General features: G+C 40.3%; 60 protein-coding genes and 3 tRNA genes (1 of these 63 only partly in view). 30 read left to right on the plus strand and 33 right to left on the minus strand.

What is annotated here, in order from left to right; genetic code table 11:
• Positions 1 to 1,067 precede the first annotated feature (1,067 nt).
• Positions 1,068 to 1,502 (plus strand): type II secretion system protein, encoded by a 435-nt coding sequence (locus tag OFO10_RS02445; protein ID WP_270865957.1) that lies wholly within the window; start codon positions 1,068 to 1,070, stop codon positions 1,500 to 1,502.
• Positions 1,503 to 1,788: 286 nt separating this feature from the next.
• Here OFO10_RS02445 and OFO10_RS02450 read toward each other — a convergent pair.
• Together OFO10_RS02450 and OFO10_RS02455 are read right to left on the minus strand one after the other, a co-directional pair.
• Positions 1,789 to 1,863: transfer RNA gene (locus tag OFO10_RS02450), tRNA-Met, on the minus strand.
• Positions 1,864 to 1,887: 24 nt separating this feature from the next.
• Positions 1,888 to 1,962, minus strand: a tRNA-Gln gene (locus tag OFO10_RS02455).
• 162 nt (positions 1,963 to 2,124) lie between these two features.
• Between OFO10_RS02455 and OFO10_RS02460 the strand changes: the two genes are divergently transcribed.
• Positions 2,125 to 2,201, plus strand: a tRNA-Arg gene (locus OFO10_RS02460).
• A gap of 674 nt (positions 2,202 to 2,875) precedes the next feature.
• On the opposite strand, the gene OFO10_RS02465 is transcribed toward OFO10_RS02460, so the two are convergent.
• Positions 2,876 to 3,124, minus strand: a complete 249-nt coding sequence (locus tag OFO10_RS02465; RefSeq protein ID WP_270865958.1) for a hypothetical protein — start codon at positions 3,122 to 3,124, stop codon at positions 2,876 to 2,878.
• Positions 3,125 to 3,371: 247 nt separating this feature from the next.
• Between OFO10_RS02465 and OFO10_RS02470 the strand changes: the two genes are divergently transcribed.
• The 5 genes from OFO10_RS02470 (at position 3,372) to OFO10_RS02490 (ending at position 8,901) form a co-directional block, all read left to right on the plus strand.
• Complete coding sequence (locus tag OFO10_RS02470; RefSeq protein ID WP_270865959.1) at positions 3,372 to 4,133, plus strand: thiazole synthase; 762 nt, start codon at positions 3,372 to 3,374, stop codon at positions 4,131 to 4,133.
• Position 4,134: 1 nt separating this feature from the next.
• Positions 4,135 to 5,280 (plus strand): 2-iminoacetate synthase ThiH, encoded by a 1,146-nt coding sequence (gene thiH, locus OFO10_RS02475; RefSeq protein WP_270865960.1) that lies wholly within the window; start codon positions 4,135 to 4,137, stop codon positions 5,278 to 5,280.
• Positions 5,281 to 5,304: 24 nt separating this feature from the next.
• Positions 5,305 to 5,907: a thiamine phosphate synthase gene (locus OFO10_RS02480; protein ID WP_270865961.1), complete on the plus strand. Its 603-nt coding sequence runs from the start codon at positions 5,305 to 5,307 to the stop codon at positions 5,905 to 5,907.
• A gap of 297 nt (positions 5,908 to 6,204) precedes the next feature.
• Positions 6,205 to 6,966 carry a hypothetical protein gene (locus OFO10_RS02485; RefSeq protein WP_270865962.1) on the plus strand — a complete coding sequence of 254 codons (762 nt, stop codon included), beginning with the start codon at positions 6,205 to 6,207 and terminating at the stop codon, positions 6,964 to 6,966.
• A 480-nt stretch (positions 6,967 to 7,446) separates the two neighbouring features.
• Positions 7,447 to 8,901: a Mur ligase family protein gene (locus OFO10_RS02490; protein ID WP_270865963.1), complete on the plus strand. Its 1,455-nt coding sequence runs from the start codon at positions 7,447 to 7,449 to the stop codon at positions 8,899 to 8,901.
• Positions 8,902 to 8,964: 63 nt separating this feature from the next.
• Here OFO10_RS02490 and nusA read toward each other — a convergent pair whose 3' ends face one another.
• The gene (nusA, locus tag OFO10_RS02495) at positions 8,965 to 10,095 is read right to left on the minus strand and encodes a transcription termination factor NusA (protein WP_270862047.1); all 1,131 of its coding nucleotides are present in this window, start codon (positions 10,093 to 10,095) and stop codon (positions 8,965 to 8,967) included.
• A 156-nt stretch (positions 10,096 to 10,251) separates the two neighbouring features.
• Between nusA and OFO10_RS02500 the strand changes: the two genes are divergently transcribed.
• The 4 genes from OFO10_RS02500 to OFO10_RS02515 are packed head-to-tail and all read left to right on the plus strand — an operon-like array spanning position 10,252 to position 13,233.
• On the plus strand, positions 10,252 to 10,494 hold the full coding sequence (locus tag OFO10_RS02500; protein WP_270865964.1) for an HP0268 family nuclease: 243 nt from the start codon (positions 10,252 to 10,254) through the stop codon (positions 10,492 to 10,494).
• Complete coding sequence (gene miaB, locus OFO10_RS02505; protein ID WP_270865965.1) at positions 10,491 to 11,786, plus strand: tRNA (N6-isopentenyl adenosine(37)-C2)-methylthiotransferase MiaB; 1,296 nt, start codon at positions 10,491 to 10,493, stop codon at positions 11,784 to 11,786. Before OFO10_RS02500 ends, miaB begins: the two co-directional genes overlap by 4 nt.
• Complete coding sequence (locus tag OFO10_RS02510; protein WP_270865966.1) at positions 11,767 to 12,426, plus strand: lysophospholipid acyltransferase family protein; 660 nt, start codon at positions 11,767 to 11,769, stop codon at positions 12,424 to 12,426. Before miaB ends, OFO10_RS02510 begins: the two co-directional genes overlap by 20 nt.
• Before the next feature lie 48 nt (positions 12,427 to 12,474).
• Positions 12,475 to 13,233: a hypothetical protein gene (locus OFO10_RS02515; RefSeq protein WP_270865967.1), complete on the plus strand. Its 759-nt coding sequence runs from the start codon at positions 12,475 to 12,477 to the stop codon at positions 13,231 to 13,233.
• Here OFO10_RS02515 and tilS read toward each other — a convergent pair.
• From tilS to panC, 3 genes are read right to left on the minus strand one after another with little or no spacing between them, the layout of a single operon-like run.
• Positions 13,180 to 14,217, minus strand: a complete 1,038-nt coding sequence (gene tilS, locus OFO10_RS02520; RefSeq protein WP_270865968.1) for a tRNA lysidine(34) synthetase TilS — start codon at positions 14,215 to 14,217, stop codon at positions 13,180 to 13,182. The genes OFO10_RS02515 and tilS overlap by 54 nt on opposite strands.
• A 2-nt stretch (positions 14,218 to 14,219) precedes the next feature.
• Positions 14,220 to 15,530, minus strand: coding sequence for a 30S ribosomal protein S12 methylthiotransferase RimO (gene rimO / locus OFO10_RS02525; protein WP_270865969.1), 1,311 nt, complete (start codon positions 15,528 to 15,530; stop codon positions 14,220 to 14,222).
• A gap of 2 nt (positions 15,531 to 15,532) precedes the next feature.
• The gene (gene panC / locus OFO10_RS02530; RefSeq protein ID WP_270858263.1) at positions 15,533 to 16,354 is read right to left on the minus strand and encodes a pantoate--beta-alanine ligase; all 822 of its coding nucleotides are present in this window, start codon (positions 16,352 to 16,354) and stop codon (positions 15,533 to 15,535) included.
• Positions 16,355 to 16,479: 125 nt separating this feature from the next.
• Between panC and prfB the strand changes: the two genes are divergently transcribed.
• From prfB to OFO10_RS02550, 4 genes are all read left to right on the plus strand, one after another.
• On the plus strand, positions 16,480 to 17,580 hold the full coding sequence (gene prfB / locus OFO10_RS02535; protein ID WP_270858262.1) for a peptide chain release factor 2: 1,101 nt from the start codon (positions 16,480 to 16,482) through the stop codon (positions 17,578 to 17,580).
• 21 nt (positions 17,581 to 17,601) lie between these two features.
• Complete coding sequence (locus OFO10_RS02540; RefSeq protein WP_270858261.1) at positions 17,602 to 17,922, plus strand: type II secretion system protein; 321 nt, start codon at positions 17,602 to 17,604, stop codon at positions 17,920 to 17,922.
• Positions 17,923 to 17,931: 9 nt separating this feature from the next.
• On the plus strand, positions 17,932 to 18,369 hold the full coding sequence (locus tag OFO10_RS02545) for a hypothetical protein (RefSeq protein ID WP_270865970.1): 438 nt from the start codon (positions 17,932 to 17,934) through the stop codon (positions 18,367 to 18,369).
• A gap of 132 nt (positions 18,370 to 18,501) precedes the next feature.
• Positions 18,502 to 19,047, plus strand: a complete 546-nt coding sequence (locus OFO10_RS02550; RefSeq protein ID WP_270865971.1) for a hypothetical protein — start codon at positions 18,502 to 18,504, stop codon at positions 19,045 to 19,047.
• Positions 19,048 to 19,126: 79 nt separating this feature from the next.
• Here OFO10_RS02550 and OFO10_RS02555 read toward each other — a convergent pair whose 3' ends face one another.
• The 15 genes from OFO10_RS02555 to OFO10_RS02625 form a co-directional block, all read right to left on the minus strand.
• Positions 19,127 to 20,347: a 2-hydroxyacyl-CoA dehydratase gene (locus OFO10_RS02555; protein WP_270865972.1), complete on the minus strand. Its 1,221-nt coding sequence runs from the start codon at positions 20,345 to 20,347 to the stop codon at positions 19,127 to 19,129.
• 2 nt (positions 20,348 to 20,349) lie between these two features.
• Entirely contained in the window at positions 20,350 to 23,289 is a 2,940-nt protein-coding gene (locus OFO10_RS02560) for an acyl-CoA dehydratase activase (protein WP_270865973.1), read from the minus strand.
• 186 nt (positions 23,290 to 23,475) lie between these two features.
• The gene (rplS, locus tag OFO10_RS02565) at positions 23,476 to 23,832 is read right to left on the minus strand and encodes a 50S ribosomal protein L19 (RefSeq protein WP_270858256.1); all 357 of its coding nucleotides are present in this window, start codon (positions 23,830 to 23,832) and stop codon (positions 23,476 to 23,478) included.
• A gap of 10 nt (positions 23,833 to 23,842) precedes the next feature.
• On the minus strand, positions 23,843 to 24,532 hold the full coding sequence (gene trmD, locus OFO10_RS02570) for a tRNA (guanosine(37)-N1)-methyltransferase TrmD (RefSeq protein WP_270865974.1): 690 nt from the start codon (positions 24,530 to 24,532) through the stop codon (positions 23,843 to 23,845).
• On the minus strand, positions 24,529 to 25,059 hold the full coding sequence (rimM, locus tag OFO10_RS02575) for a ribosome maturation factor RimM (protein ID WP_270858254.1): 531 nt from the start codon (positions 25,057 to 25,059) through the stop codon (positions 24,529 to 24,531). Before rimM ends, trmD begins: the two co-directional genes overlap by 4 nt.
• A complete protein-coding gene (locus OFO10_RS02580) occupies positions 25,052 to 25,294 on the minus strand; it encodes a KH domain-containing protein (RefSeq protein WP_270858253.1) in 243 nt (80 codons plus the stop codon). The genes rimM and OFO10_RS02580 overlap by 8 nt, the downstream gene beginning before the upstream one ends.
• Before the next feature lie 2 nt (positions 25,295 to 25,296).
• Positions 25,297 to 25,527: a 30S ribosomal protein S16 gene (rpsP, locus tag OFO10_RS02585; RefSeq protein ID WP_270858252.1), complete on the minus strand. Its 231-nt coding sequence runs from the start codon at positions 25,525 to 25,527 to the stop codon at positions 25,297 to 25,299.
• Positions 25,528 to 25,607: 80 nt separating this feature from the next.
• Positions 25,608 to 26,939: a signal recognition particle protein gene (ffh, locus tag OFO10_RS02590; RefSeq protein WP_270865975.1), complete on the minus strand. Its 1,332-nt coding sequence runs from the start codon at positions 26,937 to 26,939 to the stop codon at positions 25,608 to 25,610.
• Between the two features lie 61 nt (positions 26,940 to 27,000).
• Positions 27,001 to 27,756, minus strand: coding sequence for an RluA family pseudouridine synthase (locus OFO10_RS02595; RefSeq protein WP_270865976.1), 756 nt, complete (start codon positions 27,754 to 27,756; stop codon positions 27,001 to 27,003).
• Positions 27,737 to 28,900, minus strand: coding sequence for a lipid IV(A) 3-deoxy-D-manno-octulosonic acid transferase (gene waaA, locus OFO10_RS02600; RefSeq protein ID WP_270865977.1), 1,164 nt, complete (start codon positions 28,898 to 28,900; stop codon positions 27,737 to 27,739). Before waaA ends, OFO10_RS02595 begins: the two co-directional genes overlap by 20 nt.
• On the minus strand, positions 28,897 to 29,604 hold the full coding sequence (locus OFO10_RS02605) for a zinc ribbon domain-containing protein (RefSeq protein WP_270865978.1): 708 nt from the start codon (positions 29,602 to 29,604) through the stop codon (positions 28,897 to 28,899). Before OFO10_RS02605 ends, waaA begins: the two co-directional genes overlap by 4 nt.
• A 10-nt stretch (positions 29,605 to 29,614) precedes the next feature.
• Positions 29,615 to 30,337, minus strand: a complete 723-nt coding sequence (locus OFO10_RS02610; protein ID WP_270866220.1) for a Nif3-like dinuclear metal center hexameric protein — start codon at positions 30,335 to 30,337, stop codon at positions 29,615 to 29,617.
• A 2-nt stretch (positions 30,338 to 30,339) separates the two neighbouring features.
• Complete coding sequence (gene glyQ / locus OFO10_RS02615; RefSeq protein WP_270865979.1) at positions 30,340 to 31,209, minus strand: glycine--tRNA ligase subunit alpha; 870 nt, start codon at positions 31,207 to 31,209, stop codon at positions 30,340 to 30,342.
• A gap of 9 nt (positions 31,210 to 31,218) precedes the next feature.
• A complete protein-coding gene (gene purE / locus OFO10_RS02620; RefSeq protein WP_270865980.1) occupies positions 31,219 to 31,713 on the minus strand; it encodes a 5-(carboxyamino)imidazole ribonucleotide mutase in 495 nt (164 codons plus the stop codon).
• On the minus strand, positions 31,710 to 32,972 hold the full coding sequence (locus OFO10_RS02625; protein WP_270865981.1) for a peptidase U32 family protein: 1,263 nt from the start codon (positions 32,970 to 32,972) through the stop codon (positions 31,710 to 31,712). Before OFO10_RS02625 ends, purE begins: the two co-directional genes overlap by 4 nt.
• Positions 32,973 to 33,044: 72 nt before the next feature.
• Here OFO10_RS02625 and OFO10_RS02630 point away from each other — a divergent pair, with 72 nt between their 5' ends.
• The gene (locus OFO10_RS02630) at positions 33,045 to 33,830 is read left to right on the plus strand and encodes a histidinol-phosphatase (protein ID WP_270865982.1); all 786 of its coding nucleotides are present in this window, start codon (positions 33,045 to 33,047) and stop codon (positions 33,828 to 33,830) included.
• 15 nt (positions 33,831 to 33,845) lie between these two features.
• Positions 33,846 to 34,901: a DUF3137 domain-containing protein gene (locus OFO10_RS02635; protein WP_270865983.1), complete on the plus strand. Its 1,056-nt coding sequence runs from the start codon at positions 33,846 to 33,848 to the stop codon at positions 34,899 to 34,901.
• 174 nt (positions 34,902 to 35,075) lie between these two features.
• Here the strand turns inward: OFO10_RS02635 and OFO10_RS02640 are convergent, their stop codons facing one another.
• The 10 genes from OFO10_RS02640 to rpoD all read right to left on the minus strand — a co-directional run bounded on the left by OFO10_RS02640 (position 35,076) and on the right by rpoD (position 45,634).
• Entirely contained in the window at positions 35,076 to 35,966 is an 891-nt protein-coding gene (locus tag OFO10_RS02640) for an NAD(P)H-dependent glycerol-3-phosphate dehydrogenase (protein ID WP_270865984.1), read from the minus strand.
• A gap of 43 nt (positions 35,967 to 36,009) precedes the next feature.
• Positions 36,010 to 37,137: a hypothetical protein gene (locus OFO10_RS02645; RefSeq protein WP_270865985.1), complete on the minus strand. Its 1,128-nt coding sequence runs from the start codon at positions 37,135 to 37,137 to the stop codon at positions 36,010 to 36,012.
• Positions 37,138 to 37,145: 8 nt separating this feature from the next.
• Entirely contained in the window at positions 37,146 to 38,579 is a 1,434-nt protein-coding gene (locus OFO10_RS02650; RefSeq protein WP_270865986.1) for an MBOAT family O-acyltransferase, read from the minus strand.
• Positions 38,580 to 38,765: 186 nt separating this feature from the next.
• Positions 38,766 to 40,184 (minus strand): Asp-tRNA(Asn)/Glu-tRNA(Gln) amidotransferase subunit GatB, encoded by a 1,419-nt coding sequence (gene gatB, locus OFO10_RS02655; protein ID WP_270865987.1) that lies wholly within the window; start codon positions 40,182 to 40,184, stop codon positions 38,766 to 38,768.
• Positions 40,185 to 40,292: 108 nt separating this feature from the next.
• Entirely contained in the window at positions 40,293 to 40,478 is a 186-nt protein-coding gene (locus tag OFO10_RS02660; RefSeq protein WP_270865988.1) for a hypothetical protein, read from the minus strand.
• A 25-nt stretch (positions 40,479 to 40,503) separates the two neighbouring features.
• The gene (locus OFO10_RS02665) at positions 40,504 to 41,187 is read right to left on the minus strand and encodes a F0F1 ATP synthase subunit A (RefSeq protein WP_270858236.1); all 684 of its coding nucleotides are present in this window, start codon (positions 41,185 to 41,187) and stop codon (positions 40,504 to 40,506) included.
• Positions 41,188 to 41,265: 78 nt separating this feature from the next.
• Complete coding sequence (locus OFO10_RS02670; RefSeq protein ID WP_270865989.1) at positions 41,266 to 42,600, minus strand: coproporphyrinogen III oxidase family protein; 1,335 nt, start codon at positions 42,598 to 42,600, stop codon at positions 41,266 to 41,268.
• 64 nt (positions 42,601 to 42,664) lie between these two features.
• The gene (locus OFO10_RS02675; RefSeq protein ID WP_270865110.1) at positions 42,665 to 43,003 is read right to left on the minus strand and encodes an AzlD domain-containing protein; all 339 of its coding nucleotides are present in this window, start codon (positions 43,001 to 43,003) and stop codon (positions 42,665 to 42,667) included.
• A 2-nt stretch (positions 43,004 to 43,005) separates the two neighbouring features.
• Complete coding sequence (locus OFO10_RS02680; RefSeq protein WP_270865990.1) at positions 43,006 to 43,713, minus strand: AzlC family ABC transporter permease; 708 nt, start codon at positions 43,711 to 43,713, stop codon at positions 43,006 to 43,008.
• Between the two features lie 43 nt (positions 43,714 to 43,756).
• Positions 43,757 to 45,634: an RNA polymerase sigma factor RpoD gene (rpoD, locus tag OFO10_RS02685; protein ID WP_270865991.1), complete on the minus strand. Its 1,878-nt coding sequence runs from the start codon at positions 45,632 to 45,634 to the stop codon at positions 43,757 to 43,759.
• Positions 45,635 to 45,865: 231 nt separating this feature from the next.
• On the opposite strand from rpoD, the gene OFO10_RS02690 reads away from it, so the two are divergent.
• From OFO10_RS02690 to OFO10_RS02750, 13 genes are all read left to right on the plus strand, one after another.
• Positions 45,866 to 46,345 (plus strand): 3-isopropylmalate dehydratase small subunit, encoded by a 480-nt coding sequence (locus OFO10_RS02690; RefSeq protein WP_270865992.1) that lies wholly within the window; start codon positions 45,866 to 45,868, stop codon positions 46,343 to 46,345.
• 12 nt (positions 46,346 to 46,357) lie between these two features.
• Positions 46,358 to 47,428, plus strand: coding sequence for a 3-isopropylmalate dehydrogenase (leuB, locus tag OFO10_RS02695; RefSeq protein ID WP_270862017.1), 1,071 nt, complete (start codon positions 46,358 to 46,360; stop codon positions 47,426 to 47,428).
• 12 nt (positions 47,429 to 47,440) lie between these two features.
• Positions 47,441 to 47,686 (plus strand): hypothetical protein, encoded by a 246-nt coding sequence (locus tag OFO10_RS02700; RefSeq protein ID WP_270865993.1) that lies wholly within the window; start codon positions 47,441 to 47,443, stop codon positions 47,684 to 47,686.
• Positions 47,676 to 48,095, plus strand: a complete 420-nt coding sequence (locus tag OFO10_RS02705; RefSeq protein ID WP_270865994.1) for a CiaD-like domain-containing protein — start codon at positions 47,676 to 47,678, stop codon at positions 48,093 to 48,095. The genes OFO10_RS02700 and OFO10_RS02705 overlap by 11 nt, the downstream gene beginning before the upstream one ends.
• Positions 48,076 to 49,179, plus strand: a complete 1,104-nt coding sequence (locus OFO10_RS02710; protein ID WP_270865995.1) for a CCA tRNA nucleotidyltransferase — start codon at positions 48,076 to 48,078, stop codon at positions 49,177 to 49,179. The genes OFO10_RS02705 and OFO10_RS02710 overlap by 20 nt, the downstream gene beginning before the upstream one ends.
• 101 nt (positions 49,180 to 49,280) lie before the next feature.
• Positions 49,281 to 50,276 carry a hypothetical protein gene (locus OFO10_RS02715; protein WP_270865996.1) on the plus strand — a complete coding sequence of 332 codons (996 nt, stop codon included), beginning with the start codon at positions 49,281 to 49,283 and terminating at the stop codon, positions 50,274 to 50,276.
• A gap of 278 nt (positions 50,277 to 50,554) precedes the next feature.
• Positions 50,555 to 51,043 carry a tRNA (cytidine(34)-2'-O)-methyltransferase gene (locus OFO10_RS02720; RefSeq protein WP_270865997.1) on the plus strand — a complete coding sequence of 163 codons (489 nt, stop codon included), beginning with the start codon at positions 50,555 to 50,557 and terminating at the stop codon, positions 51,041 to 51,043.
• Positions 51,031 to 52,377 (plus strand): endonuclease/exonuclease/phosphatase family protein, encoded by a 1,347-nt coding sequence (locus OFO10_RS02725; RefSeq protein ID WP_270865998.1) that lies wholly within the window; start codon positions 51,031 to 51,033, stop codon positions 52,375 to 52,377. The genes OFO10_RS02720 and OFO10_RS02725 overlap by 13 nt, the downstream gene beginning before the upstream one ends.
• Positions 52,374 to 52,508, plus strand: coding sequence for a hypothetical protein (locus tag OFO10_RS02730; RefSeq protein ID WP_270865999.1), 135 nt, complete (start codon positions 52,374 to 52,376; stop codon positions 52,506 to 52,508). Before OFO10_RS02725 ends, OFO10_RS02730 begins: the two co-directional genes overlap by 4 nt.
• Positions 52,492 to 54,513, plus strand: a complete 2,022-nt coding sequence (gene glyS / locus OFO10_RS02735) for a glycine--tRNA ligase subunit beta (RefSeq protein WP_270866000.1) — start codon at positions 52,492 to 52,494, stop codon at positions 54,511 to 54,513. The genes OFO10_RS02730 and glyS overlap by 17 nt, the downstream gene beginning before the upstream one ends.
• 9 nt (positions 54,514 to 54,522) lie before the next feature.
• Positions 54,523 to 54,915 (plus strand): DUF4878 domain-containing protein, encoded by a 393-nt coding sequence (locus OFO10_RS02740; RefSeq protein WP_270866001.1) that lies wholly within the window; start codon positions 54,523 to 54,525, stop codon positions 54,913 to 54,915.
• 16 nt (positions 54,916 to 54,931) lie between these two features.
• Positions 54,932 to 55,321, plus strand: a complete 390-nt coding sequence (locus tag OFO10_RS02745; RefSeq protein WP_270866002.1) for a DUF4878 domain-containing protein — start codon at positions 54,932 to 54,934, stop codon at positions 55,319 to 55,321.
• A 3-nt stretch (positions 55,322 to 55,324) separates the two neighbouring features.
• Positions 55,325 to 55,963 (plus strand): YiiX/YebB-like N1pC/P60 family cysteine hydrolase, encoded by a 639-nt coding sequence (locus OFO10_RS02750; RefSeq protein WP_270866003.1) that lies wholly within the window; start codon positions 55,325 to 55,327, stop codon positions 55,961 to 55,963.
• Between the two features lie 118 nt (positions 55,964 to 56,081).
• Here the strand turns inward: OFO10_RS02750 and OFO10_RS02755 are convergent, their stop codons facing one another.
• A protein-coding gene (locus OFO10_RS02755) for a cytochrome-c peroxidase (protein WP_270858218.1) crosses the window boundary here: on the minus strand, positions 56,082 to 56,883 show its 3' portion. 248 nt of this gene lie beyond the right edge of the window; only the last 802 of its 1,050 coding nucleotides appear in the window; the start codon falls outside the window, past its right edge; the stop codon is at positions 56,082 to 56,084.

Genomic DNA, 56,883 nt, shown 5'->3' on the forward strand with positions numbered 1-56,883 from the left:
GAAGTCAAAAAAATCAAAAAAGCTGTGAGTGAGTAAGAATTTAAAATTTATAAATTCTGCAAAATTCTCAAATTTCCAAATTTAGGCTATGGGTTAAATTTTAAATTTAGCCCATAGCTTGAAATTTTAAAATTCGCAAATTTTATCGCTTTTCAAATACTGTCTCGATACGCGAACCATTGTCATTGCGAGCGAGTGTAACGAGCGAAGCAATCCAGGGAAATTCATTGCACGCTTACCATTGTCATTGCGCTCCGCAACCTTAGAATACTGCATCTAATCTGTCATTGCGAGGCGACGCAGTCGCCGTGGCAATCCACGAGCCTAAACTACCAAGCGCTTTAATCCCTGTCATTGCGAGCGCAGCGAAGCAATCCAGAGAAATTCATTGCGCACTTACCATTGTCATTGCGCTTCGCAAGCCTTAAATACTGCGCCGATACGCTCGCCATTGTCATTGCGAGGCGACGCAGTCGCCGTGGCAATCCATGACTTTAAAATTCCTTGCGCCAAATTTGCTGTCATTGCGAGCGAGTGTAACGAGCGAAGCAATCCAGGGAAATTCAGATAAATTTTGCTAATTTTTAAATTCTCTCTAAATTTTACTGGATTGCTTCGTTACGCTCGCAATGACACGAAATTCAGATTTTGGTAATTGTCGCTCGTAGATTGCTTCGCTTTCTACGAAAGCTCGCAATGACGGATTATGCAAAATTTGTTCGCTTTGTCATTGCGAGCGAGTGTAACGAACGAAGCAATCCAGGGAATTTCCCTTGCCTTTAATTTGTCATTGCGAGAAGCGTTAGCGCCGAAGCAATCCACGAGCCTAAACTACCAAGCGCTCTAATCCCTATCGCCCCCGCGCGAGTGTCGCAAACAAACCAATCCGCGCCAAACCGCCAAATTCCACACCCGCAAACCACGCAAAAATGGGCTTTTTTTATAAAATTTTAAAATTTTTTCAAATTTTTTGCAAAACAATTGAATTTTTTAATTTTTTTTGCTATAATCCACGCAAGTTTTACATATATGTATGTAAAATGAAATCTATTTACAAGGAGGAAACCATGAGAAAAGGTTTCACTATGATCGAGTTGATCTTCGTTATCGTTATTCTAGGTATCTTAGCAGCTGTTGCTATCCCAAGACTTGCAGCTACGAGAGATGATGCTGAGATTAGTAAAGTAGTTACAAATGTCGCTACTGCTGTTAGCGATTTGACAGCTTATTATACAGGTCATAATGGCGGCTTTGCTAGCACTGTAGATAAAATGACAAATACAACTACTGGTGGTTATGTTCAAGCAAAAGGTCAAAACTGTGTTCAAATCACAACATCGCCTGATGGTAATGTTACTGTAAATCCTGCGTCTGGTTGTGGCAATCCCGCAAGCCCTGCTATCGTAAAAGGTGTAAATGATGCATTGGCAAAATCAGGTATGCTAAAAGCAGATAAAACTGCAAAAGTTCATCAAGCTGGTGGAACTGCGGTAGAGTGGTAGGATTATAATCCGATTGGATTATACTTTGATAACTTTGGCTCGGGGGCTTCGGCTTCCGAGCCTTTTTTATTTATATTTTCTTTACAATGTAAAAAGTATAAGCAAAATCACAACCATAAGACTAAAAAATACAATCGCTTCAAGTTTAAGAAAATAAATGAATAATCGCAAATAAAAATATCGCTAAATTTATCTAATCTATAAAAATGTCAAGTGTCTAGTTAAAATGCACCATTTGAAATTTATGCGATTTAAAAATCTCGTTTGCTTCGTATGAAAATAAGATTGGTTGCAGAGGAGGGATTTGAACCCCCGACCTTCGGGTTATGAGCCCGACGAGCTACCACTGCTCTACCCTGCGATACAAAAATGATTTAAAGAAGTGTGGATGGGGTAGGAGGATTCGAACCTCCGCATGATTGGACCAAAACCAATTGCCTTACCGCTTGGCGATACCCCAATGCAAAAGAACTTGTATTATACAGAAAAACAAAGGAAAAGTCAAGAAAAATCGCGAAATTTAGTGAAATTTGTAGTGGAATTTTAATTTGTGCGATAAATTTGGGCTGTTTTTGCTAAATTTAAGCTATAAAAATGTATAATCAAAGTTCTTTTTGATTGTGCGCTCGTAGCTCAGCTGGATAGAGCATTTGATTGCGGTTCAAAAGGTCAGGGATTCGAATTCCTTCGGGCGCACCACTTCTAACTCAGATTTTCATTGAATTTTTGATTTTTATTTATCATTGCGAAATACTGCGCCGATACGCTAGCTATCGTCATTGCGAGGAGCGAAGCGACGAAGCAATCTACGAATTTAAAATTTACAGACGCTGAATTTGCTGTCATTGCGAGCGAGTGTAACGAGCGAAGCAATCCAGGGAAATTCAGATAAATTTTGCTAATTTTTAAATTCTCTCTAAATTTTACTGGATTGCTTCGCTACGCTCGCAATGACATGAAATTCAGATTTTAGTAATTGTCGCTCGTAGATTGCTTCACTTTCTACGAAAGCTCGCAATGACAGGGTTTAGAGCGCAAGGTAGGTTAGGCTCGTGGATTGCCACGGCGACTGCGTCGCCTCGCAATGACAAATTAACGGCAAGGGGAAATCCCTGGATTGCTTCGTTGCTTCGCTCCTCGCAATGACAATGGTTAGCGTATCGGGGCAGTATTTGGAGCTTGCGGAGCGTAATGACAAATGAAAGGCAAGGGAATTTCTCTGGATTGCTTCGCTACGCTCGCAATGACAGCAAATTTGGCGCAAGGAATTTTAAAGTCGTAGATTGCTTCGTCGCTAACGCTCCTCGCAATGACAAATGAAAGGCAAAGGAACTTTGCTTTGCGCGAGAGACACGCTCGCAATGACACGAAATTCACATTTTGGTGATTGTTACTCGTAGATTGCTTCGCTTTCTGTGAAAGCTCGCAATGACAGGGTTTAGAGCGCAAGGTAGTTTAGGCTCGTGGATTGCCACGGCGACTGCGTCGCCTCGCAATGACAAATTAACGGCAAGGGGAAATCCCTGGATTGCTTCGTTGCTTCGCTCCTCGCAATGACAATGGAGAGCGTATCGAGGCAGTATTCCAAGGTTGCGAAGCGTAATGACAATGGTAGCGTGCAATGAATTTCCCTGGATTGCTTTGCTCGTTACACTTGCTTGCAATGACAGCAAATTCAGCGTCTGTAAATTTTAAAGTCGTAGATTGCTTCGCTCGCAACACTCGCTCGCAATGACAAATGAAAGGCAAAGGAATTTTGCTTTGCGCGAGAGACACACTCGCAATGACACAAATTTTGTCAAATATTACAATTAATTCAGATTTTCTTTGTATAATCTCATAAATCACAAAATCAAAAGGAAAATTCAAATGGATAAATTAGTTTTAGGTGGTAAGGAATTTTCATCTCGCTTCATAATGGGTTCTGGCAAATTCGACCATGAGATGATAGAAGCCTGTGTCCATAATGCAGGGTGTGAGATCGTAACACTCGCACTTCGTAGAGTAAGCGAGAGCAAAGACAGAAATATTTTAAATTTCATACCAAAAAGCGTTACGCTTTTGCCAAATACAAGTGGCGCCAGAAACGCAGGAGAAGCCGTGCGTATCGCAAAGCTCGCCCGTGAGCTAGGCTGTGGGGACTTCGTAAAAATCGAGATTATCACAGATAGCAAATTTTTATTCCCCGATAATTACGAAACCATTAAAGCGACCGAAATTCTAGCAAATGACGGATTTATCGTGCTTCCGTATATGCACGCTGATTTAAATGTGGCAAGAAGCCTTAAAAACGCAGGTGCAGCCGCTGTGATGCCGCTTGGTGCGCCCATTGGCTCAAATCGTGGGCTTATGATGAGAGATATGATTGAAATTTTAGTCGGCGAAGTGGATTTGCCGATTATCGTCGATGCGGGTATTGGTCGCCCAAGCCAAGCGTGCGAAGCCATGGAAATGGGGTGTGCTGCCGTCATGGTAAATACCGCAATCGCCACTTCTAGCGATTTAGTCCAAATGGCAAAAGCCTTTGCAAATGCGATAAATGCAGGGCGAGACGCTTATAATGCCAAATTTGGCGCCGTGCGAAATACTGCCGCGGCAAGTTCGCCACTAACCGGCTTTTTAAGGGACTAAAATGGAAAAAATCGACCACATGAAATACCTAGCACACATGCAAGAAATCGATGATGGCTTAATGCAAAAAGTGCTAAATTTAAGGCAAAATTACGACCCAAACGCTTATAATGAAGCCGATGTTTTAAGGGCGATAGAGAAAAAAAATAGAAATTTAGACGATTTTGGCGCACTTTTAAGCGTGGTCGGGGCTAAATTTTTAGAAGAGTTAGCAAGGGCGAGTATGAGCGAGACAAGGGCGAAATTTGGCAATAATATCTCGCTTTTTACGCCGATTTACATTTCAAATTATTGCGATAATAACTGCGTGTATTGCGGATTTAGCAAAAAAAATCAGATTAAAAGAGCCAAGCTTAGCGATGATGAGCTAATAGCCGAATACGAAGCGATAAAAAAGAGCGGACTTGAAGAGCTTTTGGTGCTAACAGGCGAGAGCAGGGTCGATAGCGATGTGAGCTATATCGCTCATGCGTGTGAAATCGCCAAAAAATATTTCAAGGTCGTAGGCGTGGAAATTTATCCACTGAATTCCGATGAATACGCTATCTTGCATAACTCAGGCGTGGATTTTGTAACCGTTTTCCAAGAGACATACAACACAGAAAAATACGCAAAGCTGCATTTAGAAGGCAATAAGCGAATTTTCCCGTATCGCTTCAATGCCCAAGAAAGGGCGATAATGGGCGGTATGCGTGGGGTCGGCTTTGCGGCGTTGCTTGGGCTTGATGATTTTCGTAAGGACGCCTTTGCTACGGGTGCGCACGCGTATTTGTTGCAACAAAAATACCCGCACGCCGAAATCGCCTTTTCAGTCCCAAGACTTCGCCCGATAATAAATAATAATAAAATCAATCCGCGAGATGTCCATGAAAAGGAGCTTTTGCAGGTGATTACGGCGTATCGCCTACTAATTCCTAGTGCGAATATCACGATTTCGACGCGCGAAAGGGCTGGTTTTAGAGATGAAGCGATTAAAATCGCCACAAATAAAATTTCAGCAGGAGTTAGTGTCGGTATCGGCGGACACAGCCAAAAAAAGGGCGACGAGCAGTTTGAGATAAATGACGCCAGAAGCGTGGCTGAGGTTTGTGCTGCGATTAGGGGTGCGGGACTAGCGCCACTGATGAGCGAGTATATTTATCTGTAAATTTGCGAAATTTGGGGCGAAAAAGTGAAAATCACGGCGATTTCGAATTTAGGGCTTTGTGGTAGCAAAGAGGCGTTGAAAGAGAAAATTTCACGCCTTTGCGAAGTCGGGATTAGCGAAATAATCTTGCGTGAGAAAAATTTGAGCGTGAGCGAATACTGCGCGCTTTTTTGCGAAGTTTTGCAAATTTGCAACCATTTTGGCGTTCGCCTTTTTTTGCATAATTTTTTGGATTTAGCCTTTGATTTGGAGCATAAATTTATCTGGCTTCCTTTGGGCGTGTTGCAAAATTTCAGGCAAAATTCCACGCGAAATTTAAGCGAATTTGAAAAAATCGTAATCTCAGCTCACAGCACAGACGAAGCCGGGCTTGCCCTAAATTTGGGCGCAAATGCACTTTGTTTAAGCCATATTTTTCCCACAGATTGCAAAGCAAATTTAGAGCCAAAGGGGCTAGATTTAATTCGCAATGTGCGTGAATTTTGGGACGGCGAAATTTACGCCCTTGGCGGGATAAATTCTAGTAATTTCCACTTTGCGATTGAAAGCGGAGCCGATAATATCGCCATAATGAGCTCTGCCATGACATGCGAAAACGAAAAAGAATTTTTAGAAAATTTTCTGTAACCTGCCGCTGTAAAGAAATGCGAAGCATTTCAGTAAAATTAAATTAGCTAAATTTAAAGCGAAGCTTTAAATTTAGCCACTTCTAAGGTTTTACAGGGGTGGGGGTTGGTAAGGGGGAGGGTAGCGTCTCCTAAAAAGCGCGCCCTCCCCCTTACAAAGAATTTCACGGCGCAGGTTAATTTCAAAAAATCGTTCAATGCTAAATTTAGGTTGAATTTTGAATTTAAAATTCTCTGGATTGCTTCGATTTACTTCGTAAATCTCGCAATGACGGAAATTTTATAAAAAGGATTAAATTTGGAAAATGAAAATTTTAAAAACGATATTTTTAATAAAAATAAGAATTTGAGGGATTATGACAAAGAACCGATAATACTTACAAATTATGATGAAGTTATCGCTACGACTATGTTTTTATTTTCTTTTATATTTGGTTTTATATTGTTTTTATTGTTTGCTAGATTTTTTGAAAATAGTTCTGGTGTTTATGATAGTGTAGGTTCGGAAATATTTTTTATAATTATTTTATTTTTATCAGTTGTATTAGCACATAGGCATTATAATGTTTCTAAAAAACGAGAAATTTACCTTACAAACGATTTTATATCTTTTTATGACGATGCTAAATTAAAACGAAAAATTTCTATCAACGAAATAGATAAATTTCTTTTTAAACCATTTTTTAGAAAAAAATCCAGTGGCAAATTTGATGTAGGGGATAAAATATTTTTTTGTGTAGTTTTAGCATGCGTAATATATGCTTATAAATTTTTATTTATATTTTTTATTTTTTGTATTTTTATTGGAAATATTATTTTTAAATTTACACTTTTGTTTATTATAAATGGCAATTTAAGGCATTTTAGAATTTTTCCTATTGTTATTATTGCAGAACCACAATATCCAAATCATTTTTTATATGCCGGAACATTGGTTGCTGGGTCATATTACTTTTTATACATTTACAATAATCAAATTTATTACGACATAAAAAACTGGTTTTTAACAAGAAAAAATATCAATATTGATAACATTAAAAAAGGCTATTTACCATTATAGTATCGTAGAGTAGATATTCTTGCTTATAAAAATAATGCAAATTTCTTTTTGTTATCCTGTTATGCTTATCGTTGCAAAAGGGCAAAGCCGTTATGGCGATCTACAAGCCAAAATTTACAAACAAATTCTAAAAATAGAATTTAATTAAATTTTGGAATTTGGCTAAATTTAAAATTGTTCAATGCTAAATTTAGGTTGAATTTTTCTTTAAATTTTACTGGATTGCTTCGATTTACTTCGTAAATCTCGCAATGACAGCAAATTTAGCGATAGGAATTTTTACTCATAGATTGCCACGCTGTGCAAAAAGCGTATTGACACTTTGCTTTTGCTCGCAATGACAGATTAGAGTAAATTTCGCATTGACGCAAATCAAGCTCTAAATAATAAAATTTATCGCAAAAATAAGCAACAATCAAGTTTTTTTAGAATAAAATTACAGGTTTTGTAATCTAAGTATAAATAAATTTGAGGGAAAAAATGTCGGCAGTTATTTCAAATTTTATTTTCACCCTTGCTTTGGGATTTTACGCGCTTACTTGTTTGCAGTGGTTTTCGTATCGCCCGGGGCGCGTAATGCACCATTTCACCAAGCCTATGTGGCATTTGTATTTTTTCATAATCCCAGTTTTGGCTCAAATCGCGGCCATGTTTTGCCCGTTTTATTACGCAGCCTTGGGCGTGGTAACGGCTAGTTATATTGCTATTTTGGCACTTTGGCACAGGGGGCTGGACAAAAAGCTAGTTTTTACTGATCGTATAAAAAGGGCGTTTGCATACATAGCCTCGTTTGCGGTGATTGTGGGGATTGCGGAAATTTTGATTGATATTAAATTTTCAACCGATATTAAAATTCCAGCCGTTATCGCGCTATTTGTGGGATTGTTTTTTCATTTTAGATACGAAAAAACGCTTTTTAACCGCTTCAAAGCTAGCGCGCTAGCCAAGCTAGGCACGATGAATAACCTAATCATCGTCCAAATCACGGCAAGTTACGGCAAGACGAGTATCAAAAACTTCCTTTATGATATCCTTAGTCCGCACTTCGTCTGCTATAAGACCCCGCGCTCGGTAAATACGCTAGCTGGGATTGTAAAGGACATAAACGATGATTTGCCAAAAAACACTCAGGTCTATATCGCAGAAGCTGGTGCCAGACTGCCTGGCGATATCGCCGAAATCACCGAGTTTTTGCGCCCGCAAATCGTAGTTGTAGGCGAGATTGGCGCGCAACATTTGGAGTATTTCAAAAGCGTAGAAAATATCCGCGCTACCAAGCTTGAAGCGCTAAATTCACCGCGTCTAAAACACGCATTTGTGCATTCTAGCACGCTTTGCCACAACAGCGCCACGATTAGCACCTATGATATCGGCACGAAGGTGATTAGCTCGACACTAAACGGGATTAAATTTAGCCTTAAAATCAATGACGAAAATTTCAGACTCTCTGCGCCAGTGCTGGGCGAGTTTAACGCGCAAAATCTCAGCGCGTGTGTCATGGTAGCGAGGTTTTTGGGCGTAAATGATGTCTATATCCACAACGCAGTCGAAAAGGTGCATAGCGTCGAACACCGCCTCCAAAAAATCGAAAATGGCGGTAAAATCATCATTGATGACGCATTTAACGGCAATCTAGCTGGTATGCTAGCTAGCTACGAACTATGCAAAACTTACAAAGGGAATAAAGTCATCGTAACGCCTGGAATCGTCGAATCGACCAAGGAAGATAATGAAGTGCTGGCAAAAAAAATCGATGAGGTTTTTGATCTCGTGATAATAACTGGCGAGTTAAATTTAAAAACACTCAAAGACAATATAAATCCCGGCAAGGTTTATGTGCTAAAAGATAAATCGAAAATGGTTGAAATTTTGGCTAAATATACCAAAGCAGGGGATTTGGTGCTGTTTTCTAACGACGCTCCGAATTTCATATAAATTTTAAATTTTGATTATTTTAAAATTTGCGAATTTTTAAAATTCGCAAATTTGAAAGAATTCTCACAGACCGCCAAAGAGCGCTTCGAGATTTTTTAATCCCTCTTCGTTTGATACTTTTTCGCTTGATGCGCCTGTTTCGATTAGCTCGATTTCGTAACCACTTAGCATTGAGGCTAGGCGGATATTTAGGCCGTTTTTGCCGATAGCTTTGGATTTTTGGTCAGGGTTGATATAGACGATTGCTTTGTTTTCATCTGTGATTTTGACCGAATTTACAATCGCAGGCGCCATTGCGCGCGAGATTAAAATTTCAGGCGAGGCAGAGTATTCAAACGCATCTATGCTCTCTCCGCCAGCTTTTTTGTCCTCTTCGCTTAAATTTTTGCTCAAAAACTTACTCACAGCGTCGATTCTAGTGCCACCTTTGCCCACGGTTGCGCCCACTGGATCGATATTTGGCGAAACTGAGCTAAGGGCTATTTTCGTGCGTTTGCCCGGAATCCTAGCGCATGCTTGGATTATGACGCTTCCGTCTTTGATTTCAGGCACTTCCGTGCGCAAAATCGCCTCCAAAAACTTCGGACTTGTGCGCGAAAGCTCTAATTTTATGCCTTGATTTTTGTCGATATAGGCGTTTTTGATGACGGCTTGGACGACATCGCCCACTTTGAAACTCTCGCCTTTAATGCGGTTTTTTTGTGGCATGTAGGCTTTGATATCGTCGATTTCGACAAATGTCGTTTCGCTAGCGTCGATTTTGGTGACGGTGCCGTGAGCTAGGGTGCCGATTTTGTTTTTATAGCTTTCGAAAATTTTCTCTTCGAGTAGGCGCTGGATATGGTAATTTAGCTCTTTTGCCAAAACCTGCGAAGCTGTGCGGCCGAGATTTTCGATATTTATATCATAGCTTAGCTCATCGCCAATCTCAGCGTCACCGTGCTTTTTGGCTTCGCTAATTGCGATGAAATTATCCTGTCCTGCACGCTCGTCATTATCAGCTACGACCTGGACTTTTTGGTAGAGTTTGACCTTTTTAGTGACGGGATCTACCTCGCTGTCGTAGATAAACTGCTCGCCAAATAGCCTTTTTGCGGTTTGGATAAAGGCTGTTTTGACCCGCGCGCCCACATCTGATGGATCAAGTCCTTTTTCATTTGCGATAGACTCGATTATGTCTGTGATTTTTTCCATAATTTTCCTTTTCTTACACTGCTAAATTTTGGGATTTTTAAAATTTTCGAGTTCTGTATTATATTAAATTTAGACTTTATTTTTATTTAAACGAATTATTATATTAATTTTGCTAAACTCATCAGTTTAAAATTTGAAATACGAAAGGATGAAGCAATGCAAGTAAAACTCGCTAGAACTAGCCTAGAAGCGAAGCCAAAGAGTGCAAAAGTCGAAGATTTGGAAGCTCAAATCGCGAAAAATGGTCAAAAAATTTTCTATTTAGATAGAGAAAATTCGCATAAAGATATCATCGCGCTGATAGAATTTTTCGAAAAAAAGGGATTTTCGGTCTATCAAAGAAGCGTGTATTATGGCCTAAATGAAAACGAATATATGTATGAGGTGCATATAGTTTGAAAAAATTTCTCTACATACAAACCCTCGGTTGTGCGATGAATGTGCGTGATAGCGAGCACATCATCGCCGAATTAAAAAACCAAAATTACGAACTCACAAACGATATTAACATTGCTGATTTAATCCTTATAAACACCTGCTCTGTGCGTGAAAAGCCCGTGCATAAGCTTTTTAGCGAGATTGGCGCATTTGACAAAGTCCGCAAGGCTGGCTCAAAAATCGGAGTTTGCGGCTGCACTGCTAGCCACTTGGGCGCTGAAATTTTCAGGCGCGCTCCGTTCGTGGATTTCGTGCTTGGAGCACGAAATGTATCGAAAATCTCACAAGCTGTGCAAACGCCAAAATTTATTAGCACCGATATAAACTACGATGAGAGCGAGTTTGCCTTTGGCGAATTTCGGGGCAGTCCTTACAAATCATACATAAATATTATGATTGGTTGCGACAAAAAATGCTCGTATTGTATCGTGCCACAAACCAGGGGCGACGAGCTCTCAATCCCAGCAAAAATCATACTTGATGAGGCGCGCAGAAGTGCTGCGCGCGGGGCAAAAGAGATATTTTTGCTCGGTCAAAATGTCAATAACTATGGCAAAAGATTTTCCAATGCGCACGAAAAAATCGATTTTAGCGACCTTTTAGTAAGGCTAAGCGAGATTGAGGGGATTGAGAGGATTCGCTTTACGAGCCCGCACCCGCTTCACATGGACGATAAATTTTTAGAAGTTTTTAGCTCAAATTCTAAAATTTGTAAATCCATGCACATGCCGCTACAAAGCGGTTCGACTAAGGTTTTGCGCGATATGAGGCGTGGATACACCAAGGAGTGGTTCCTTGATCGCGCGCTAAAACTGCGAGATTTATGCCCAGATGTGAGCATTAGCACCGATATCATCGTGGCTTATCCGACGGAGAGCGAGGCGGATTTCGCCGATACGATTGATGTGCTAAAACAGGTGAAATTCGAGCAGGTTTTTAGCTTTAAATTTAGCCCGCGTCCGCATACGCCGGCGCAGAATTTAGCGCTAATCGACGATAAAGTCGCAAGTGCGCGTCTTAGCTATTTACAGGGTCTGCATAATGAAATTTTAGATGAGATTATGAGCGCGCAGGTAGGTAGAGGGCACGAGGTGTATTTCGAGGAACTGCGCGAAAACAATCAAGTAGCTGGCAGAAGTTTTTCGAATTTTTTGGTTTGCGTAAATGGTAGCGAGGAACTGCTTGGGCGCACGCTAAATGTAAAAATCGAAAAAGCCGCTAGAATGGCACTTTATGGAAAAGTTACCCTTTAAAAAACGCATTATCTTTTTTTGTGTAGAATATATTGGGACTTTTTTGATACGCTTGATTTATCTTACTTGTAGGGTTAAATTTAGCGATACAAAATTATCAGATGAAACTTGCGTGGTGGTGTTTTGGCACGGCAGACTTGCAATGATGCCTTTTGCTTATCTTCGCTACTGGAAACGGTATTATGGCGAAAAAAGAAAGGTGAAGGTCATCATCTCGGACCACAAAGACGGCGAGATTATCACGAGAGTGATTTCGCATTTTGGTATCGGCGCGATTAGAGGGTCAAGCTCCAAAGGCGCAGTTAGGGCGCTGATGAACGCATTTAGCGAAATCAAAAACGGCGTAGATGTCATCATTACCCCAGATGGTCCCAGAGGCCCAAGACACAGCGTCGCAGACGGAGCTGTCACAATCGCGCAGAAAAAAAATCTCAAAATTTACGCGCTAAACTACGAAGCGAACCGTTTTTGGGAGTTTAGAAGCTGGGATAAAATGGTCTTGCCAAAGCCCTTTTCGCGCGTAAATTACAGCCTAAGCGAGCCACTAGATATCGCTGGACTGGGGTTGGAAGAGGCGAAAGAGAAAATAGCAAATTTGCTTTTTGCTCAGGCCGAAAAAGATAAAAATTTCGATTTTTAGTTTTGCATAAACGATTTTTGGTATAATTAGCATTTTTTAGGAGAAAAAATGGGACTTTTCAAGGCTAAATCTTTTCTAAGCGTGGCGCAAAATGATAGCGAGTGCGAATTTGTTTTTAGAAAACTCGGATTTAGTAAAAAAATCGTAGATGAAAAGACGCTCAAATTCAGCGTCGATAGTGCAACTGATTTTGCGGCGCAAATGGCGGAATTTAGGCAAAGCATTGCCAAGAGTTTGCACGCAAATATACTAATCGACGATCCAACTCAAAGGGTGATTTTTTCTAGCGAGCCTAAAAGGGCGGACGAGTGCTTTTATCAAAGCGTCGATAGCGATTTTACCGTGGAATTCCCGCGCAGTGCGACTACTAAAAGCGACGAGAAATTCGGCGCGAGCTTCAACTCTTATGAAAGCCTTTTTAAGGTGCTTTATTTTTTATACAAAAATCAGCATGAAATCGATAGTGTCGCGATGTTTGTGCTCAAATTTAACGACCGCGTGGCGTTTTTGGTGGCAAACAAAAAACGCGCTCTCTATGCCGATATGATTCTCATAGATGACGAAATGAAGGGCATGATGAGCGATAGCGATGAGTTGTTTTATGAGATTTTAAATTTCCAAATCGACAATTTTTACCAGTCAAAAAACAGCGAGTTTTTGACAAATGTTTTCATTTACTCAGACGGCACGCTCAGCAATGAGATCGGCTATGTGATTTTTACACGAATCCATATCAAAACAAATCTTATCAACCTAAATTTCGCCGATTTTATCAACAAAATCGCTATGGTCGAGGCCAGAAATTAGCCCTTCGCACTCTGCTAAAATTTCGCTTCTAGCGAAAATATAGGGGCGAATTAGTGGCGGAATTCGCAAAATTCGGCATTTTTCTTTGAATTTTTTATTCATTTTGGCTTTGTGAAATGGGGCAACGAAGTAGAATTTTTCGTTTTTGCAAACGCAAATTTTGCCCGAAAGGACGCAGTCTGTTTTTTGGATTTCTTTTCGTTGATTTTGGCTAAGAACTACGCCTAAAATTTTACACGCTTTATCGATTAAATTTAGGCTTTTTTGCGAATTTTCAAGCACAAAAAATTTATCTTTTTGATATACAAATTCGCCTAGCAAATTTGCTTTATCGAGCGATAAAAACTCAAAACTTTTTGCTAAATTTAAAGCGTATTTTTCTACGAATTTATCGCTAAATTCAGCCCTTACGGCGTTCCTTGCAAATTTGGTATTTTCGTTTGAAATGTCGTTAAAAAATTTGATTTTATTTTCGCTTAAAAACTCTAAAATTTGCGTTTTGCCGACATTATAAAATGGTCGCACGAGTGTGAAATTTGTGCGATTTTCGATTTTTTCAAAGCCTAGCAGATTTGCTAGACCCGCACCTCGTCCGAGTTGCATTAAAAACCACTCAAATTTATCGTTTAGTTGGTGTGCCGTGATGAGATTTTCATAGCCAAATTTAGCGCAAATTTCATCAAAAAAATCGTAGCGAATTTTGCGCGCAGTATTTTCGAAATCGCCTGAATTTTCTAAATTTAGCGGAGCAGTTTTGACAAACAAATTCACGCCAAATTTATCGCAAAGCTCTTTTGCCGAAATTTCTTCTAAATCGCTATTTTCGCGGGTTTTGTAATTCACAAAAGCACAATCAAATTTAACGCCCAAATTTAAAAGCGTGTAAAAAAGTGCCGTGCTATCGCTTCCATGCGAAAAAGCAAGTAAATTTTTCCTACTACGCAAAAAGTCCAAAATCTCATGGTTTATATTTAAAATTTGCATTTTTATTTGGCTTGTTTTGTAATTTTCCCTATAAGTTTCCCGCCTACAAATTCGCTAATCTCGCACTCGTAGAGCTGTCCGATTTGCAAATTTTCAATCTCGCTTTCGTTGATTAAAATCTCGCCGTCGATGTCTTTATCCCAAAGAGCTAGTTTTGCGCCATAAAAAAACTCGCCCTCTGAGCTAATGCCCGTGATTTCCACGATTTGCGTGGTGCCGACAAGCCCGGCAAAACTCTCGCAAATCGCTTTATCCACGATTTTTTCGATTTTATTTAGCCGTTTTGTGATAACGCGAGTTGGAATTTGCTCCATTTCGTAACTTGCTGTGTCTTCTTCTTTGGAGTAGGCAAAGGCTGAAATTCTATCAAATTTAAACTCACTTAAAAATTCGCAAAGCTCGTTAAATTCGCTCTCGCTTTCACCCGGGTGTCCGATTATCACGCCGGTTCGCAAAAACGAATTTGGCGCCAAACGCATTAAATTTAGCAAATTTAAAATTTCATTTTTCCCGTTTCCGCGCTTCATAATTTTTAGCATTTCGTCATTTATATGCTGGATTGGCATATCGAAATAATTCACAAAAACGCTCGAATTTATGATAGTTTTAATCAAATTTTCGCTCGTTGTAGTCGGATAAAGATAAAGAATTCGCGCAAATTTTACGCCCTCAATCTTTTCAATGCGATTTATAAGCACGATTAGCCCGTCTTTTTCGCCCCTATCTCGCCCATAGCTGCTCGTATCTTGCGCGATAAAGCTAAAATCATAAAATCCCTGCGCGACCAAATCCCTGACTTCGGCTTCGATATCGTCTAAACTGCGACTTTTCAAACGCCCTTTGAAGCTTGGAATCGCGCAAAAACTGCATTTTTGGTTGCACCCTTCGGCGATTTTAATGTAAGCGTGAAAATTTGAGCCAGTGATTACCCTTTTTTGCGTGGTTTGCAAGTAAGTATTGGGCGAAAACAGATTTTGTTTTTTAAGTATCATCTCATCTATTTTGTCGTAGTCGCCGACACCGCTGAAAATATCGACTTCGGGGAGCTCACGCATAAGCTCGTCTTTGTAACGCTCCATTAAGCAACCCGTTACCACCAAAACGCCGTTTTTTTTCTTAAATTCGGCGAGTTCTAGGATTGTGCGGATACTTTCTTGCTTCGCCGAAGCGATAAACCCGCAGGTATTTACTATCATAACATCGGCGTTTTCGGGCTCGGAGACGATTTCGTAGTTTTGCAACCTACCAAGCATAATCTCGCTATCGACGAGATTTTTATTGCACCCAAGTGAGACTAAATAAAGTTTTGGCATTTTTACAACCAAATATTATCGATTAGGCGTGTTTTGCCAACTTTGGCAGCGACAAGGATAATGGTGTTTTTAGGCTCTATTTGGTCTAAAATTTCAAAATTTCTATTTACAAACGCGATATAATCGACCTCTAATGGCTCTAAAATCGAAAGCATTTTATCCTTTAAAATGCTAGTGCTAATCTCGCCTTTGGCGATTAGATTGCTAGCGTTTAAGAGAGAGCGCGAAATTTTAAGCGCTAGCATTTTTTCCTCTTCGTCCAAATACGCATTGCGCGAGCTCAGAGCCAGCCCGTCGCTCTCTCTGACGATTTCGCACGGCACGATATTAATATCCATTAAAAAGCTTTTTACCATATTTTGCACGATAAAGAGCTGTTGGGCGTCCTTTTTGCCCATATAGACATTGTTTGGGCGAACGATATTGAAAAATTTATTCAGCACCATACACACGCCGTCGAAGTGCCCTGGGCGGGTTTTGCCCTCCAAAATTTCAGATGTCGGGCGCACCGCTATGATTGTTGGTTCATTATCTGTGTAAATTTCGCTAACTTCTGGGATAAACATAGCGTTGATATCTAAATTTTCGCAAATTTTAATATCTGCTTCTTCGTTTTTTGGATATTTTTCGTAATCCTCGCCCGGTAAAAACTGCGTAGGATTTACGAAGGTCGATACGATTACGATGTCGTTTTCGTTTCTGGCTTGTTTGATTAGGCTTATGTGTCCAGCGTGTAAAGCCCCCATTGTAGGGACAAATCCCACATTACCACAGGCATTGGCACGAAATGCTCGTAACTCTTCTACTGTTCTTATGATTTGCATATTTACTTCCAAATTTTGAAATTTAAAGGGCGATTATAACTCAAAAAAATTAAAATTTAACTCTGGGTTAAAAGGGTTAAAAGCTTTAAGCTGTTATAATCTCGCAAAAAATTTAAAGGCAAAACTTGGATAATTACGAATATAGCGAACTTTTGAAAAACCTTGACATAAAAATCAATAATATTAGCTCGATTATCAAACCAGATGAAATTAGCGCGCGCTTAGAGGAAATTTCAAAAATCGAAGCGGACGAGAAATTTTGGAGCGATGTGAAGCTAGCAACTCAAATCGGACGCGAAAAGACCAAAATCAGCTCGGTTTTGGCGAAATTTAAAAAGGCAAATTCTGCGCTTGATGATGCGCGTGAAATTTACGAATTAGCCCTTAGCGAAAATGATGATGATACGATAAACGACCTTTTCGAGGGCGCAAGCGAGCTGGAAGAGGAAATTTCAAATTTAGAGTTAGCGATGATGCTCGGTGGCGATGACGATGACAAAAACGCGATTATCACTATCCACCCAGGAGCTGGTGGGACAGAGAGTTGCGACTGGGCGGGCATGCTGTATCGTATGTATAGCAGGTTTTGCGAGAGAGAGGGCTTTAAGGTAGAGGTTTTGGACTTCCAAGAGGGCGATGAAGCGGGGATTAAAGATGTAAGCTTTATCGTGCGTGGCGAAAACGCCTATGGGTATTTAAAGGCCGAAAACGGAATCCACCGCCTAGTGCGAACCAGTCCATTTGATAGTGCAGGGCGTAGGCACACGAGCTTTTCAAGCGTCATGGTAAGCCCTGAGCTAAACGATGATATTGAGATAAATATCGAGGATAAGGATATTAAAATCGATGTTTTTCGCGCTAGTGGGGCAGGTGGGCAGCACATCAACAAAACAGAAAGTGCTGTTCGCATAACTCACTTAGCCACTGGGATTGTGGTGAATTGTCAAAACGATAGAAGCCAACACAAAAATAAAGAAACGGCAATGAAGGTGCTAAAATCGCGACTTTACGAGCTTGAACTTATGAAAAAAAGAGAAGCAAGTGATAGTATCGAAAAAAGCGATATTGGCTGGGGACATCAGATTCGCTCTTATGTGCTTTTCCCATATCAGCAGGTCAAGGATAACCGCTCAGGCGAGGCGTTTAGCCAGACTGATGCGATACTTGATGGCGATATAAAAAAGCTAATCGAGGGTGTTTTAATTTCGCAAGCAAACAAACAATAAATTTCATTAGAAAGGATTAATATGAGTGAAGAGGGAATTCTTCTAGCATTAGGTTATACTTCAAGCGAGGCGGTGATAGCGCAACTTCGCGGTATTTTGTCAAAATGTGATTTCACAGACACAGAGTTGGAGCACATCGTTACACTAAACGATAAGCTTAAAATTTATGATGCTTACATCGCTATGTCAAATACAAATCCGTATTTTAAAATCAAAAATGAGGCCGCTACAAAAGAGCGCAAAGAGGCTGTTGTAGATATGATCAAGGCTTGGTCGGATAAATTTAATATAGCCTTAGAAAAAGTGCCGAACAAAGACACTTACTATATCTTAGGCAGATAAGGATAGCTTATGAAAAATTTAATCGCTGTGATGATTGCAGGATTATTTTTAGCAGGTTGTGTCAGCAATGCACCAAAAAGCGCAGTAAGCGCGCCAAAGGCTGGAAAATACAGCTATAACGAGATCCAAGACGGAATCCGCCCAGCCAAAATCAAGGGCAATATCGTCCAAAGCGACGCTTGCAGAAGCGGAAATGGCGCTTTGTGTTTTAGTTTCGCTGAATCAATGTATGCCAAAGGCGATTTCGGCTCAGCTGCAAATGCCTATAATATGGCGTGCGTAGGCACTCAAAACTTCCCAGCTTGCATGAAATTAGCTGAGATGTTCGAGCGCGGACAAGGCGTGCAACAAAACACATTTAATGCAATCGATCTTTACCGCGTAACTTGCTACCACGGATACAAAAACGCTTGCGCAAATATGAGACGCTTGGGTTATAACGGCTAAATTTGGCCAAATTTGGGGCGAAATTTTAAAATTTATCAAATTTCGCCCTAGCTTTCAAATTTAAATTTCATAAACAAAAAATTTAATCACGCAAATGTAAAATTCGCTCCGATTTTATAAAGGAGATACAAAATGAAAATTTTAAAATTCGCAATTCTTGGCGCGGTTGTCGGTCTGTTTTTCACAGGCTGTGCGCATACGAGAGCCTCAGGTAGCGTGGTGTATGATAGCGGAAGTCCGTATTATAGAGGGTATTACGAGAGCGATTATTACTATGACAGAGGATATCGCCGTCGCCCTGTGATTTATGATAGACGCCCAGTTATCGTGGATAGGCGTCCTGTCGTGGTAGATAGACGCCCAGTCGTGGTTCGGGACAATCGCCACGGCCATATAAATACTCGCCCGCACACTCGCCCAGCCATCTCTTCGCGCCCACACAATCACCGCCCAAGCGATAAATCAATCCGCCACGAGCGCGAAATTCGCAAAATTCATGCTAACAACGGCGAACGCGAAATGACCTTGCGTCGGGCTAGAAGGGAAGCAGAAGTTATCAAAGCAAGCTCTCGTTACAAAGAAATCAAAAGGCGCGAACGCGAGGCTAGGAGCTTTGATAATGACAACGGCGAACGCCATAGAAGCGCACACAGAGATATAAAACGCAGAACAAGATAGATGAAATTTGGCTAAATTCATTGAAATTTAGCCAAATTTGGCTGTTAAATTTAGCCAAATTCTCACGAAATTTTAAATTTTAAAATTCCCTATTTGCATTTGAAAGCATTAATTTTATGCGGTTTTCCTGATTTACCGCACTTGCGCCCGGGTCGTAGTCGATCGCGGCGATGTTGGCGTCTGGGTAGTTTTGCTTGATTTTGCGTATCATACCGCGCGCGATGATGTGATTTGGCAGACAGCCAAATGGCTGGGCGCAGACGACATTTTGCACGCCTTGCTTCATAAACTCGACCATTTCGGCTGTGAGTAGCCACCCTTCGCCCATTTTCACGCCGTGGCTGATATATCCCTCGGCGGCTGCGCGCACCTCTTTAAATGGCGTTGGCGGACGAAATCCGTGTTTTTTCATAGCGCGAATTAATTTTTTTTGGCAAAATTCTAAAATTTTTGCAACCCCAAGGCTACCCCAATACGCTGCGCCACCCTTGCCATAGAGCTTTTTGTCATACACAGCATCATAAATGCAAGTCAGCACGAAATCCATTAGCCCGGTATTTACGGGTTCGGCGTTTTCTTTGATGAGGTAGGCGTTTAGGCCGTTGTTGCCGATAGGGGAGTATTTCAGATAGATTTCACCCACGATACCAACCCTGATTTTTGGCTCGCCAGAACGCTCTATTTTGGCGAAATTTTGCAAGATATGGCTAAAATTTTTATTTAGTTTGAAAAATGACTTTTGATTTGTCAAATTTGCGATAAATTCGACCATTTTTTCGTAAATTTCGTTCGTTTGATTGGGAATTTTTTCGTATGGTTTGCACTGATTGTATAAATTCATCATCAAATCGCCGTAAAAAATCGCCACAAACAGCTTGATTAGCGCCATTTTGCTCAGCGCAAATCCATTTTCATCTAGCGAGCCAAAATTTAGCGAGATCACCGGCACATAGCCAAAACCGCTCTCGTTTAGGGCTTTGCGAAGCAAATTTATATAGTTGCTCGCCCTGCACCCGCCACCTGTTTGGCTTATCAGAAGTGCGACCTTGTGCGTGTCAAATTCGCCACTTTTTAGCGCGTCGATAAACTGCCCGATTACGAGCAGGGCAGGGTAGCACATATCGTTATGGACATTTCGCAAGCCCTCCTCGACGATGTTTGCGCGGTTGTCCCGTAAAAGCACGCTTTTATACCCCTCATCAGCCAAAACGCTTTTCATAAAGCGAAAATGCGGATCGATCATCGTAGGGATTAAAATCGTGTGAGTGCTTTTCATATCTTTTGTAAATTTCGCAAACATCATTAGCCTTTTTGTATAAATTGAGCTTTTTCGCGCTCTAACATTGTCGCTTTTAGCGAGCGTAGGCGGATTTTAACAGCCCCTAGATTTGTAACTTCGTCGATTTTAAGCTGAGTGTAAATTTTGCCATTTGCGCGCAATAGATCGCGCACTTCATCGCCTGTAATCGCGTCTATCCCGCACCCAAAGCTTACGAGTTGCACGAGTTGCATTTTAGGATATTTGCAGATAAATCTAGCCGCGCTATACAGCCTGGCGTGGTATGTCCATTGATTTAGTGATTTGGTTTGAACCTGCATTAGTGGCAGGCTATCCTCGCTTAGCACGATAAATCCGAGAGAATTTAAGTAGCGATCAATCCCGTGATTTACGCTTTTGTCGATATGATAAGGTCTGCCAGCAAGCACGATTGCGCTCAAATTTTGCTCGCGGATTAAATTTAGCGTTTCTTCGCCTTTGATTAAAACCGTGTTTTTGTAGTTTTCTAGCTCTTTTTTGCCCTGAAATACGGCATTTTTGATGACATCAAGCTTAAATTTAAACCCTAAATTTGCTAGCTCTTTTCGCATAGTTTTGGCAAAAAATTCAGGCGAATTTAAATCTAGGTGCGGATACAAAAACGCCCGCTCGTCCAGCGCGCTGACATTTGCCTTGATTAGCTCTGGGTAGTATGCCACCACAGGGCAGTTGTAGCAGTTTTCGCTGATATTTTCGTCTAGGTTGTAGCTCATGCACGGATAAAATATAAAATCGACATTTTGCGCTAGCAAGTCGTAAATATGGCCATGCACGCTTTTGGCTGGGTAGCAGACTGTGTCGCTTGGTATGCTTTGGTTGGCTAAAAACAGCGTCTCTTTGCGCGGTTTGCGCGATAGTGCGACGCTCATGCCTAAATTTTCAAAAAACGCACTCCAAAACGGAATCATCTCATACATATTCAAAACAAGCGGAATTCCGACCTTTGGCGCGCCCTCTTTTGGGAGCTTTTTGTATTTTTTCAAAAGCTCGTTTTTAAACTCGAATAAATTCGTAATATCGTTTCTGATAGCCTTACCTGCGCCTCTTTCGCATTTATTTCCGGTGATAAATTTCGAATTTTCAAAATGCGTGATTGTAAGCGGGCATTTGTTTGTGCAAAGCTTGCAGGTATCAAATTCGCTTTTATGCGTGAAAAGTGCTAGTTTTTCGCTCGTGATTAAATTTGAGCTCTCTGGCGCATTATCGCGCGCAAAAAGCGCAGCCCCATACGCGCCCATAAGCTCGCTAATATCGAGCCTGATGACATTTTTGCCAAGCTCTTTTTCAAAGGCTCTTAGCACGGCATTGTTTAAAAATGTCCCGCCCTGAACCACGATATTTTGTCCCAAATCGTCAGAATTTCGCACACGAATTACCTTGTAAATCGCGTTTTTAATCACGCTAATTGCAAGTCCTGCGCTGATATCTTCCACACTCGCGCCGTCTTTTTGGGCCTGTTTGACAGAAGAGTTCATAAAGACCGTGCAACGGCTACCAAGCTTGGCTGGGTGCGAGGCGAAAAGCCCCATTTTGGCGAAATTTTTGATTTCATGACCTAGTGAATTCGAAAATGTTTGCAAAAATGACCCGCACCCTGAGCTGCACGCCTCATTTAGCACGATAGAATCGATATTGCCGTCTTTTATCGAAAAGCATTTGATATCTTGTCCGCCGATATCTATGATGAAATCGACCTTGGGGTTGAAGTGGCGCGCCGCGCTGTAATGCGCGATGGTCTCAACTATGCCGTAATCAAAGCCAAAAGCGGTTTTGATTAGCTCCTCGCCATATCCTGTAACGCCTGAGCTTTTGATTTTTATGCGAGAACCACAAAGGGCGTAAATTTCGGCTAGTTTTTCTTGCAAGATATTTATCGGATCGCCCTTGTTTGATGAGTAAAATTTGTATAAAAGCTCGTAATTTTCGCCGATTAAAACGACCTTAATCGTCGTGCTGCCGCAATCCACGCCCAAATACGCGCTCCCAGAGTATGAGGCGATGTCGGCTTTGGGGACGCTCGCTTTTTCGTGGCGAGCAATAAATTCGTCAAATTCGGCTTGTGAGCTAAACAGAGGCTCCTCTGATTCTAAAAGCTCTTTGTTTGGGCTTTTTTGCAAAAGTTCTATGATTTTGTCTAAATTTAGCGCAGTGCCTGTTTTTTTGGCATAAATTGCTGAACCATACGCCACGAAAAACGGCCCGATATCAGGAAAGGTGGCGTTTTCGTCGTTTAAATTTAGCGCCTCTTTGAAGCGTTTTTGCAAACCTTTTAAGAAAAATAGCGGTCCGCCTAGAAACAAAATATTGCCCTTAACCTCGCGCCCTTGGGCAAGTCCGGCGATTGTTTGCTCGACTACGGCTGCGTAAATGCTCGCACTTATGTCTTCTTTGCGCACGCCTTGATTTAAAAGAGGCTGAATATCGCTTTTGGCAAAAACCCCGCACCGAGAGGCGATAGGGTAAATTTTGCTCGCGTTAAAGCTTAATCTGTCTAGTTCTGCGATATCTAAATTTAGCAAATTTGTCATCTGATCGATAAATGCGCCAGTTCCGCCCGCGCACGAGCCGTTCATACGCTCCTCAACCCCGCCTGTGAGAAAGATAATTTTCGCGTCCTCGCCACCTAGTTCGATGACGATATCGGTTTTAGGAAACATCTGCCTAACTCCTAGCGAAGTGGCATAAACCTCTTGGACAAAGGGAATTTCGCAGTTTTTGGCGATACCCATACCGGCTGAACCTGCTATGGAAAGGCTGAAATTTTCGTTTGGATATTTTTTTTGGATTTCTAAAATTCGCTGTAAAACTAGCTCTTTTGGTTTGGCTAAATGTCTTTGGTAAGTTTTTTCTAAAATTTCATTATTTTCATTTAAAATTACTGTTTTTACGGTCGTGGAACCAACATCAATGCCTAGATATATCATAATTCATCACTCTTGAAAATTTTATTGAAATTTTACAAAATTTATTAAAAAAATAAGCTATGTAAAATTTAAATTTCGTGATTTTATACATTGTTTTTAAACGAAAATAAAATAATGATAGATTTTATCTCATTAGCGAGATAAAATCCTATTTTGCGCAAATTCGCGCTGAATTTTGGGCTAAAATTATTTTCTAAGTTCTTTAATTTTAGCAGCTTTGCCTTGTCTGTTGCGTAGATAAAATAGTTTTGATCTGCGGACACGACCACGGCGTAATACTTCGATATTTTCGATACTTTCGCTGTAAATTGGGAAAATTCTCTCTACGCCAACGCTGTTAGCACCGATTTTGCGAATGATAAATGTCTCGCTTACGCCTTCGCCGCGTCTAGCGATACATACGCCCTCGAAATTTTGAACACGGCTTTTGTCGCCTTCTTTGATTCTGATAGCGACTTTTAGTGTATCGCCAGCACGAAAATCAGGCACAACTTTGTTTGCAATTTGAGCATCTTCAAATGCTTGAATATACTTGTTTTTCATAAAATGTCCTTTATTTTTTGGCGATTTTTCGGTACATATCCACCCGAAAGTACCTAGTTTTCATTAGCGCCATTTGATTTTTTAAACTGTGCATTTTAGCGTGATTACCCTTTAAAAACTCTGAAATTATAGATAAATTTTTAAAAATATCAGGTTTTGTGAAAGAGGGCGCCTCTAAAAGCCCATCTTCGAAGCTCTCTTCATCAAGCGAGGCAGTATTTCCCAAAACACCGGCTAAATTTCGGCTTATAGCGTCGCTCATACACAGTGCGCCAAGCTCGCCACCAGTTAAGACAAAATCCCCTATACAAAAAACCTCGCTGACATACTCTTCGATTATGCGCTCGTCGATTCCTTCGTATCTGCCACAAATAAAGCAAATTTCACTCTGCCCAGCTAGGCGTTTCGCGTCGTTTTGGGTAAATTTTTTACCGACTGGGGTTAGGTAGATGATTTTTGCGTTTGGGGAAGTTTTTTTAAACTCATCAAGCGTCCTTGCTAGGGGTTCGGTGCCGATTAAAAGGCCTGCGCCTCCGCCTATCATATAATCATCGACCTTTTTGTATTTGTTGGTAGTAAATTCTCTGGGATTTAAAAAATTTAGCTCGATAATGCCCTTATCAACGGCTCGTTTTAAAATCGAGTCGCCAAAATATGGCTGGATTAAATTTGGAAAAAGGCTTACGAAGGTAAATTTCATGAATTTTCTAAAATCGCCTTAGCGTTTTTGGTTAAAATTTTGCGCTCATCAAGTGAAATTTGAACTACAAAATTATCTAGATATGGCACAAAAAATGTGCTAGCAAGCCCTAAATTTACAAGCTCACTCGCTGTTTTTACCTCGAAAAGATACGCGCTGCCACTCTCCATTATGTCGCTTACTTCGCCCAAAATTTCGCCATCTTCGCAAACGCTAAGCCCCAAAATATCAAAATAGAAAAATTCGCCTTTTTTTAGCGGGCAATTTTTTCTAGTGTTTTCGATAGTTTGATAAAGGGTTTTATTTACTAAATTTTGGGCTAGTTCAATGCTCTCAAAACCTACGAATTTCACAGTGGAATTTGATTGTAAAAATGCAGAAATTTCCAAAACGGTGCCATCTTGTAAATAAAATTTGGCACCTTTTTTAAATTGTTTTGGGAAATCGCTTTTATCGTGAAGTCGCAATGCGCCTTTTAGGCCGACTGTTTTGCCGAGCTTAGCGACTTCGAGCAGGTTTTCAGGCATCTTTGGCTTTAACCGTGATTTTGTAGTTACTCGGATCCTTGGCCTTATAGCCCATGATGACCGTTTTTATGGCGTTAATCATTTTGCCGTCTTTGCCGATAAGTTTGCCAGTATCGGCCTTATCAGCGTAGATGATAATCTCTGTGAAATTATCGCCAGATTTTAGCTCGGTAGAAATCGAGTCTGGGTGATCTACGATTAGCTTTGCGTATTCTTTTATAAAGTTTTCAACCATGATTATTTGCTTGTGATTTGAGCAACTCTATCGCTTAGTTTAGCGCCTACGCTTTTCCAGTAAGCTAGTCTTTCGCTATCTACTTTGACATTGTTTTCGTCTTTTAGAGGGTTATAATAACCGATAGTCTCGATAAAACCGCCGTCGCGTCTTTTTCTGCTATCTGTTACAACTATACGATAAAAAGGTTTTTTCTTTCTACCTAATCTTGTTAGTCTAACAACTGTTGCCATTTTTTCTCCTTGAAATTTTTAAAGTTTTAGAACTTGTAAATACCCAAAATTTGGGCATTGATAAGCTCTAAAACCGAGAATTATCTCGGTTTTTGCACAATCGAGGCTAGCCCTTGCATACCGCCTTTTGACGAGAATTTTTTAGCAAGTTTTGCCGCGTTTGTGAATTGTTTCAAAAATCTATTGACCTCGACTTGCGACAAACCTGCGCCTTGGGCAAGTCTGCGTTTGCGAGAGTTGTTCAATAAATCTGGATTTTCGCGCTCTTTTGGCGTCATAGAATCAATCATAGCTTTAATATGTCTAATCTCTTTTGAATTTTCCAAATCAATATCTTGGATTTTGTTTGCCATGCCAGAAAGTCCAGGAATCATGCCGATTAAATTTTTCATATTTCCTAGCTTTTTGACGCTTTCGAGCTGCGAAATAAAGTCGTTGAAATTAAATTCGCCTTTTTTGATTTTTTTGTTTAATTTTTTTGCCTCTTTTTCGTCGAAAACAGCCGCTGTTTTCTCGACCAATGTCGCTAAATCGCCCTCTCCCATGATACGGCTAGTGATACGATCTGGTATGAAACCCTCTAAATCAGCGACCTTTTCACCCGTTCCGATAAATCTAAGTGGAATTCCTAACTGATGTGCGATTCCAAGGGCGATTCCGCCTTTTGTATCGGCGTCAAATTTGCTCAAAATCACACCGCTGATTTCAAGCACTTCGTTAAATTTAGCCGCTGTTTTCACGCCGTCTTGACCGCTCATCGCGTCAGCGACATAGAAAATTTCATGCGGATTAATCTCTTTTTTGATATTTGAAATTTGCTCCATTAGCGCTTCGTCGATTGCGAGGCGTCCAGCAGTATCGACTAAAAGCACATCATATAATCCAGCTTTTGCTTTTACAAGGGCCTCTTTTGCGACTTTGATAGGGTTTGTTTCGTTATCTAGGGCAAAAAGATCTATCTCGTTTGCTTCGCAAAGTTGTTTTAGTTGCTCGACGGCTGCTAAGCGTTGCAAGTCGCAAGCTGCGATTAACACCTTCTTTTTTCTAAGTTTTAAGAAATTTGCGAGTTTTACAGTGGTGGTTGATTTACCGCTACCTTGCAAACCTGCCATAAGCACGATTGTAGGGTTCGTATCAGCAAAAACAAAGCCCTGATTGCTGCCTTTTGGCGCTGTTAAAATCATGGTTAGGTTGTTTTTGATTGAATCTAAAAATTGCTTTTGACCGATTCCGTTGATTTTGACATCGGCTTCTACTAATGCTATGAAATCTTTGGTTACTTTGTGATGAACATCTGCCTTCAAAAGTGCCTTTTTGAGGGTGTCAAGCGCGTTTTTGAGCGCTTTTTCATCATCGATTGTTTTTAGCTTATTAACCGCATTTTTAAATGATTCACTGATTATCTCAAACACTATCGTTCCCTTATAAAATTATTAAACCTACGATATTACCAAAATTTAACTTAAATAGCTGTTAATATTGCATATTTTTTGGTATATCAAAGCCAAATTCGTTAAATTCGCCTTTTAATGGAGCGATAAATTTAAGTCCTAAAATTTCGGTTTGGTATGAGTGCAAAAACATACGCTTTGATTTGCTTTTGGCGTATTTTTCATCGCCGATTATGCCGTGAGCGAGGCTGGCTAAATGCACCCTGATTTGGTGCGTTCGACCAGTTTCGATTGTGATTTTGACAAAGGATTTTTTACCGCTTACCATGAGCGGAAAAACATTTGTAATCGCCTCTTTGCCGTTTGGCGAAATTTTCGAAATCGCGCCGGATTTGCCCTTGATTGTGAGGATTGGGTCGGTGATTTTGATCTCTTCGCTGACTATGCCATTTACGAGGGCAAGATATGTTTTTTTTACGCGCATGGCTTTGAATTCGTTTATCGCTTTTTGGCGAAATTCCTCGTTTTTAGCCAGCATTATTACTCCGCTTGTCCCCTTATCAAGGCGATTTAAGAGAATTGCGTGATAAATTTTTTCTAAATTTTCGCACTCCAAAAACGCAGGTTTATCCACGGCGATGATGTTTTCGTCCTCGTAAATCAGCTTTGGTTTTTCCATTTTTGCGACGCTAAAAATGGTTTTTTCGCTCATCATTTCGCGCGCTACGCTAAGCTTTTTGCCGTGCGCGCTCACAAGCCCAGCATCTATTAGCGCCTTGGCTTCGTTGTTTGAAATTTTTTCTTGGATTGCTAGAAGTTTATAGGCTTTTTCTTGCATTGATTTCGTCCTTTATGATTTTTATAATGCGTTCTAAATCGCAAATTTGCAAAATTTCGCTCTTTTGGGGCGGGTTTTTTAGCGCGTCACCAAGCTCGCTAGCTTCGCAAATTTTGATATTTTTTACTAGATTATACAGCGCGTTTTGGTTGTGAAAATACCTGCCGCTGATGATTTTAGCGCCAAAGCTAGCAGGTTCGATTGGATTGTGTCCGCCGATATTTGGCACAAAACTGCCACCAAGGATTACAATATCGCTAATGGCGTAGAAATTTATCAGCTCGCCGATTGTATCAAGCAGTATAAAATCGCTTTTGAAATTTTTGTTTTCGCTAAATTTCTCAAAACTCAAATTTAGCTCATCTGCCCAAATTTTCGCGATTTTGGCGCAGTGCTCGAAACGGGCAGGGTGGCGTGGAGCAAGGATAAATTTGAAATTTTTGTTATTTTGCGCGAAATTTTTAAGTCCTGCTAAAATCAGCTCCTCTTCGCCCTCGTGCGTGCTAGCAATCGTGATAGTGGTGCAGTTTTGAAATTTTGGCAAATTTTTGCTTGGAGAGCTAGAATTTGCGCTTTTGATATTTCCAGCTACGATTATGTTTTTTGCGCCAAGCTCGCTAAGACGGGCCTTATCGCGCTCGCTTTGGGCTAAAACCAAATCAATATTTTCAAAAATTTTATTGTAGTAAAATTTAAATCGCAGATAGTTTTTGTAGCTTTTATCTGAAATTCTAGCGTTTAAAAGCACGATAAAAGAGCCGTTTTTTTTCGCGCTTCGCACTAAATTTAGCCACAACTCAGCCTCGAAAATCACGGTAACTTTGGCCTTTTCTAACCAAAATGGAAGCAGATTTTCAAATGGCAAAAAGCGCGAGTTTTGCGTGATTTGCTTCGCTGCTGCAAAGCCCGTGTCTGTGGTTGTGGTAAGGGCTAGGCTATCGAAATTTGAGATTAGGTTTTTAAGCGCATTTACCTCGCCAAGACTGCAAGCGTGAAAATGCACATCGCAGGGGTTGAATTTCGGATTTTTAAATAGCAAAAACCTAGCAGGAAGGCTTTTGCGATATTTTTTTTTGATGGCTAGCACCGCCAAAAACGGCAGTGCAAGTAGCCAGATAAGAAAAGAAAAAAGTGTATAAATCACTCTGCTTCTTTGTATAAAATTCTGCCACAATACGGGCAGGTTACGATATCATCGCTTTTGATAACTGCGCTATAAACTCTGTCGTTTAATCTCATGAAACAGCCATAGCAGGCTTGTTTGCGCACTGGAACGACAGCTGTGTTACTAGCCCATTTGCGGATTTTTTCGTAGAAGGATACGGTTTTTGGATCCATTGATTTGATTAGTTTTTCGCGAACTGAATAAATTTTTGATCTGCTCTCCTCGACCTCGCCCATTTGGGTGCTAACCTCTGCTTTGATCTCTTCAAGCTCGGTTTCAAATGCGCTTTTTTGCGCCTCTAAATCAGCGATTAGGGCTTTTTTGGTTTCGACATGTTTTTCTAATCTATCGATTTGCTCGTTTGCAGCACTTAACTGCTCTTTTGTGATATCGACCTCGACGCTAAGGGCTTTGATCTCTTTTTCTGTTTTTAGTGAGGCTGATTTTTTCGCGCTGCTTTTTGATTTAGCGTTTAGCTCTGCGATTTGAGCGTTTGTGAGTGAAATTTGCTCACTTAGCTCCTCGATTTCACCGTTTAGCACATCGATTTCGTTTTTGGCTTTGTCGATTTGATTAACTTTCGAATTTAGTCTTGCTTGGGCTGCTTCGATTTTTGGCTTGAAGCTGTCTAGTTCTTTGTCGTGTTCGCACAGCTCGACTAACTGAGTTAGATATTTGTTCATGATTTTCCTTTTAGTAATATTTAAATGGATTTTTTTGTTCGTTTATTATAACTTTTATTTTATCTTTTGGCAAGTGTGGAGCAAGGCAAGCCCCAAAGTAGCGCTCACTTTCAAAGTGATTGATATCTATCAAACAGACCTTGTTTTCTAAATTTTGTATCGCACTATGATATTTGATATCACCTGTGATGAAGCAATCCACGCCCAAATTTTCATTTAGCTCGCTTCCACTTCCTGTGCAAAGCGCGATTGTTTTGATATGCGCTTTGGCATTTACAGCCCTGATTATAGGCATGTTAAATTTGGCTTTTATGTCGCTTACAAGCTCGTAAAAGCTCATATCCACACGCATAAATTCCAAAAATTCTCTGCTTTCATAAATTTCATAGCCCAAAATTTCACGCGCGACATATTTATTTAGCAGATGTTTGTCGAAATTTGTGTGCATGGCAATGACGCTGATGTTTTTTTGGATTAGTTGATAAATCAAATTTGAGGGATAAATTAGCGGATTTAGCGATTTTAATCCCTTGAAAATCAGCGGGTGATGAACGATGAGAAGTGAGCCTGGCCAGGCTTTTTCCACTAATTCGCTTGTAACATCTAGGCTTAGATAAACTTCGCCTATCTCGCTTCCCATCTCGCCTAGTAAAATTCCGCTATTATCCCAACTCTCGGCGTCCTCAAAGGGTGCAATTTCGTTTAAAAGTGAATAAATTTCGCCCAGTTTCACTATCAATTTTCCTTAGCCAAATTTTGCAAGTATTTTTCTGGATCTGCGTAGCAAAGCGCGCAGTTTTTTGCCATATCACGGATTTTTAGGATATAGTCTTGTCTTTGGGTTACGCTGATTGCGCCTCTGGCATCAAGGACATTGAAGGTATGCGCTGCTAGCATGCAGTAATCATACGCTGGTAGAGCCAGTCCCTGCGCTAGGATAGATTTGCACTCGGCTGAGGCGTTTTCAAACTGCGCAAAAAGCCTATTTGCGTCTGCGACTTCGAAATTGTATTTAGAAAACTCAAATTCGCTTCTTTTATGCACATCGCCATAAGTTACATTTTCGTCCCATGCTATGTCATAGACATTGTCCTTGTTTTGTAGATACATGGCAAGTCTTTCGAGCCCATAAGTGATCTCGCCACTGATTAGCTCGCAAGGGATTCCGCCTACTTGTTGAAAATATGTGAATTGCGTAACTTCCATGCCATCTAGCCAAACCTCCCAGCCTAGCCCCCAAGCGCCAAGAGTTGGGCTCTCCCAGTTATCTTCGATGAAGCGAATATCGTGTTCTTTAAGATTTAGTCCCAAACGCTCCAAGCTTTTTAGATACAGCTCTTGGATATTATCTGGGCTTGGTTTTAAAATCACTTGAAACTGATAATATGCGCCAAGGCGGTTTGGGTTTTCGCCATAACGCCCGTCAGTTGGGCGACGGCTCGGTGCTACATAGGCTACATTCCACGGCTTATTTCCGATAGCGCGCAAAAATGTAGCTTGGTGGTATGTGCCAGCTCCACTTGGCATGTCATAAGGCTGGACAAGTAAGCAACCTTGCTCGTGCCAGTAGTTTTGAAGTGTTAAGATGATTTGTGAAAATGTCATAGCTTTCCTTTATAAAATTATTTCGATACTTTGTGAATCTTTTTGTAATGCTTCTGCTTGTTGCGCTCTGTTTGCAAGCAGTTTTGCGGCCAAGCTCTCATCGCTTAGGGCTAGGATTTGCACGGCTAAAAACGCTGCGTTTTTCGCCCCTGCCTTGCCGATAGCAAGGGTCGCCACAGGTATTCCACCCGGCATTTGCACTGTGGCATATAGCGCGTCCATGCCTCCTAGCGCGCTTCCACCAAGTGGTATTCCAAGCACAGGTTTGGTTGTGTTTGCTGCCACAGCTCCTGCTAAATGAGCTGCCATGCCAGCAGCGCAGATAAATACCTGCGTGCCCTTTTTCTCGGCGTTTGCGACATACTCGGCTGTGCGTTTTGGTGAGCGGTGAGCGGAGCTGATTATCATTTCATAAGCCACGCCAAATTCTTTTAGGATTTTCGCGCACTCATTTACGATTTCGTAATCGCTTTTCGAACCCATTATTATCGATACAAATTTCACTTTATTTCCTTTCTTAAAAAGCTAAATTCTGGCAAATTTGCAGGAAGTTTGATTTCGTTTAAATTCCCGCTGTGAATTTCGCTAAATTCTTTATTATTTCTGGCAATTAAACGGCTAAATTTGATAAATTTTTTGCCCCCATTTTCAAAAATTTCGCCAAATTCGTTTTGACAAGGCTTAATTTGCGCTCCGTGTGGCGCGAAAATTTCATAAATTTCGCCTAGCGCGATTTTATCTTTGACGCTGATAAACTCGCCGTCATTTGAAATAGCGCAGACTTGGTGCGTGCCTTCCTCGATACTTGTGTTTAAATTTTGCGTATCATCACGCTCATAAGGGCGTTTGATAAGGTATCCGTCGCTAAAACCGCGATTTTTCAGCGTCGCTAGCTCGCTTTCATAAATTTCAGGCTCAAATTTACCGCTAGCTGCGTCATCAATCGCGCGTCTGTAAGCGTTCGTGTCGCATGCGACATAATATTCGCTTTTGGTGCGACCCTCGATTTTGAAGCTATCAATCGCGCCTGTTTGGAGGATTTTTTCGGCGTGGCTAGCTAGTTTGAGATCTTTGGCGTTCATTATGTAAGTGCCCTCGTTTTCGCACTCTTGTAGGCGAAATAGGGCGTTATTATCGCTATTTTTGGCGTAAATTTCGTATTTGAAACGGCAATCGTTCGCGCAACTGCCTCTGTTGCTAAATCGCCCGCTTTGAACCGCGCTGATTAGGCAACGCCCGCTGTAAGCAAAGCACATCGAGCCATGCACGAAAATTTCGATTTCTAAATTTGGCAAATGTTCTTTGATTAGCACGGCGTCTTTTAGCGTCATTTCGCGCGCCGCTACTATGCGCGTAGCCCCTAGCTCGCTCCAAACCTGCGCGTCAAGCCAGTTTAGGACATTTGCTTGGGTCGAGATATGTAGCGGAATATCTGGGGCGAATTTTTTTGCCAAACGCGCTACGCCAAGGGTCGCGACCAAAATCCCATCTACGCGCAAATCTTGCAAGTATTCAAGGTGGCGCGAGAGAGTGTCGATTTGGACATTTGTGGGAAATCCATTTACCGTGGCGTAGATTTTTTTGCCCATTTTATGGGTAAAACAGACGCCCTCTTCAAAGCTAGTTTTATCAAATTCCTTTGCGCTTCTTTGGCGAAGCGAAAACGCCCCCGTGCTCGCATATACAGCGTCTGCGCCGTAGGATAGGGCGATTTTTAGTTTAGTTAAATTTCCTGCTGGACTTAGAAGTTCTGGTTTTTTCAAAAATAATCCTATAAAATTTTTTAAAGCGTGATTTTACTACAATTTAGCAAAAAAATATTTTAAGGAAGCAAAATGAAGGTCGATTTACACAACCACACAACCCTTTGCAACCACGCTAGCGGGAGCGTTTGCGAGTATGTGCAAAGAGCGTGCGAGCTGGGGTTTGATATCTATGGATTTGCTGATCATGCACCGATGAATTTCGATGAAAAGTATCGTATGGGCTTTTCGCAGATGAGCGAATACGAGCGCATGATAAATGAAGCAAGGTCGAAATTTGGGGATAAAATCGAAATTTTAACCGGTTATGAAGTGGATTTTATGCGAAATCGCGCGCTTATTGATGAGCGAGTTTTATCGCGCAGAAGCGATTACTTAATCGGTTCGGTGCATTTTTTGGATAATTGGGGCTTTGATAATGAGGAATTTATCGCGCAGTGGAGCGAGCGCGATATTGATGATATTTACGCTGAGTATTTCGCGCTGATTTGTGCGCTGTGTGATAGCGGCAAATTCGACATTTTGGGGCATTTTGATTTGATTAAAATTTTTAAATTTACCCCTAAAAAGGATATTAGGATACTAGCGCGCGAGGCTGTGAGGGCTGTGAAAAAAAGCGGTATCACGCTAGAATTAAACGCCGCTGGACTTCGCAAAATGGTAGGCGAAATTTACCCAAGCGACGCGCTTTTGGCTGAGTTTGCGAGCGCGGGCGTGGATATTAGCTTTGGGTGCGATGCGCACGCTGTGGCACAAGTGGGCTTTGGATACGATGAGCTGACGCGCAAGGCTAGGGCGTTTGGCTGGGATAGAGTGACCCTGTATCGCGGGAGAGATAAAGAGCTAGTGAAATTTTAAATTTAAGGCAAAAATTTGGATATTTACGAACTAGAAAATTTAAGAAAAAATACTTTAAAGGAAATTGATAATTTAAAGCCTTTTGTTATTTTGGGGACTTTTATAATCCCAAGTTTGGTTTTGATAATTTTTCATTATTCTGGTTATGATGTAAAAAGTGCAAGTATTCCCATTGCTTTTATTTTATGTTTGCCTATGATTTTTTATGTAGCAGATATTTTTGAGCTTGATAAAACGCCACAAATAAAATATATGTTGTTTGCCAGAATTACACCTATGATATTTTTTACAATAGCAACAAATTTGGCAGAAAAATATCCAAAATTTTTCTATATTGTAGTTATAATTTTTACTATTTTTTCGATGAATTTAACATATAAAATGTGTATGAAAAGTATAAAAAAATCAAAACAGAAAAAGTATCAAAAAGAATTTAAAATTCAATCTTTGAAGCCTTATTTGGCAGAGTTTGGTTATGATTATAATGAAAATGGTTTAATAGAAAATATGTATTTAAGACATAGTAAAATTTTTAGAGAAAGTGTTCATTATATAGAAAGTGGTAATGATAAAATTTCTGGAAAAGTCGATGGAATAAAATTTACTTTTGTAGATATAGCACTTGTTGATACTGTAAAAAAATATGATATTTACGGCGTATTTTTTCATGCTAGTTTTAACAAAAAGGCAAATTCAAATTTATTTGTAATTTCAAACGACGCTACAAATGACAACGCCAAACAATTTAAAAAAATCACAATGGATAATAGCGAATTTAACGCTAAATTTAGCGTTTATTCAAATGATTTGCAAAATGCAATGTATATTTTAAGTCCTGCGTTTATGAAGCGACTTTTGGATTTAAAAAGACGGCTAAATTTCCCAATCAGCGTTAGTTTTGCGGGAGATAAAATTTACATATTTTTAGATACTGGCAAGGATAATTTTGAACCTGACATCGATAAAAGCGTCTTGCACGCAAATCCAGCTTTTACCATAAAACGAGAACTTTCACACTTTTTATCTATCGTAAAAACTCTAAATTTAAATACAAGAATTTGGAAAGTGTGAATTTTGGCTAAATTTTGCGTGAAATTTCAGAGAATTTTGCCATTTTAGCGGTTGGTGTTTTGGGCTTTGTAGATTGCTTCGGCGTTACCGCGCCTCGCAATGACACTTAGAAGCGAAATTTCGGGCGCAGTATCCTAAAATTTGCGAAGCAGAATTTTAAATTTTCACTAAATTTTAGTGTTTTTTCAGCAAATCTTGCAGGCTCTCTTTGACATTTTTGCCATTTAAAATTTTATTCACTTCGCTCGAAATCGGCGTGTAAATCCCATGCTCTTTGGCGATTTTTTCGATTGCGCGCGCAGTATATACGCCCTCTGCGACCTCGCCAAGCTCGCTTAAAATTTGCTCCAAGCTTTTGTTTTTAGCTAGACCTAGCCCTACGCGGTAGTTGCGCGAAAGCTCGCTAGAAGCGGTCAAAAACAGATCGCCAACCCCGCTAAGACCCAAAAATGTGTCGTCCTGCGCGCCAAAAAACTTGCCAAATCGTGCGATTTCGACGATTCCACGCGCGATGAGGCTGGCTCTGGCGTTGTTGCCTAGCCCCAATCCGTCGCAAATCCCGCTGGCTATGGCGATGACATTTTTATACGCGCCACAGATTTCTGCGCCGATGACATCGGTGCTGGCGTAGGTTTTCATGTATGGCGGGAAAAGCTCTGCGATCGCTTCGGCGAGGGCGAGGGTTGTCGAGCTTACCACGAGGGCACAAGGTAGTTTGCGCGTAACTTCGCTCGCAAATGAGGGGCCTGAGAGGTAGGCGAGGTTTTGCGCACTCGTGTGGCGCTCGAAAATCTCGTTTAAAAACCTGCCACTGCTGGCCTCGATGCCCTTTGAGGCGACTAGGATTTTTTGGTTTTTGTTTGTGAAATTATGGGCTAAAAACTCCGCTGTATGCTGTGCGGCGATGACAAATACTAGCATTTCGCAATCCAAGGCTTCTTCGATACTGACGAAATTTGGCAAATTTCGCGGTGTGCGCGAGGTGATGACGCACTCGTTTTTTTCGCTTAGCGCGCCACAAAGCGCACTTCCCCATTTACCTGCACCGATGATTGCTATTTTCATTTTGCCTCTTTTTTGAAAAATTTAGCTAGGATTTTAGCAAAATTTATTTTATTTTTTCATAATACGGCATAAGGTCGAATTCGCGGGATTTTTGCTCGAATTTTGCGTAATACTCATCGAAATTTTGTGGCGTCAAAAGTCCAGTGCCATCGCGTAAATATTCAAGCATTAAAGAGTTAAATTTATGCGAATAGTGCGTTAAATCTTTGTAGTTTGCAATATTATCAGGGTAGTCGGTATCACCCCAAGCGTAAATTTTTAGATTTTTGTGCGTCTTGCTTTGTTCAACCAAATAACGCAAAACTTCTTTTGTAACCAAAAAATCTCGCTTTTTAGTATGAAATTCTATGGCATTATGTATGCGAGAATACGGTGGCAAGACGAGATAAAACTCAGTTTGTGGGTTTTGCGAAACAAATTTTAAAATATATTCATCGACATAATTTTTGGATTTCAAAATTTGCTCATCTAAATTTTCTAGGCTTTGAATTTCGCCGTTTTTTATTTTTTGAACATTGTTTTTGATAATATCAAAAGCTTGCCGAATTTGACTGTTATTTTTATTTTTTATCCAATTTTCAAAACCACCGAAACGAGAATATTGGTCTTCTATTTCAAACCAAGCATTTGGTCTGTCTAAATTCACATTTTCGCATTTTATAAACCTTTCTAGTGTTTTTGTTAGCATATATTTATCAAAATAAACCTTATAGTCATTAAATTTCTTATTATCATATAAAAAATCGAATTTATGAGGAGGATATGTAATGTTTCCTTTATTTTGATTTAAAAAATGCCAAGTATCTAATGAAAATATAATTTTTTTAATATTTTTGTTTTTTATATTTAAAATATAGTTTAAAATCAATTCTCTTTCAAAATAATCACTTCCGTCGATTGATAAATTTATAAATTTTTCGCCTAAAATTTGAGATGCTTCCTTTGCAGAAGTGTTATCTAGCATGGAACTTCCTAAAATTATGCTATCAAAATCGTAATTATTTATAAGCGTATAATTTCCAAGTCTTAAATTTGTCTCTATACTGTTTTTGCAAATGATTGGCTTATGAAAAATTCGCAAAGGATCTGAAATAAAAATTATAGTCACAAGCACAGCAAAAAGTAGTCCAAAAAAACCAAAAAAAACAAAAATTAATTTTTTACTTTTCAAAATTTATCCTAAAAATTAAAATAAATAAATTCACTATATTTACCCATTAACATAAAATATGTGCTAATAAAAAATAAAAATGAAAAATATAGTGCGTAATATAAGTTATTTTTATTTTGTGCAAAAACTAGTGAATTTTTAAATACTAAAATCAAAACAAATGTCAAAATATTATAAAATAGCATAGTTTTTGTATGAGTATATGTTTCGTTTATAAAAATTTGTATTATTGAAAAATCCACTCCATTTAATCCGACCATTCCTTTTAGCACTTTTAGGGCATCTTCAAATGAATTTGCTCTAAAAAATACCCAAGCGAAATTTACAAAATTAAATGTGATTATCCAAGCTAAAATTTTTGGTAGTTTGATTTTTGTAAGCGACCAAAGGCGGTGGATTACCAGTGCTATGCCGTGCAAAAAGCCCCAAAATACAAATGTCCAACCAGCCCCGTGCCAAATTCCGCCTATTAAAAAAGTAGCTAGTAAATTTAAACAAGTTTGATAAAGCCCACCTCTATTTCCACCAAGCGGAATATAGATATAATCACGCAAAAACCTACCAAGCGTGATATGCCACCTTCGCCAAAAGTCCTGTATGTCGGTAGCTTTATAAGGCGAGTTGAAATTTATAGGAAGTCGTATGTTAAATAAAAGAGCAGCACCTATCGCCATATCGCAGTATCCGCTAAAATCAAAATATAGCTGAAAAGTATAAGATAACGAAGTCTGCCACGCCGTGATAAACTCTAAAACTTCCATTTTATCAAAGCCCTGTGTGGCATAAACGGCGAAAGTATCGGCGATGACGACCTTTTTAAAAAGCCCCATTGAAAAGATAAAAAGCCCTAGCAAAATATTGTTGTAGTTTTTGACTTTATTGCGAATTTTGGCAAACTGCGGCATCATTTCCTTATGATGGACAATCGGACCTGCTATGAGTTGCGGGAAAAACGAGACAAAAAGAGCATAAGATAAAAAATCATACTCTTTCGTTTCGCCTTTGTAGCTATCGACTAGGTAGGCGATTTGTTGAAATGTAAAAAACGAAATCGCTAACGGCAAAGTAAGTTTTAAAAACTCAAATTCGGTGCCAAAGATAAAATTTGTATTTAATATGAAAAAATCTGCGTATTTAAAATAGCCCAAAAGTGCAACATTTCCACAAATTCCAATGATAAGAAGTGTTTTTGGTGAGATTTGCTTTTTTAAATTTGCGTTGCCGAAATTCTTTGATAAATACGAACCAATCGTGAAATTAAAAACCATAGAAACTAAAATGAGTGGCAAATACGCAGGGTTCCACCAGCCGTAAAAAAATAGACTAGCCACAACCAAAAATGCTTTTGCCGCTTCGCTTAATCTTTTGTGATTAAGCCAAAAATATACAAAAAATGTTATCGGCAAAAATGCAAAGATAAAAACCGGGCTGTTAAAGAGCAAATTTGTTCCTTTTTTAAATTTATAAATTTTAACTATATTACGCCTGATAATTTATTTGTAAATATTCAAGACAGAGTTGGCGTAGTAAGGCACAAATTTAGATAATTTCAAGAGAAGTTACCTGGGTTGGTAATGAGCGTAAAAATTATCTAAATTTGTGCCTTAATCCGTCCGATATGGGGGATTTTAGAGTTTCGCCTTCAAAAGCTCATTTACTTTTGCTGGATTAAACGCTCCCTTGCCTTCCTTCATAACCTGCCCTACAAAAAAGCCAAATAGCTTATCTTTTCCACTTTTATACTCAGCGACTTTGTCCGCGTTTGCGTTTAAAACTGCGTCTATTATAGCGATTATCGCGCCGTCATCGCTAACTTGTTTTAAGCCAAGTTTTTCGATAACACTATCGACGCTTTCATCATTTTCCATTAAGAAATCCAGCACATCTTTTGCCGCTTTTTGGCTGATTGTGCCGTCTTCAATGCGGGTTAAAAGCTCGTTCATTTTCGCGCTATCAACTGGGCTATTTTCGATAGTTACGCCGTTTTTAAGGCGGCCGTTTAGTTCGACATTTAGCCATGTTACGCATAGTTTTGGCTCGCGCCCTGCGTTAATCAAATCCTCGAAATACTTCGCATTTTCATAGGTTGAGATGATGACTTCCGCGTCCTTTGGTTTGATACCAAGCTTTTCGACATAGCGAACTTTTTTCTCATCGGGCAGTTCAGGGATATTTTGCCCATCTTTCATCATCTCATCATCGACTATCACAGTTAGCAAATCAGGATCAGGGAAATAGCGATATTCTGCGCTATCTTCTTTACTTCTCATTGATTTGGTTACAAATTTATTCGTATCAAAAAGTCTAGTTTCTTGATAAACTAGCTCGTCGTATTTGCCATCTTCCCAAGCTGAAATTTGGCGCTGGACTTCATATTCTATGGCTTTTTGGATAAATTTAAATGAATTTAAATTTTTGATTTCAACGCGAGTGTAGAGCTTGTCATCGCCCTTTGGACGAATGCTGACATTTACATCGCAGCGGAAAGAGCCCTCTTGCATATTTGCGTCGCTGATATTTAAAAAGCGCAAAATCGAGTGCAGTTTTTTCAGGTAAGCCACAGCCTCATCGCTACTTCGCATATCTGGCTCGCTTACGATTTCAAGTAGCGGTGTGCCTGTGCGGTTTAGATCGACTAGGCTTCTGCCGTTTTCGTGGCTGTTTTTACCCGCGTCCTCTTCTAGGTGCGCTCGCGTGATACCTATGCGCTTTTCCGTTCCGTCTATATTGATAAAAAGCTCGCCGTTTTCGACGATAGGGATTGTAAATTGTGAAATTTGATACGCTTTTGGCAAATCAGGGTAGAAATAGTTTTTTCTATCGAAAATCGACTTGCGATTTATGGTCGCATTGACCGCGGTGCCAAAGCTTATGGCTTTGATAACAGCTGCTTTATTTAGCACAGGAAGTGCGCCCGGCAAGGCTAGGCAAGTAGGGCAAACATGGGTGTTTGCCTTATCTCCGAAGCTAGTGGCGCATGAGCAAAAAATCTTGGTTTTTGTATTTAATTGACAATGAACTTCAAGTCCGATTATGGTTTCAAACATAAATTTTACCTTTAAAACAAAATTCTGTGATTTTACTACTAATTAAATTTGAAATCGGTTAAATTTTGAAATTTCAGCCCAAAATTTGGCAAAATTTGAGGCTAAATTTTACTTTTTGTTTTTTAATTGCTCTTTTAGATCGAGCAAATCGACTAAAAGGCAGGTGATGATGACACACACGACCCCAGGAGCTGTGCAGATTAGCAGAAATTTAAGACCCAAAAAATAAAATGCAGGATATGAAAAAAAGATAAACGCACCGACGAAAATCAGTCCGAACGATGCGCCTACCAAAAAGTATAAGAGATTTCGTTTAAGATTAATGCTCATCAACTACTACGGCACCAGCTAGATAAACATAGCTAAGAACCATAAAAATGAAAGTTTGCAAAATCGCCATAAAGGTTAGTAGCGCATAAGGCACCATAGGCACGAGCGCAGGGAATAGCGTAAGCATAACCAAAAGGAACATATCATCGCCCTTGATATTTCCAAAAAGACGGAAAGACAGCGACACAACGCGCGCGAAGTGTGAGATAAGCTCGACGATAAACATAAATGGCGCAAGAGCCTTTACTGGACCCATGAAGTGTTTGAAATATCCCACGACGCCGTGCTCTCTAATACCCTCGAAATGGTAGTAAAACCAGACGCAAAGTGTCAAAGAAAGCGTCAAATTTAGGCTAGAAGTAGGGGATTCAAAACCAGGAATTAGACCGATAATATTGCTTAAAAATACAACCAAACCAAGAGTTGCTACAAGTGGGAGATATTTTTTGGCTCTTTCTTCGCTACCCATTGTATCCTTGCCGATAGATAAAACACCGCCGACATAAGCCTCAGCGATATTTTGCATACCGTGTGGGACGAGTTGAAGTGAGCGAGTAGAAAAAATCGCAATAGCTATAATGATAGCAACTACTAAAAAGAAATAAAATAGATAAATAAAAGTGTGGTCGTAAGTAAATAAACTACCAGCGAACAAGAATATGTCTTTTAACATAAATTACCTTTTGGGATTAAAATTTTGCGCACATTTTACCTTTTTAATCGTTAAATTTGGTTTAAAATTTGAGCGAATTTAAGCAATTTGTTGCGCATTTTGCACTTCTTCTTCCATAATCGCAATATGCTTTGCGCGCTTGATTTTAGCGTCATCTTTGAAGGTCGCTCTGACCTTATCCATGCCAGTGTAAAACTCCTTCATCAAAATCACGCAAAGATATTTTCCAAACTGCGTCGTAATGATTTTGCCGCCTTCCACGCTGATTGCATTTGAAAGCCTAAGTAGCGAGATTTCGCGCCCTAGCTCTTTGCGTAAATTTATGCCGTTTGCGCTCTGGAATTTTGCCATGTCAATCTCGCCGTTAAAAAGCTCGGTCAAAAATATATATTTTGCCCTCTCGCTATCGCTAAAATCGCATGTGGCAATCACTGTGCTTTTGCCCTCTTTGATACGAGCTGAATAATCGCTTAGGTTGAAAGCGTTTATCAAAAGTCTGCCGTCCAAAAAGCTAAACGCACCGCTTCCAATGCCCAAATATTCGTGGTTTGCGCCCACATACTCATCGGCGATATTTGAGCTTTCTCGCGCAAACGCCCATGAGTTATTTTTGTGCCACGAGCTAAATTCATCGCAGATTATTTTGTAAAATTCCTCTTCGTTATCCACGCTACTTATGCCTAAATTTCGCGCGATTTGATCGCGCATCAGAGGCGATTTCATCAGCGGATACATGGTGATTTGCTCTGGATTTACGGATTTTGCCATAGCAATGTCGCGGAGTAAATTCTCTTTTGTTTGAAATGGGAAATTAAAAATCAAATCAAGGCTTAAAATCGGCAACACCCCAACCGCCTTGCTTAGTTTTTCGCGCAAAACCTCGCCACTGCCGAATTTCTCATATCTCGCAGCCTTGCGTAAAATTTCATCATCGAAGCTTTGCACGCCCACGCTTAATCTGTCTATTAGCCCACGAAACCTTGCTAGCGAGGCAGGGTCGATGTGGTTAGGGTCGCTTTCGCATGAAATTTCCTCGATATTAAAAAGCGATTTTGCAAGCTCCAATGTGCGCAAAAGCTCGTCTTCGTCGATTAAGGTTGTGCCGCCTCCGACATAGAGTGTTTTGAAATCATATCCTGCCTCTTTCGTGCGACGCATTTCTGTTCTAAGTGCGCTAAAATAGGCTTTGCAGGCGTCTTTGTCATAGGCGTATTTGTGAAAAGAGCAATATGGGCAAAATGTGTGGCAAAACGGCACATGCATGTAGAGCATGTAGTTTTTCGCTGGATCTGGGATTTTTTCTATATTTTGGTCAGAAATATCGATTCTAAGGGAATTATAAAGTGAATTTTGCATTGTTTTACTAGCATATTTTTTGGCAAAATTTTGGATAAAATTTGTGATTATTTGCATAAAGCTTAAACCTTCTTTAAAATAAAAAATTAACTTTTAAATTTAGCGAAATTTATCTTAAAATTCATATAAATCGCAGAAAAATCGTGTATAAAAGCGTCGGAACTGCGATTGTAATCAGCGAATTTCTAAATTTAGCGTGCGCCAAAAACGAGAGCGCCAGACAAAACACTAGCCCGCAAATAGTGGCGAAAAATGTGGTATTTTCGCCATTTTCGCTAAATTTTGGAATCATAGTTTTTAGCGCATAAATCATAAGCACTATCATAATCACAAGCCCAGAGTTTTTTTGCAGATACACGAGCGTGGGGTTTTTGCTCTTTTTTTTAAAGAGCCAAAACGGCAAAAATCTAGTTAGCACGGTAGCTATGCTAGCCATTGCGATATATGCGAAAATCTCCATTTCTAGCCTCGCTCAAAAAATTTGCGAAATGCTAAAAGCGCAAAAATCGCGCAAAGCAAAGTGCCAAAAAGATAGTATTTCACAGGGAATACAAACAGCCCCGCAAACGCACAAATAAGGCTAAAAATCAAAATTTTATGCTGTGGGTTTGATTTAAACATTTCATAACTTAGCATCGCAAAAAGTGCCACAAGGCTAAATTCAACCCCGCTAAAATCGACATTTAAACTAGCTCCAAGGATCGATCCAATCGCCACACCACTAATCCAATACGAGTGGTTAAAAACAGCCGTGAGATTATAAATCAGCCCCAGCTCGCGCGCTCTTTGCTCGCTAATGCCATTTTTGCGCTCATCATCGCTTAAAAAAACGCGAGTTTTAAGCAGGGCAAATGTTTCATCAGTAAGCGCATAAATGGGATAAATTTTGCGTGGGATTGCGCGCAGTTCGTCGATGAGCGACATTGTGTAGAAAAAATGGCGAAAATTTAGCAAAAACGAGATGATAAAGGTATCTATCAGCGAGGCGCCAGTTACGATAAACGCCACCAGCACGAACTCCACGCTCCCTGCATAGACTAGCAGGCTAGTTATCATCATCACCCAAAACTCCAATCCCTGCGAAATGCCGTAAATTCCAAATGCGATTCCAAGCGGAATATAGCCTAACATAACCGGTATTGTGGATTTGAAAATTTCGAATTTGCTCATAAAACGGAGTAAAATTTCGCCCAAAATGGGCGAAATTTAAATTTTAAGATTCAATGTAGGTTTTGAGTTTGCGACCGATTTTTGGGTGTTTTAGCTTTTTGATCGCAGAACTTTCGATTTGGCGCACGCGCTCTCTGGTGATATTTAGCTCTTTGCCGATTTCCTCTAAGGTGCGGTCGCTCTCATCGTCTAATAACCCAAATCTCATGCGAATCACCGTGCGCTCGCGATCGTTTAACTGCTCTAAAATATCGTCGATTTGCTCTTTTAAATCTGATTTTAGGATTTGCTCGATTGGCGAGATTGAGTTTTTATCCTCGACAAAATCGCCGAATTTGCCGTCGTCTTCGTTGCCGATTGGCGCTTCTAGGCTGATTGGCTCTTTTGTGATTTTGATGACTTGCTTGACCTTATCCACGCTAAGTCCCACTTCCTCGGCGATGACATTGATATCTGGTTCTTTGCCGCCTTCTTGGATATATTTGCGTGTGATTTTGTTTATGCGATTGATCGTTTCAATCATGTGGATTGGAATACGGATTGTGCGGGCTTGATCGGCGATTGCGCGCGATATGGCTTGGCGTATCCACCATGTGGCGTATGTAGAAAATTTGTATCCTCTGCGATACTCGAATTTATCCACAGCCTTCATAAGTCCGATATTTCCCTCTTGGATTAGATCCAAAAACGGCAAACCGCGGTTTGTGTAGCGTTTGGCGATACTCACAACTAGGCGCAAATTTGACTTTGCCATGCGCGCTTTTGCGTTGTCGCTTATGCGTTTGCCACGCTTGATTTGCTCTAAAATTTCTTTTAATCTCTCAGGCTCTAAGTTAAAGCTTTTTTTGCTCGCCTCTTTTGTCAAAAATAGCTTTTTGATATCCACATAAGTCGATACCATGGTCGCTTCTGGCACACGGGCGATGATATCTTCTTTGCTTAGTTTTGTTATGTCTTTTAGGATTTTTTCGTGGTTTTCACGAAGTTCTTGGCTAAACATTGGAAGCTTGTATTCTAGGCGTTTTAGCTCTTTGTCAAACCCTGCGTCGCTTTTAAGAGCTGTTTCCATTGATTTTACGATTTCGGTAATTAGCTTGCTAGTTGGACCCAAATCCATAAGCTTTTCTTTTAAAATTTTCTTTTTAAATGCCAAATTTAGCTTAGATAGTGTGTCGTTGCTATCTTTGATTTGTTCGGCGTTTTTTTCGGCAAATCTCATCCACTCTCTTTTGGCTTTGTCTAGGGCTTTGAAGCTTTCGATGACTTTTAGAGTGCGTTTGTCGTTTTTCTTAGGGGCTTTTTTGACCTCTTTTTCCTCATCTTCGCCCTCGCTCTCATCATCGCTAAAATCATCGTCGATGTCCTCGTCCTCAGCTCCCTCTTCGTCGCTATCATCAAAGCTTTTAAAAAGCTCTTTTACGCGGCGTTCGCGGTTGATTAAAGGCTCTTTATAATCCAAAATAAAGTCGATTAGGTATGGCACAGAGCAAAACGCATCGATGATGATATCCTCGCCAAGCTCGATTTTTTTGCTGATTTCTATTTCGCCGTCTTTGGTCAGAAGCGGGATTTGTCCCATTTCGCGCAGATACATACGCACTGGGCTATCAGAGCGCGACCACTCCAAAAGCTCGACATCATTTGAGATATCAAAATCATCGTCCCAGCCCTCGTCAAGTAGCCTTTTTTGGGTAGCTTCTTTTAATTTTGCGTCCTCGATATTTCGGATTTTTGAAATTTCAGCAGCCGAAATAAGCTCCACATCGTATTTTTTGATAAGAGTTTCGATTTTTTTTACGACAGCTGTCTTTGGAGCTGTATCGAAAAATTTAATCAATCTTTCAAAGGTTATGTAGCTTTTTTGGTTTTCTTCGAAAAATTGTTCAAGCGTAGAGTTAAGTTCTTTTGCTGATACTGCCATCAAATCTCCTTGTCTGCAAAAATAACCTTTAATTATACCCAAATTTTATAAAGTAAAACTTAAATTTATAAAAAATTCCCAAATTTAGGGCAAAATTTCAAAATTTAAAATTTGGCTGAATTTTTAAAATTTTGCAAAATTCATACGCTGTTTTTTGGCTAAATTGATTTAAATTTAATCTAGGTTTTGCTAAAATCAAAAGTTTATTTTAAAACTGAAAAGGTGAAAATTATGGCAAAAGTATGGAAGTTTGCAGACAATATCGACACGGACATCATCATCGCGGCTAGATATTTGAATACATCTGATGCAGATGTGCTTGCAAAGCACATTATGGAGGACGCTGACAAGGATTTTTATAACAAAATTTCGCAAGGCGACATCATCGTAGCTGGTAAAAATTTTGGTTGCGGCAGCAGTAGAGAGCACGCTCCAATGGCACTAAAAGCGGCAGGTATTTCGTGCGTAATCGCGAAAAATTTCGCTAGGATTTTTTATCGCAACAGCTTCAATATGGGGCTTTTGATTTTAGAGTGCGACCAAACTGATGAAATTGACGAAGGCGATGAGCTAAAAATCGATTTGGATAAGGGAATAATCCAAAATTTGACCCAAAATACGCAGTATAAATTCGACGCAATTCCACCATTTATGCAAAAATTGCTAAATGCAGGTGGCGCGATAAATTATGCGAAATCTCAAATGAAATAATTAAGGAAATTTATGAAAACTTATAATGTTTGCGTCATAAAAGGCGATGGAATCGGCCCTGAAATCGTGGAAGAAGCGGTTAAGGTTTTAGATAGCGTGAGCCATAAATTTGGCTTTGAGTTAAATTTCGACTACCATTTAATGGGCGGTTGCGCTGTCGATATTTTCGGCGTTCCGCTCCCTGATGAGACACTAAATGCCGCCAAAGCAAGCGACGCTGTGCTTTTTGGAGCGATTGGCGGGGCTAAATGGGACAATTTAGCGCGACATTTGCGCCCTGAAAGCGGACTTTTAAAACTTAGAAAAGAGCTTGGTGCGTTTGCAAACCTGCGCCCGGCAATCATTTTTGATGAATTAATCAACGCTTCCACTCTCAAACCAGAAACCGTCAAAGGCGTTGATATCTTGGTCGTGCGCGAGCTAACGGGTGGAATTTACTTCGGACAACCACGCGAAAAACACGAAAAAAGCGCATTTAACACTATGGTTTATAGCTACGAAGAGATCGAGCGAGTATCAAAAATCGCCTTTGAAGCGGCGATGAAACGGGGTAAAAAAATCACCCTAGTCGATAAGGCAAATGTGCTAGAAACAAGCCAGCTTTGGCGCGAAGTAGTCGCGGAGGTGGCAAAATCATACCCAGAAGTTTCGGTTGAGCAAATGTATGTCGATAACGCTGCAATGCAACTCGTGCGCGATCCTAAGCAGTTCGATGTGCTACTAACCGAGAATTTATTCGGCGATATTTTAAGCGATGAGGCGAGTATGATTTGTGGTTCGATTGGACTTTTGCCAAGTGCAAGTATCGGTGGCAAGGTAGGAATCTACGAGCCGATTCACGGCTCTGCACCCGATATCGCAGGTCAAGGAATCGCAAATCCGATCGCAACCATAATGAGTGCTGCGATGATGCTACGATACGCATTTAATGAGGTCGAAGCGGCGCAGTGTATCGAAAACGCTGTGAAATCGGTCTTGCGCGACGGATACCGCACCAAAGATATAGCGAAATTTGACGCCAAAGAGATCTGCTCTACTAGCGAAATTGGCTCTATTATCAGCGATTATACGCATAAATTTTAATCTGGGCGCAAAATGGGCGAAGCGATAGAAGAAATCCTAAAAATGGAGTGCGAGGGCGATTTTTACGGCGCTTTGGCGCTTGCGCGCACGCTCTTGCGCGTAGATCCAAACGATAGCGACGCTAGGGTGGCATTTGCCAGAGTGAGATTAAATCACAGGATAAAAAGCGGTGTAAATATGCAAATGAGCGAGATTTTCCTAAGTCCTGGTGGGCATAAAAATCGTGAGCTTAAAAGGTGGCTAATAAATGGATTATGAGAACGAATTTAACGATATCATTAACGCTGTAAAAAGCGAAATTAAGGCGCAAAAACAGGTGCAAAATTCGCAAAATTCTACCAGCGCGGTGAGTTTTGCTGAGTTTATCGAGCACTCAAACGATGAATTGAGTGCTGATTTAGACAGCGACGAGATTGCGCAAAATTTAGGCGATGATGATAGCTTGAATTTTAGCGAGATGAATTTTAATGCTCCTAAAAGCAAGGCTAGCGCAAACAGCGATGAGGTGGCGTTTTTAAGCGCGGTTAGGGAGCGGATATTGGTGCTTTTTGAGGGGCTAAATTCCTTCGATAGCGCAGATATCGAGGCTAGGGTCGAGCTGAATTTGAAATTTATGGAATTTTTACTTGCGAGTATCGAAAACAGACTTGAAAATCTATCAAAATAGCGATTTTATCGCTATTTTCGACCTTCTTAAAAAATATACAAAAAGAGCGTATTTCGTCGGCGGTTTCGTGCGCGATTTTTTCTTGGGGCGCGAAAGCGGCGACATCGACATCGAAGTTTATGATATAAATCCGCAAAAATTTAGCGAAATTATGGGCGAGCTTGGCGCACTTGGGACTGGAAAGCAGTTTTTCGTCTATAAATTTCACAATTTCGACATTGCTCTGCCTCGCACCGAAAACAAGGTCGGAGTGGGGCACAAAGCCTTTGAAGTCGCCCTTGCAAATGACGAAAAAATCGGTGCTAGGCGCAGGGATTTTACGATAAATTCGATGATGATAAATATTTTTAGTGGCGAGGTGCTGGATTTTTACGGCGGGTTAAATGATTTAAGGGCCCGAATTTTGCGCGTTGTCGATGAAAAAAGCTTCGTCGAAGATAGCCTGAGAGTGTATCGTGGGGTGCAGTTTGCGGCGCGGTTTGGCTTCGATATCGAGCCAAAAAGTTTGGAATTAATGCGCCAAATCGATACTTCTGATTTGAGTGTGGAGCGGATTTGCGCTGAGCTAATCAAGCTTTTTAGGGCTAAATTTCAGGGTTTGGGGCTAAAAATTTTACACGATTTGGGGCTGTTTGAAAAAAATTTTGGCGTTCAAATTTCGCGGGAGCGGTGCGCAAAAATCGCAAATTTTATTGACAATGGGCGAAAATTTGTAAGCGACGAGGCGTTTTTTTTATACGCTGTTTTAAATTTGCTAAACTTAGACAAAAAGCAAATTTTAGAAAATTTAAAGCTAAATTCACATTTTAAGCGCATTATAAACGAGCCGTTTTATAAAAAAATAAATGATGAAAAACTAATGCAAATTTCACTGCAAATGCCGATAAATTCGTGGCTGGGTGCGTATAACCAAAGCCGTATAAATAGTGCTAAAAAACTTGGAATTTATGAGAAAAAATTTATTTCAAAAGTAGGAAGCGAAGCCGTTATAAATGACGGATTTAAAGGCAAAGAAATCGCAGTTGAAATCAAACGCCGTCAAAAAGACGAAATCAAAAAATATTTGGCAAATTTGAATTTGTAAATTTTATAAATTTAGGTTAAGTAAGGTATAGAAAATGATAAATTTGATAAAACAAAAATATGTGCAATTACTCACTATATATTAGTTTGGAAAGGTTTTAAATGAAAACAAAATATTTATTAAGCGTAGTTTTATGCTTATCTACCCCTATATTGGCAATGGCAGAAAATGCTTCTACAAATAACCCATTAGAAGCCAAAGTAGTAAGTTATAAGCATGAAAAAGACTATGATGTCGAATTTGTGCAAACCAATCTACCCGCATTAAATAAAGAGTTAGAAAATTTATTTTGTGATTACGCTTTTGGCAACGAAAGCGATATGGAAGACTGTCAGAAGCAAGATATTCGTCAGTCGATTGCATACGATTACAAATATAAAGATAACTATCGCTATTATTTCAGTCAAAATTACAAATATTTTAGTAAAAACAACAAACAATATTTCCAAATTTGCGTTATGGAAGATGGAAATATGGTTGATTATTGCAAAATTTATGATATTACCAATCCAAAAAAAGCGGTTTTATTAGACCGAGAAAATATACCAATTATTGAAGGTATGGGAATTGATTCAAGATATTTTAATCACGGTGATGACAAATACTTTTTATCTTGTCTTAAAGGTTACGGAATTAATGATTGCGCTTTATATGATGTTAAAAATTCACAAAAACCTATTTTGCTAGGAAGCAATTTAACCGCTTATTTTTTAAATGAAGAACAAATCAATAAAATTGTAAGCTATTATTTGGCTTATGGCAATTATTTTAATTATGAACCGCCATTATCATGCAAAGAAGCGATTGCAAAATACGGCATTAGAGTAAATACAGGCAAAGACCGCTTTCCGGAAGAGGTTAAAAAACAATGCTCACCAGAAATAATTAAAGAGATAGATGAAATAGATAGACATACCCCTATATATGCAATAACTCTTTCCAAAAATGTCAAAACAGCCAAATTTCCTTATACGATCAATATTCTAACTTGGGAAACATGGCGTGGGCGTTGGGGACATGTTGATGTGCCGGATGAAAAAACGCTAGGAGAACTTATTCCGCAAGATTTGTGGGAAATATTTATGATGGAAAGATAAAAAAGTATTGTAGAGTGATATCCTTGCTGCCATAATGATTAATTATATGAGCGCAAATTCGCTTCAAAAGTAGGAAGCGAAGCCGTTATAAATGACGGATTTAAGGGCAAAGAAATCGCAAATGAAATCTGGCGCTGTCAAAGAGATGAGATAAGAGAATTTTTAAAGGCAAAATTTGATTAAATTTCGCGCTAAATTCAAAGAAAATTCCCGCAAAAAAGCGTAAATTTAGAGAGTTTTTAGTAAAATCATCGGTTTGAATTAATAAGGAAGGCTTGATGTTTAATATCGTTTTAGTAAATCCCGAAATCCACACAAACACAGGCTCGATTGGGCGCATGTGCGTGAATTGTGGGTGTCGCTTGCACCTAATCAAACCGCTTGGTTTTGTCATTGATGATAAGCATTTGCGTAGAGCCGGCCTTGATTACTGGGCGAATTTGGATTTGAGAATTTGGGAGAGCTGGGACGAATTTTACGCGGCAAACGAGGCGCACAAAGAGCGATTTTTCTTCGCTACGACCAAAACAAACAAGCTCTATTACGAGGCAAAATTTCAAAAAAATGATTTTATATTTTTTGGCGCAGAAGGTCATGGTTTGCCACTTGATATAATGAGAATAAATCGTGAAAATTGTATAACAATTCCCATGACTGCGCTTGGTCGAAGTCTAAATTTGGCCACGAGCGTGGGCATTATCACATACGAGGCGATTCGCCAAAATTTGAGCGAATTTGATTTTAGGAGCGAGATTTGCGAATTTTAGCCCTTCTTTTCGTCGCACTCGCACTCTTTGGCGCAGAGCTGAAAATCGCCACTTACAATGTCGAAAACCTCTTTGACGGCGAAAACAACGGCAACGAATACGAGGATTTCCGCCTAGAATCTGGCAAATGGAACAAGACAAAATATAAAGAAAAATTAAATAAAATTGCGGGCGAAATTTTAGAGATAAACGCCGATATAATCGCACTTCAAGAGATTGAAAACGAAGGTGTCTTAAAAGCTTTGGCAAACAAAACGCAGTATAAATTTTATAAATTTTCAAACCCCAAATCAGCCCCAGCTGGCGTGGCGGTGCTATCAAAAATCCCGATAATTTCGAGCGAGTATTACCGTATGAGTAGTGTCAAAACTCGTGATATTTTAAGAGCGGATTTCGAGTTTGAGGGGGCGAGATTTAGCGTCTATGCCCTGCACATGCTCTCAGCGCGCAATCCTATCGGGGATAGAAAAAAGAGTTTTGATTTTTTAGCAAAAATCATAAAAAACAAAAAAAACAGCGTGATTTTAGGCGATTTCAACACCGGCATCGGCAAAAATTCGCTTTTAAACGAAATTTTGGGCGAGGGCAAATTTGTCGATTTGTGGAGCGATAATGTCTGCTTCGCAAATAAATTAATTGCGTGCAAATCCCACGATAGCGGGGCTTTGCTAGATCATATTTTGCTTAGCGATGATTTTTTTGGCAAGGCAAAATTTGGCTATAAAAAAGGCTCGTTTAAGGCCGAAAGCGTGGCACAAAGCTCCGATCATATCGCGCTTAGCTTTGTTTTAAGCAGTGAAAAAATTTCGCCAAACAAACCTAAAAGTTTAGCCGTGCAAAATCCAAATTTAGAGTTAAAAGAGGCGCAAATTTCTGAAATTTACGGCGATGTAAATTCTGCCCCATTTATCCTAAAAAACGCAGTCGTAACCTACACCAACAAGCACGGAAGCGCGATTTCGCAAGGGGGCAAGGGCGTGTTTGTGTATGGGCTAAGTGGCGTTAGCGTGGGCGATAAGCTAGATCTTGCCGTGCAAAAAGCCAAAATTTATAGGAAAAAATTCGAGCTTAGCGAGGCAAAAATCCTCAAAAACCACGGAAATATCGGCAGTATCGAAAAATACACGCTAAAAGAGATTAACTATCACACCATTTCTCCGGGCGATGTCGTAGCGCAAATCCGGGGCGATGTGACGGACGGGCAAATCGTGGTAAATGGGCGAAAATATAAAATTTATTCCAAAAAAGGCAAAATCAAAAATCAAAAAAATGCAAAATTTAATAACGCGTATTTTACGATTTATGATGAGCAAAAGGAGTTTATAGTTCAATGATACATCTGCTTATGATGACCGCATTTGTGCTGTTTATGGCGTTTTTGGTCATCGGGTTTAACAAACAAATGATAGAAAAAAATAATAAACGAAATCAAGAAAAGGAAGAGAAACATGAAATTACTTATTGAAATTGGAGTCGAAGAACTCCCAGCAATCCCGTTTTTGAAGGAATACAAAAACATTGCGCCAAAATGGAGTGCGGTTTTGGAAAAATACCGCCTGCAAAGCGAATTTAGCTTCGAATTTACCCCTCGCAGATTTGTCATCTGCCACGAAAATTTCGCCAGCACACAAAGCGACAGCCTCATCGTCCAAACTGGCGCGCCAAAATCAGTTGCCCTAAAAGACGGCGCATGGAGCAAGGCCGCGCTAAGCTTTGCTAGCAAATGTGGAATTAGCGAGAGTGAATTGAAATTCAAAGAAATAGATGGCAAAGAGGTGCTGTATTTCGAGAGCGTGCAAAAAGGCGAGCCTAGCAAAAGCGTGCTAGGTGCGATGATTGAGGAGTTTTTGGGTAGTTTAAATTTCGGTAGAGCTATGCGCTGGGGCGAGGGCAAATTCGAGTTTATCCGCCCACTTCGAAGTGTGGCTTGCTTGCTAGGAAATGATAGCGTGGAGTTTGAAATTTACGGCGTAAAAAGCGAGCTAGCGTTTTTCCCACACAGAAGCTTTGGGTATGAAAAGGTCAAATTTACTAGCGCAGAGGAATACTTTGCGCTTTTGGAAAAACACGGCGTGATTTTAAGCGCACAAAAACGCAAAGAAAAAATCCTAGCCGAATTTAAAGAAATCGAGAGCGCAAATGGCGTTACAATCGAAATCGACGAGGATTTGCTAAGCGAGGTTGTCGCCATTACCGAGCACCCAACCGCGCTACTTGGCAGTTTCGAGGCTGAGTTTTTGGCAGTGCCAAAAGAGGTAATCATCACTTCGATGAAGGAAAATCAACGCTATTTCCCAGTTTTCAAAAATGGCAAGCTAAGTAATCATTTCGTCGTCGCAAGCAACGCAATCACCGATGATAACAGCCTAATCGTGCGTGGAAACGAGAAAGTTTTGCGAGCAAGATTAAGCGATGCGATGTTTTTTTGGCAAAGCGATCTAAAATCGGGGCTAAATCCAGAAAAACTAAAAAGCGTTTCGTATCTAAGCGGGCTTGGCTCGATTTATGATAAGCAAGTCCGCGAAATCTCTGTCGCAAAAGAGATTGCTAAATTTTGGGATAAAGAGTTAAAAGCCGAGTTTGGTGGGGATTATACTAGCGCGCTAGAAGAGGCGATAATGCTTAGCAAGGCGGATTTACTTAGCACTATGGTGGGCGAATTCAGCGAGCTTCAAGGCATTATGGGAAGCTACTACGCTGCGCATGCGGGCAAAGACAAGCTAATCTCGCGCGCGATTTATGAGCAATACCTGCCAAATTCCGAGGACAGTGAGCTTCCTGCTGGCGTGTTTTCGTCGCTCGTGGCGGTTGCTACGAAATTTGAAAGCCTAGCAGGTCTATTTAGCATAAATAAAATTCCAAGCGGAAACAAAGACCCTTACGCACTGCGTCGCGCGGCCGCTGGAATTATCAAAATCGTGCAAAATTTGGGGCTAAATTTGGATTTGGGGGCGCTAGTTAAAAATGTAGCGGTGCAATATTCTGGGCTTGATAGCGATAAATTGTTGGATTTTATCAAAGATAGACTTTATGCTATTTACGATGTCAATCCATCTATTATAAAAGCGTGCCTAAACAGCGGCGAAGATGATATAAAGGCTCTTGGTAGCGCGATTATGGCGCTGGATAAAATTTCAAAAGATGATAAATTTAAGGATAATTTCGACACCTTCAAACGCCTATCAAATATCATAAAAGATGAAAAAATCGGTGCTGTCGATGAAGCGCTTTTCCAAAATGAAGCTGAGAGCGAGCTAAATTCGGCGTTTAAGGCGATTAGCGTGAGCCAAAACGAGCCTGAGAGCTACCTAAATGCGCTTTTTGGCTTGAAAGATAAAATCGATATGTTTTTTGAAAAAGTAATGATAAATGTAGATGACAAGGCTATCAGGGCAAACCGCATTGCAAATGTAGGTCAAATCTACAATGCGTTCAAAAAAATCGCCGATATTAAAGAAATCAGTTTTTAAGGAGAGAGTATGAAAAGGTTAATTTTAGCGTTTTTTGCTATGTTTTTTCTAATCGGTTGTGGTGGCGGTAGTGTCGATGATACGGTAAAGGGCTTTTTGGAAGCAGGGTATGCTGGCGATACAAAAACAGCCGCAAGCCTTATTTATCTTAGCAAAGAAGATATGCAAGATGAAAGTGTCAAGCCTGCATTAGAGGGCAAAGTGGGTATGTTGGTAGGCGAGGCTATGCAAGTAGCCAAAAAACATAACGGTCTAAAATCGATTGAAATCGTAGATAAAAATCTCGGCGAGGATGTCGGCACGGTGAAAGTGCGGATAGTTTTTAAAGATGGCAAAACGATAGATGATATGATGAAAGTGCGCAAAAATCACAAAGGCGAGTGGAAGGTGAATATTTTCTAAATTTTAAGGAGTAGCGATGAAAAGGTTATTTTCAGCGATTATAATGTTAGTTTTTGTGGGTTGTGGCGAAGGTCCTGAGGAAGTGGTGAAAAGCTATGTCGATTCGGTAGGGTGCAAAGGAGACATCGAAAAAGGCGCGAGCCTAGTGTATCTAAGCGAAAGCCAAATGAAAGATGAAGCCACAAAGCGCAAGGTAGAGAGCAAGCTAGACTCGATGTCAGGCACCACCACAAGAGACGCTATGAGGCGCGGAGGATGCAAAACAATCGAAATCACCGATAAAAATATCGGCAAAGACGCTGGCAGAATGAAGGTCAAAATCACCTTTGGCGACGGCACTACCGAAGAACTTGACGCCAGGGTGCGCAAAAATCATCAAGGCTATTGGAAGGTAGTATGGCGATAGTTTATGAAATTTAAAATTTCGTTTTTTATTTTTTTGGGATTTGCGCTTTTTTTGGCGGTGCAAATCCCGCAAATCCGCCAAAATTTACCGCAATTTTTTCAAGATAAAAGCTTAAAATTTCAAACCCTAAATTTGCAAAATTTAACAAATTTGCCAAATTTAGTGCCCGGCGATCTGGTTTTTCGCCTAGGCGATGAGTTTGATAGCGTGCTAATCGCGCAAATGAGCGAGTGGAAGTATTCGCATGTGGGGGTAGTGATAGATACTGCGCCGACACAAATCCTGCACGCGATCAGCGATGAGCGATACGCTCAGAACGGCGTCGTGATAAGCTCGCTAGATGAGTTTGTATCTCGTGCGCGTAAATTTGGCGTAGCAAGGATAAATTTTTTAAGCGCACAAGAGAAGCGAAATTTGATAAATTCGCTAAATTTGCGCGTGGGCGAGGAGTTTGTTTTGGCAAAATCGACTGAGCCAAATTTATATTGCACTACGCTAATACAGCGTGAAATCGCGCAAATTTATCCAAATTTCGCCCCCGCTTACACCTATATTGACGCGCCGTTTTTTCGTGGCAAGTATCTATTTCCACGCGCACTTGCTGAATTTAATGGCACCGAAATGATTTACGAGAGCGAGTGAAAATTCGCTATGAATTTCGCTGTGAAATTTCGCTGTGAAATTTAGTGGAAAAATTCGGGCATAAAAAAAGCTTGCCAAATTTGGCAAGCTTTGTGTGTCCGACGAGAATTTATAAACCTTAGTAATCTAACTCTGGTTTTGGAGTAGCATCTGTTCTAGCTGGCAATACTGGGTATTTTAGAGCTGCATCAGGTAGTTTTCCGCTTAGAGCGTTGAAGAAAGTAACGATTTTGTTTGCTTCATCATCGCTGATTTCGATGCCAAGTTGAACGCTACCCATTGCTTTAACAGCGTCTTTTAGTGACCAGATTGCGCCATTGTGGAAATATGGAGCTGTATCAACAATATTTCTTAGAACTGGTGCTTTAACCATACCGTTAGCATCGCCTTTGAAATCGCCAACATTAGCGAATTCGTATTTGCCTGCTACTTCGAACGGTTGCATTGTGCCGCCTAGGTTGATTCCGTTGTGGCAAGATACACAACCTTTATCGATAAATGTTTTTAGACCCTCTTTTTCAGCGTCAGTTAGGGCTTTTGAGTCGCCGTTTAAGAACTCATCATATCTTGATGGAGTTACAAGTGTTCTTTCGAAAATTCCTACTGTTGTAGCGAATAGATCGAAAGTGATTTTTGTATCTTTGCCATAAGCATCTTGAAATTCTTTAACATAGCCAGGGATTGAGTTAAGTAGTTTTTCTACGCTCTCAGGAGTTGCAGCCATTTCAGGAGCAGCTGTTGCTGGACCTGCTGCTTGCTCAGCTAGGTGAGCTGCACGACCATCCCAGAATTGCGCTGAGTTGAACACTGAGTTTAGTGTTGTAGGCGCATTGATATGGTGTGGGTTTGGAGTCCATTTGTGACCTGTTGAAGCTGGAACGCCGTCAGTTCCGCCGATTGCTAGGTTGTGGCAGGTATTA

This window comes from Campylobacter sp. VBCF_06 NA8 (genome assembly GCF_027737825.1).
Taxonomy (GTDB): domain Bacteria; phylum Campylobacterota; class Campylobacteria; order Campylobacterales; family Campylobacteraceae; genus Campylobacter_B.

Excerpts from the sequence above, each read along its gene's own strand:
- OFO10_RS02640 (WP_270865984.1), bottom strand. The coding sequence starts at position 35,966 with ATGAAAATAGCAATCATCGGTGCAGGTAAATGGGGAAGTGCGCTTTGT.
- OFO10_RS02470 (WP_270865959.1), top strand. The coding sequence starts at position 3,372 with ATGGATAAATTAGTTTTAGGTGGTAAGGAATTTTCATCTCGCTTCATA.
- thiH (WP_270865960.1), top strand. The coding sequence starts at position 4,135 with ATGGAAAAAATCGACCACATGAAATACCTAGCACACATGCAAGAAATC.
- glyQ (WP_270865979.1), bottom strand. The coding sequence starts at position 31,209 with ATGACATTTTCACAAATCATCTTAACACTTCAAAACTACTGGCACGAG.
- OFO10_RS02730 (WP_270865999.1), top strand. The coding sequence starts at position 52,374 with ATGATACATCTGCTTATGATGACCGCATTTGTGCTGTTTATGGCGTTT.
- OFO10_RS02690 (WP_270865992.1), top strand. The coding sequence starts at position 45,866 with ATGGCAAAAGTATGGAAGTTTGCAGACAATATCGACACGGACATCATC.
- OFO10_RS02560 (WP_270865973.1), bottom strand. The coding sequence starts at position 23,289 with ATGATATATCTAGGCATTGATGTTGGTTCCACGACCGTAAAAACAGTA.
- OFO10_RS02630 (WP_270865982.1), top strand. The coding sequence starts at position 33,045 with ATGAAGGTCGATTTACACAACCACACAACCCTTTGCAACCACGCTAGC.
- OFO10_RS02445 (WP_270865957.1), top strand. The coding sequence starts at position 1,068 with ATGAGAAAAGGTTTCACTATGATCGAGTTGATCTTCGTTATCGTTATT.
- tilS (WP_270865968.1), bottom strand. The coding sequence starts at position 14,217 with ATGCAAATTTTAAATATAAACCATGAGATTTTGGACTTTTTGCGTAGT.
- gatB (WP_270865987.1), bottom strand. The coding sequence starts at position 40,184 with ATGTTTGAAACCATAATCGGACTTGAAGTTCATTGTCAATTAAATACA.
- OFO10_RS02550 (WP_270865971.1), top strand. The coding sequence starts at position 18,502 with ATGAAAATTTTAAAATTCGCAATTCTTGGCGCGGTTGTCGGTCTGTTT.
- OFO10_RS02500 (WP_270865964.1), top strand. The coding sequence starts at position 10,252 with ATGCAAGTAAAACTCGCTAGAACTAGCCTAGAAGCGAAGCCAAAGAGT.
- OFO10_RS02540 (WP_270858261.1), top strand. The coding sequence starts at position 17,602 with ATGAGTGAAGAGGGAATTCTTCTAGCATTAGGTTATACTTCAAGCGAG.
- trmD (WP_270865974.1), bottom strand. The coding sequence starts at position 24,532 with ATGAAATTTACCTTCGTAAGCCTTTTTCCAAATTTAATCCAGCCATAT.
- OFO10_RS02545 (WP_270865970.1), top strand. The coding sequence starts at position 17,932 with ATGAAAAATTTAATCGCTGTGATGATTGCAGGATTATTTTTAGCAGGT.
- rimO (WP_270865969.1), bottom strand. The coding sequence starts at position 15,530 with ATGCCAAAACTTTATTTAGTCTCACTTGGGTGCAATAAAAATCTCGTC.
- OFO10_RS02740 (WP_270866001.1), top strand. The coding sequence starts at position 54,523 with ATGAAAAGGTTAATTTTAGCGTTTTTTGCTATGTTTTTTCTAATCGGT.
- leuB (WP_270862017.1), top strand. The coding sequence starts at position 46,358 with ATGAAAACTTATAATGTTTGCGTCATAAAAGGCGATGGAATCGGCCCT.
- rplS (WP_270858256.1), bottom strand. The coding sequence starts at position 23,832 with ATGAAAAACAAGTATATTCAAGCATTTGAAGATGCTCAAATTGCAAAC.
- nusA (WP_270862047.1), bottom strand. The coding sequence starts at position 10,095 with ATGGAAAAAATCACAGACATAATCGAGTCTATCGCAAATGAAAAAGGA.
- OFO10_RS02700 (WP_270865993.1), top strand. The coding sequence starts at position 47,441 with ATGGGCGAAGCGATAGAAGAAATCCTAAAAATGGAGTGCGAGGGCGAT.
- panC (WP_270858263.1), bottom strand. The coding sequence starts at position 16,354 with ATGCAAATCATAAGAACAGTAGAAGAGTTACGAGCATTTCGTGCCAAT.
- OFO10_RS02605 (WP_270865978.1), bottom strand. The coding sequence starts at position 29,604 with ATGAACAAATATCTAACTCAGTTAGTCGAGCTGTGCGAACACGACAAA.
- OFO10_RS02510 (WP_270865966.1), top strand. The coding sequence starts at position 11,767 with ATGGAAAAGTTACCCTTTAAAAAACGCATTATCTTTTTTTGTGTAGAA.
- OFO10_RS02675 (WP_270865110.1), bottom strand. The coding sequence starts at position 43,003 with ATGGAGATTTTCGCATATATCGCAATGGCTAGCATAGCTACCGTGCTA.
- rpoD (WP_270865991.1), bottom strand. The coding sequence starts at position 45,634 with ATGGCAGTATCAGCAAAAGAACTTAACTCTACGCTTGAACAATTTTTC.
- OFO10_RS02715 (WP_270865996.1), top strand. The coding sequence starts at position 49,281 with ATGAAAACAAAATATTTATTAAGCGTAGTTTTATGCTTATCTACCCCT.
- OFO10_RS02720 (WP_270865997.1), top strand. The coding sequence starts at position 50,555 with ATGTTTAATATCGTTTTAGTAAATCCCGAAATCCACACAAACACAGGC.
- OFO10_RS02745 (WP_270866002.1), top strand. The coding sequence starts at position 54,932 with ATGAAAAGGTTATTTTCAGCGATTATAATGTTAGTTTTTGTGGGTTGT.
- OFO10_RS02515 (WP_270865967.1), top strand. The coding sequence starts at position 12,475 with ATGGGACTTTTCAAGGCTAAATCTTTTCTAAGCGTGGCGCAAAATGAT.
- rpsP (WP_270858252.1), bottom strand. The coding sequence starts at position 25,527 with ATGGCAACAGTTGTTAGACTAACAAGATTAGGTAGAAAGAAAAAACCT.
- OFO10_RS02680 (WP_270865990.1), bottom strand. The coding sequence starts at position 43,713 with ATGAGCAAATTCGAAATTTTCAAATCCACAATACCGGTTATGTTAGGC.
- OFO10_RS02705 (WP_270865994.1), top strand. The coding sequence starts at position 47,676 with ATGGATTATGAGAACGAATTTAACGATATCATTAACGCTGTAAAAAGC.
- glyS (WP_270866000.1), top strand. The coding sequence starts at position 52,492 with ATGAAATTACTTATTGAAATTGGAGTCGAAGAACTCCCAGCAATCCCG.
- OFO10_RS02555 (WP_270865972.1), bottom strand. The coding sequence starts at position 20,347 with ATGTTTGCGAAATTTACAAAAGATATGAAAAGCACTCACACGATTTTA.
- OFO10_RS02580 (WP_270858253.1), bottom strand. The coding sequence starts at position 25,294 with ATGGTTGAAAACTTTATAAAAGAATACGCAAAGCTAATCGTAGATCAC.
- OFO10_RS02595 (WP_270865976.1), bottom strand. The coding sequence starts at position 27,756 with ATGCAAGAAAAAGCCTATAAACTTCTAGCAATCCAAGAAAAAATTTCA.
- OFO10_RS02670 (WP_270865989.1), bottom strand. The coding sequence starts at position 42,600 with ATGCAAATAATCACAAATTTTATCCAAAATTTTGCCAAAAAATATGCT.
- rimM (WP_270858254.1), bottom strand. The coding sequence starts at position 25,059 with ATGCCTGAAAACCTGCTCGAAGTCGCTAAGCTCGGCAAAACAGTCGGC.
- OFO10_RS02750 (WP_270866003.1), top strand. The coding sequence starts at position 55,325 with ATGAAATTTAAAATTTCGTTTTTTATTTTTTTGGGATTTGCGCTTTTT.
- OFO10_RS02490 (WP_270865963.1), top strand. The coding sequence starts at position 7,447 with ATGTCGGCAGTTATTTCAAATTTTATTTTCACCCTTGCTTTGGGATTT.
- OFO10_RS02665 (WP_270858236.1), bottom strand. The coding sequence starts at position 41,187 with ATGTTAAAAGACATATTCTTGTTCGCTGGTAGTTTATTTACTTACGAC.